The organism is Escherichia sp. E2748, assembly GCF_005781125.1.
Classification (GTDB): domain Bacteria; phylum Pseudomonadota; class Gammaproteobacteria; order Enterobacterales; family Enterobacteriaceae; genus Escherichia.
Genome location: NZ_VATP01000009.1, coordinates 1 through 57,671 on the forward strand (window position 1 = coordinate 1; position 57,671 = coordinate 57,671).

Here is a 57,671-nt window from a genome sequence, read left to right on the forward strand (position 1 = left end):
CATACCCCCCTATAGTATATAACACTGGAGAATAAAATTTATCCGGTGAATGTGGGTGGAAAACGAAAAGGAAAATGTTTGGGCGCTAATCGGCAGGGAAGGCCGCCCTGGATAGCGGGCGGCAGAAGGAATCAAAATTTCCAGGTCAGATGAGCTGCGAGTTGCAAGCCGTCATAATCATCGGTTGGGGTGTCGTACCACACTTTACCTGCCGTCAGCCCCAAATTAAGTTGCTCTGTTAAAGGCTGAATACGCTGTAAACTGACGCTCTTCATACTGCCGTGTCGTGTCTCTGGCGACCAGTCATAAGTGTAAGCTCCGGTCCCGCGAGTTAGCCAAAGCTGGGTATAACCACCGCCGCGCGTATCGTTCAGGCGCAGGGAAATCATATTGCTGTAACTGCCGCCCGCATCGCTTGAGTCATAATGGGTATAGCGATAGCTGGTGATCACCGGGCCGGTATAAAGCGAAACGCCACCTTGCCAGGCATTAACGTCAACGTCATCGTAATATTTGGTGTAGCGATAACCGGTCGTGAACACCGTTTTTGGCAGCAGGGCCAGGTTAATATCCTGACGAAAATCCTGGCGGGCAAAGACCGGCGTATTATCTGCAAATGCAATACCTGTTCGGGTCGTCAGCCAGTTATTCCATTTATACCAGACAGCACCCTGGCCGCGTGTGGCATTGAAACTTTCAGTCTCGTAATCTCGACGTCCCTGGGAAAGATTGAAAAGCAGTGTTGCGTTTTCAACCTTTGCGATCAGTTCGGCATACGCTAAATTACGGTTACCATGATCGCCAGAATAATCGGTAAAATCGTAGCCTGCGGTAATAGATGTTAACCCGGCATAAGCGGGCAATGCGCTAAAGACTGCTGCCGCTAATAACGTCCGTTTTATCATTTTAAGCTCCTGTACGGATAAGTTCTTGCCGGAGTGAGTAATTTCCGGTAGGTAAATTACGTTCTACAATAACGCGTGGACCAAGCTGTGTATTCGGAGAAATAATTCGCCCCGGTAAAATAATAACCTGCACACCAAGTCGTGAACGCCGACCAATATAACAACCTAATTTATCGCATCCGGTAGCGATAGTACCTTCCGCGGTGCGAACCGATACTGGCTGTTCATCCAGACGATGATTACTGGTACGCACCAGCGCGCCTAAATATGCTCCGCTTGCTACCACCGAGTCGGCAATAAAACATTGCGGACCAATCGTTGCTTCCGCTTCAATAACCGCATTTTTTATTTCTGTGGCAAAACCAATTTTTACACCATTGCTGATTACCGTGTTGGGGCGAATAAAAGCATAATTGCCAATCAGGCAATTTGCGCCAATCACTACCGGTCCTTGAATCACTGCACCGTGGCAAATACGGGTATTGGTGCCAATAATAACTTCACCGGCACTCTCATCAATAATTACCTGGTCTGCAATCTGAATATTTTTCTCTTTAACATTAAGCTTCAGATAGCTTTTCAGTTCCTGCGACAGAAGAGTTGGAATAAGCGGTTGGCGCTTCCACCAGTGCGGAATAACGGGTGGGTTTGTCGCGCTGAGGTTCGCGTCCAGTAAAAAAGGCAATAAGTCCATAAATAATCCAGATGGCATAAGCTAATAATACATACACAACGGAAAAAGGCGCTAAAGGCACCAATAACCAGCAACGATGAAACCAGGCGCTAAAAGCACCAATAACACAAACTACGCCGACCCAGATAAGCGGAAACATTGCCAATATTACGCCATGTGGCCCGGTGGCGATGAATTCATTAAACCAGGTAGTGAGATAAATCCCACCGCCATAAAGCACAACCAGCAGCATGGGAAAAATACTGAATATGCCAAAGCGGCTAAATAAAAGTTTTTTATGTAGGCGCATACATACCGCGTAGCCCACAATCCAGCGCCGCCAGCGTCGCCATTCATCAAGCGGACTATTGCATTCCTGCGGATAAACGATGCAGCGATTCGCTTGACGAACACGGTAGCCATTAGCCACCAACGTCCAGGTAAGGTCGAGGTCTTCGACTTTGGTACGATCAGAGAAACCTAATTTACGCAGCACATCGGTGCGAAACATCCCGCAGGCTCCGCTGACAATAAACGGCGCACCGCCCAATAGTTGTTGTAGCGTGCGCTTCATAACAATCATTGGCAACTTCACCGTCGCGCGGATGTGCGGCAACAGGCCAGCGCCTTTTAACGCGGTGGAGGGAATGCCGCCTACGGCGTCAGCGCCGCGCTCAATTTCCGCCAACATATAGCCCATGCCGTTTTTATCGGGCGGGACGTAAGTATCGGCATCGCTTAAAAAAACCATGTCGCAGGTGGCGTAGTTGAGGCCATTCATTAGCGCACCGCCTTTACCGGTATTTTTTTGCGTGACGGCAACAAAGCGGTCGCCCCATTTACGTTTTACTTCTGCCATGACTGCTTCGGTATTATCAGTGGAGCCGTCGTTAACGCAAATTACCCGACAAAAATAAGGGTTGCGTAGCAGATTTTCCAGCGACTGTGCCAGACAAGGGCCTTCGTTATAGGCAGGAATAATTGCGTCAATACAGCCTTTTTTTTGGCTGGGTTTACGCCTTAACGTACTCAGGAACCATAGTAATATTGCTACGGCCATACATATAAAGATCCAGGTTTTCATGCAATCTGCTCAAAGAATCATTTTATGAATAACAAAGCCTTCACCCAGGTCGCTATTGACCTGTTGTCCGCGAAATTGTGCGACAGCACGCAAACGTTCCGGGCGCATATAATCACGCAGACTCTGACTTTTATGTTTTTGTAACGCGTTTAGTTTTATAGAAAAATATTTCTCTTCCACGGATTCAAAAACCTGGGGCATAAATGAAAGCCAGGTACTTGGCGTTTCGTAGCCGAGAATTTGAGGAATTGCCCGACAGGCCACCATTGACGCCTGATAAACGGCCAGATGATCCTGATGGCGGTCGGCATCATGCATGGTATAGACACGAATGATTTCAACATCAGACGGAATTTGAGACTTAATGATATTTTCCAGGGCGGTAATCATATCATTGAGATGTAAATGAGCACGGGTATCAGCAAAATTAAGATGAATAGTCTGCTGGCATCCTAATATCTTTAGGGCTTCGCGTGACTCTGCGTGGCGATCGATTATTCCATCTGTGCCAGAATTGCCGGTAGTCATAACTACGGCAGCAATATAAATCCCTTTTTGCGCAAGACGAGCGAGCGATGCGCCGCAGCCTAATTCTATATCGTCAGGGTGTGCGCCAATAGCAAGAATACCTTTCTTTTTATTTTTTGAAGAAAGGAGAGCAGAATTTAAAACCTTATCCACTTAATGACACTCCATTTTTAATTATTATACTACAAGCGCAGCGATACGCGCAGAGACGTAATCTCTGGCGCAAACAGACGTTAAAATTTATACGTAGTGAAAGTTGCTAATAACTTAGTGCCAGGATGCTATGAGGGCCTGAAAATCGACAGGGCAAAGTTTTTTTTACGTAGTTCATATGTTAGTTTTTTGTGTGTTTGCTATGTATAGTTATTTTCTTTTGCGCATTGTATTTAGATGTGAATTAGTTTGTCAATTAATTGCATTTAAAAAATATGTTCAATGAACGGATATTGTTTATATACATGTTGTGAATGTAATATGCGGTGGGTGAAAAACAATACAGTAGTATATTTAATGCGAATATAATAACTTTGTCATATATTTTGGTTTTAATAAAAATCAGAAGATAGTAAATCTCGTAATCTGACTTTTTATGCATCAATAAAATGCAGTACAGCAATTTCCCCGAGTTGTGGGATGATGCTAATTGCATAATTAACCTTTCCTTTGCTGTTTTTTTGCTAAGAATAAAATCATCTGTACCATAACGACTAATTCTTTTATCAAATGTCTTTGTCCGCGAATACTGCTCCCATAACAAGACAGGGGGAGCAGACAATCATGGCAATTTCATCGCGTAACACACTTCTTGCCGCACTGGCATTCATCGCTTTTCAGGCGCAGGCGGTGAACGTCACCGTGGCCTATCAAACCTCCGCCGAACCGGCGAAAGTCGCACAGGCTGATAACACCTTTGCCAAAGAGAGCGGGGCGACGGTGGACTGGCGTAAGTTTGACAGCGGGGCCAGCATCGTGCGGGCCTTGGCCTCGGGCGATGTGCAAATCGGTAATCTTGGTTCCAGCCCATTGGCGGTAGCTGCCAGCCAACAAGTGCCGATTGAAGTCTTCTTGCTGGCGTCAAAACTGGGCAACTCCGAGGCGTTGGTGGTAAAGAAAACCATCAGCAAACCGGAAGACTTGATTGGTAAACGTATCGCCGTGCCGTTTATCTCCACTACACACTACAGCCTGCTGGCGGCGCTGAAACACTGGGGCATTAAACCTGGGCAAGTGGAGATAGTGAACCTGCAGCCGCCCGCGATTATCGCCGCCTGGCAACGGGGAGATATCGATGGCGCTTATGTCTGGGCGCCTGCGGTTAACGCCCTGGAAAAAGACGGCAAGGTGCTGACCGATTCTGAACAGGTCGGGCAGTGGGGCGCGCCGACGCTGGACGTCTGGGTAGTGCGGAAAGATTTTGCCGAGAAACATCCAGAGGTAGTGAAAGCGTTCGCCAAAAGCGCCATCAATGCTCAGCAACCGTATATTGCTAACCCTGACGCTTGGCTGAAACAGTCGGAAAACATCAGCAAACTGGCGCGTTTAAGCGGCGTGCCGGAAGGCGATGTGCCGGGGCTGGTGAAGGGAAACACCTATCTGACGCCGCAGCAGCAAACGGCAGAACTGACCGGACCGGTGAATAAAGCGATCATCGACACTGCCCAGTTTTTGAAAGATCAGGGCAAAGTCCCCGCCGTGGCGAATGATTACAGCCAGTACGTTACCTCTCGCTTCGTGCAATAAAAGGAGGCGCAGATGCTGCAAATCTCTCATCTTTACGCCGATTATGGCGGCAAACCAGCACTGGAAGATATCAACCTGATGCTGGAAAGCCGCGAGCTGCTGGTTGTGCTGGGACCGTCCGGCTGCGGCAAAACCACGTTGCTGAATTTAATTGCTGGTTTTGTGCCTTATCAGCACGGCAGCATTCAACTGGCGGGCAAACACATTCAGGGACCGGGAGCAGAACGCGGCGTGGTTTTTCAGAATGAAGGATTGCTACCGTGGCGCAATGTGCAGGATAACGTGGCGTTCGGTCTGCAACTGGCGGGGATGGAGAAAATGCAGCGTCTGGAAATTGCTCTCCAGATGCTGAAAAAAGTAGGTCTGGAAGGCGCAGAAAAACGCTTCATCTGGCAGCTTTCTGGAGGCCAGCGTCAGCGAGTGGGGATTGCCCGCGCGCTGGCGGCAAATCCCCAACTGTTATTACTCGACGAGCCGTTTGGCGCGCTGGACGCCTTTACCCGAGACCAGATGCAAACCTTGTTGCTGAAACTCTGGCAGGAGACGGGCAAGCAGGTACTGTTGATTACTCACGATATAGAGGAAGCGGTGTTTATGGCGACCGAGCTGGTTCTGCTTTCGCCAGGGCCAGGGCGTGTGCTGGAGCGTCTTCCGCTCGACTTCGCTCGCCGTTTTGTTGCGGGAGAATCGAGTCGCAGCATCAAGTCCGATCCGCAGTTTATTGCCATTCGCGAATATGTTTTAAGCCGCGTATTTGAGCAACGGGAGGCGTTCTCATGAGTGTGCTCATTAACGAAAAACTGCATTCGAGTCGGTTGAAATGGCGCTGGCCGCTCTCACGGCAAGTGACCTTAAGCATTGGTACGTTAGCGGTTTTACTCGCCGTTTGGTGGACGGTGGCGGCGCTGCAACTGATTAGCCCGCTGTTTTTGCCGCCGCCGCAACAGGTACTGGAAAAACTGCTCACCATTGCCGGACCGCAAGGTTTTATGGACGCCACGCTGTGGCAGCATCTGGTTGCCAGCCTGACGCGCATTATGCTGGCGCTATTTGCAGCGGTGTTGATCGGTATTCCGGTCGGGATCGCGATGGGACTTAGCCCTACGGTACGCGGCATTCTGGATCCGGTAATCGAGCTTTATCGTCCGGTGCCGCCGCTGGCCTATTTGCCGCTGATGGTGATCTGGTTTGGTATTGGCGAGACGTCGAAGATCTTACTGATCTATTTAGCGATTTTTGCACCGGTGGCGATGTCGGCGCTGGCGGGGGTGAAAAGCGTGCAGCAGGTTCGCATTCGTGCCGCGCAGTCGCTGGGGGCCAGCCGTATACAGGTGCTGTGGTTTGTCATTTTGCCTGGCGCGCTGCCGGAAATCCTCACCGGATTACGCATTGGTCTGGGGGTGGGCTGGTCTACGTTGGTGGCGGCGGAGTTGATTGCCGCAACGCGAGGCTTAGGTTTTATGGTCCAGTCAGCAGGTGAATTCCTCGCGACTGACGTGGTGCTGGCGGGGATCGCGGTGATTGCGATTATCGCCTTTCTTTTAGAACTGGGTCTGCGTGCGTTACAACGCCGCCTGACGCCCTGGCATGGAGAAGTACAATGAGTGAACGTCTGAGCATTACCCCGCTGGGGCCGTATATTGGCGCACAAATTTCGGGTGCCGACCTGACGCGCCCGTTAAGCGATAATCAGTTTGAACAGCTTTACCATGCGGTGCTGCGTCATCAGGTGGTTTTTCTGCGTGAACAGGCGATAACGCCACAGCAGCAACGTGCGCTGGCTCAGCGTTTTGGCGAACTGCATATTCATCCTGTTTATCCTCATGCCGAAGGGGTTAACGAGATCATCGTACTGGACACCCATAACGATAATCCGCCGGATAACGACAACTGGCACACCGATGTGACATTTATTGAGACGCCGCCCGCAGGGGCGATTCTCGCAGCGAAAGAGTTGCCATCGACCGGTGGCGATACGCTCTGGACCAGCGGTATTGCGGCCTATGAGGCGCTTTCTGTTCCTCTCCGCCAGCTTTTGAGCGGGCTGCGCGCGGAGCATGATTTCCGTAAATCGTTCCCGGAATACAAGTACCGCAAAACCGAAGAGGAACATCAACGTTGGCGCGAGGCGGCCGCGAAAAATCCGCCGTTGTTACATCCAGTGGTGCGTACGCATCCGGTGAGCGGCAAACAGGCGCTGTTTGTTAATGAAGGATTTACCACGCGAATTGTTGATGTCAGCGAGAAAGAGAGCGAAGCCTTGTTAGGCTTTTTGTTTGCCCATATCACCAAACCGGAGTTTCAGGTGCGTTGGCGCTGGCAACCGAATGATATTGCGATTTGGGATAATCGCGTGACTCAGCATTATGCGAATGCCGATTATTTGCCGCAGCGGCGTATTATGCATCGCGCGACGATTCTCGGGGATAAACCGTTTTATCGGGCGGGGTGAAGGGGAAATGCCGGGTTGGGATAACCCGGCATAATGATCATTAACGCAGAATATTCTTCTCAGCCAGATCCAGCGCAAAGTAGCTGAAAATCAGATCCGCACCCGCACGCTTAATCGAACCTAAGCTTTCGAGCACCACTTTCTCTTCATCTATAGCACCTGCCAGCGCGGCGAATTTAATCATCGCGTACTCGCCGCTCACCTGATACGCGCCAATCGGCAATTCAGTACGTTCACGCAGCTCACGCACGATGTCGAGGTACGCGCCAGCTGGTTTAACCATCAGGCAGTCTGCGCCCTGGGCTTCATCCAGCAGTGACTCACGAATCGCCTCACGACGGTTCATTGGGTTCATCTGATAGCTTTTGCGATCGCCTTTTAATGCGCTTCCGGCCGCTTCACGGAACGGACCATAAAAGGAGGAGGCGAACTTGGTCGAATACGACATGATCGCGGTGTCGGTAAAGCCCGCGGCGTCCAGCGCCTGGCGAATCGCTTGCACCTGACCGTCCATTGCAGCGGAAGGGGCGATGAAGTCAGCACCGGCAGCAGCTGCAACCACCGCTTGTTTGCCTAAATTCACCAGAGTTGCGTCGTTGTCGACACCGTGATCGCACAACACGCCGCAGTGTCCGTGAGAAGTGTATTCACAGAAACAGGTGTCTGACATGACGATCATTTCAGGCACGGTCTGCTTGCAGATGCGCGACATACGCGCCACCAGACCATCTTCCCGCCAGGCATCACTGCCGGTTTCATCAGTATGGTGAGAGATGCCGAAAGTCATCACCGAACGAATACCGGCGTTGGCGATGCGTTCGATTTCACGCGCCAGATGTTTCTCTGGAATGCGCATCACGCCGGGCATAGCTTCAACGGCTTTGTAGTCGTCAATTTCTTCTTCAACAAAGATCGGCAACACCAGGTCGTTAAGGCTAAGTGTTGTCTCTTCAAACATAGCGCGCAGCGCAGGAGATTTGCGCAGGCGACGAGGGCGTTGGATTAAATCTGTCATGGTCTGCCTGATGTTTGTGGAATTAAGGTGCACAGTATACCTGATGCTGGGCGGGAGTGTTTTACGAAAGTTGTCGCGATGTTGATAAGAAGAGAACGAAAGAGAGGTCAGGACATCTTTGTAATAGAAATAGCAATGATTTTATATTCACTGCAAATATTTTTAATTTTTATTTATAATCCTCAATTATTGTTTTTGTTGATTTGGTTGAGCTGTCAAAAATTGAATGGATTAAAGTTCATTGTTTATTGATAAATTATTTATCTGGTTTGTGGTTTTGATATTTTTAGAAACTATGCTTCAAAATTAATGTTTTCATTAACGTGTTGAAATGCTGTGTTTTTGTCAGTTTTTTCTTTGCGTGTGTAGATGTTTTTTATATATGTCCACAATCGGACTTAGGGGAAAGAATAATTGAACCATTCCTCTATAACGCCGCATAATCGTAAACGCGAAACATAAGATGTTTTCTATGCATTGATAATTGATGGATCAACTTATTACGTCCCTGAGGAGGGATGACAAATGCACTCCTGGAAAAAGAAACTTGTAGTATCACAATTAGCATTGGCTTGCACTCTGGCTATCACCTCTCAGGCTAATGCAGCGACCAACGATATTTCTGGTCAAACTTACAATACTTTTCATCACTACAACGACGCCACCTATGTTGATGGCGTTTACTATGATGGTTATGTAGGTTGGAATAACTATGCCACAGATAGCTATTACAACGGCGATATCTACCCGGTCATTAATAACGCTACCGTTAACGGCGTGATTTCTACCTACTATCTGGATGACGGTATTTCTACCAATACCAACGCCAATAGTCTGACAATCAAAAACAGCACTATTCACGGTATGATTTACTCCGAGTGCATGACCAAAGACGGTTGTGCAGATCGCGCGAATGATTACTATCATGATCGTCTGGCGCTGACTGTTGATAATTCAACAATCGACGACAACTACGAACACTACACATATAACGGCACCTACAATAATGCCGCTGATACTCATGTTGTAGACGTTTATAACATTGGTACGGCTATCACTCTGGATCAGGAAGTTGATCTGTCCATCACTAATAACTCTCACGTAGCAGGTATTACACTGGCTCAGGGTTATGAGTGGGAAGATATCGACGACAACACTGTCAGCACTGGTGTAAACAGCAGCGAAGTATTTAATAATACCATCACTGTTAAAGATTCTACCGTGACCTCTGGTTCATGGACTGATGAAGGTACTACTGGTTGGTTTGGTAATACCGGTAATGCCAGTGATTACAATGGTAATGGCTGGAATGCTGATGATATCGCATTAGCCGTTATTGCACATCCTGATGCTGATAACGCTATGCAGACCACTGCAACATTCGATAATTCCACACTGATGGGTGATGTATTCTTCTCAAGTAACTTTGATGAGAACTTCTTCCCACATGGTCGTGATAGCTATCGTGATGCTGACGGTGATGTAGATACTAACGGTTGGGATGGTACCGATCGCTTGGATCTGACCCTGAACAATGGTAGCAAGTGGGTTGGTGCGGCAATGTCTGCACATCAGGTTGGTGTTGATATTGATGGCGATGGTGTAAATGAATCTTATACCTATGATATCAATACCGAAGCCACTGCCACTCTGATCGACATCGCAGCTAACAGCCTGTGGCCTTTATCAACAGTGGGCGTGGAAAACAGCGACTCTGCATACAGCGAATTTGATCACATCATCGGTAATGAAGTTTACCAGAGCGGTCTGTTCAATGTGACCTTGAACACCGGTTCACAGTGGGATACCACCAAAACTTCTCTGATCGACACTCTGAGCATCAACAGTGGTTCAACTGTTAATGTTGCTGATTCAATGCTGATTTCTGACTCTATCTCTCTGACAGGTCTTTCTGCGCTGAACATCAACGAAGATGGTCACGTTGCAACTGATTCACTGACTATCGACAACAGTACCGTAACCATCTCTGATGAAGTTTCTGCTGGTTGGGCTGTAGGTGATGCAGCTCTGTATGCGAACAACATCAAAGTGACTAACGACGGTATTCTGGATGTAGGTAACACCGCGGCGAATGCTCTTCAGGTTGATACTCTGAACCTGACCAGCACCACTGATACCAGTGGTAACATTCACGCTGGTGTATTCAACATCGAAAGCAACCGCTTCGTACTTGATGCAGACCTGACCAACGACCGTACCAACGACACTACCAAGTCAAACTACGGTTATGGCTTAATCGCAATGAACTCTGATGGTCACCTGACTATTAACGGTAACGGCGATAACGATAACACTGCTTCTATCGAAGCTGGTCAGAACGAAGTTGATAACAATGGTGACCATGTTGCAGCTGCAACCGGTAACTACAAAGTTCGTATCGACAACGCTACTGGTGCTGGTTCTATCGCTGACTACAACGGCAACGAGCTGATCTACGTTAACGATAAAAACAGCAATGCTACCTTCTCTGCTGCTAACAAAGCTGACCTGGGTGCATACACCTACGAAGCTCGTCAGGAAGGTAACACCGTTGTTCTGCATCAGACCGAACTGACTGACTACGCTAACATGGCGCTGAGCATCCCGTCTGCAAACACCAATATCTGGAACCTGGAACAAGACACCGTTGGTACTCGTTTGACCAACTCTCGTCATGGTCTGGCTGATAACGGCGGCGCATGGGTAAGCTACTTCGGTGGTAACTTCAACGGCAACAACGGTACCATTGACTACGATCAGGATGTTAACGGCATCATGGTCGGTGTTGATACCAAAATTGATGGTAACAACGCTAAGTGGATCGTCGGTGCGGCTGCAGGCTTCGGTAAAGGCGACATGAATGACCGTTCTGGTCAGGTGGATCAAGACAGCCAGTCTGCCTACATCTACTCTTCTGCTCGCTTCGCGAACAACATCTTTGTTGATGGTAGCTTGAGCTACTCTCACTTCAACAACGATCTGTCTGCAACCATGAGCAACGGTACTTACGTTGACGGTAGCACCAACTCTGACGCATGGGGCTTCGGTTTGAAAGCCGGTTACGACTTCAAACTGGGTGATGCTGGTTACGTAACTCCTTACGGCAGCATTTCTGGTCTGTTCCAGTCTGGTGATGACTACCAGCTGAGCAACGACATGAAAGTTGACGGTCAGTCTTACGACAGCATGCGTTATGAACTGGGTGTAGATGCAGGTTATACCTTCACTTACAGCGAAGACCAGGCTCTGACTCCGTACTTCAAACTGGCTTACGTCTACGACGACTCTAACAACGATAACGATGTGAACGGCGATTCCATCGATAACGGTACTGAAGGGTCTGCGGTACGTGTTGGTCTGGGGGCTCAGTTCAGCTTCACCAAGAACTTCAGCGCCTATACCGATGCTAACTACCTCGGTGGTGGTGACGTAGATCAAGATTGGTCCGCGAACGTGGGTGTTAAATATACCTGGTAATATTCTTCACTCTGAAGAAATACTGGTAATTTAATCTAAATAATGCCCGTCAAGGATTTGACGGGCATTACTGCAAAGGACGCGCAAATGTTATCTGTAGTTAAACCTCTTCAGGAATTTGGTAAGCTCGATAAATGTTTGTCCAGATACGGCACGCGCTTCGAGTTTAATAATGAAAAACAAGTCATATTCTCCAGTGATGTAAACAGCGAAGACACATTCGTTATTTTAGAAGGTGTTATCTCTCTCCGTAGAGAAGAAAACGTACTTATCGGTATTACGCAAGCCCCTTATATTATGGGACTGACTGATGGTTTAATGAAAAACGATATACCATACAAATTAATATCAGAAGGAAACTGTACGGGATATCATCTACCAGCCAAACAAACCATTACTCTTATTGAACAAAATCAACTCTGGCGTGACGCTTTTTACTGGTTAGCCTGGCAAAATAAAATCCTGGAATTACGCGACGTTCAACTCATTGGGCATAATTCCTACGAGCAAATCCGTGCGACATTATTATCAATGATTGATTGGAATGATGAATTACGATCACGCATTGGCGTAATGAATTATATCCATCAACGTACACGCATATCACGTTCCGTCGTGGCAGAAGTTCTTGCGGCTTTACGCAAGGGCGGCTATATCGAAATGAATAAAGGCAAACTGGTCGCTATCAACCGTTTGCCTTCAGAGTATTAATCAGGAAGCGGGAATGACCATCGGTTTATTCCCGCTAAGTTCGGTCACCAAATCATTGATGCCATCGCTCATATTTTTAAACCGTGTTAATGGTGAGCGGGTCACGACCACAAACGCACCGATATTTTTTTGCGGGATCATCGCCATATAGGTAATGAAACCACCGCCACCACCGGTCTTCTGAATAATACCCGGACGTCCATCCTTCGGTGCCATATACACCCAGCCTAAACCGAGAGCATCCGCTCTGCCTGGCACATCCATGCCAATCACTTTCGTAAACTGTGCACGCTGATAAATCAGCGTCTGCATGCGATCCGCCTGGTGACTGCGCTGATAAAAATCAGAAGACAAATATTGCTGCATCCAGCGCATCATATCGCCAGGTGTGGAATAAACGCCGCCGCTGCCAATGGCCGCCAGCGTATTGTTACACGGACTGGCACCGCGCTCGGCAACCATCAAACGGCGGCACTGGTCCGGCGATGGTGTGTAGGTGGTGTCTTTCATCCCCAGCGGACGGGTAATTTGCTCTTCAAACAACTGGGTATAAGGCTTGCCGGAAGCATTCGCCAGCGCATCCGCCAGCAGGTCGAACGCAAGGTTGGAGTACGCGGCCTGGCTGCCTGGCGCGGCTTTTAGCTTCGCCGTAGAAAGATATTTCCAGCGTTGCTCTCGCGTCGGCCAGACAAACACCGGACGATTTGCCGCGCCACCGGGCTGTTCACGGGGCAGGGCGCTGGTGTGGGTTGCCAGATTCACCAATGTGATGGGGGCTCCGTTATAAGTTGGCACGCGTGCGCCTGGCGGGGCATATTTACTCAGTGGATCGTTTAACTTCACTGTCCCCTGGTCCAGCAATTTCACCAGCATCTCACTGGTCATCAACTTGGTGAGCGAAGCAATACGTACTACTGAATCCAACTGCGGGCGAACGTTATTACCAGGGCGAGTTTCGCCATAACTGCGAAAGACACGCTGATTACCGTCGATAACGACCAGCGCCATCCCGGTGGCACCGCTGCCGTAAAAAATATGATCGGCATAGCGATCAACAATATCAGAGGCGAATTCAGGTTCGGCGATAGGTTGCGCCGCGTGGACAGAGGTCAATGACGCCGCACACAGCACGGCAGAAAAAAGCAGACTACGTTTCAACGGTGGTGTCCATAAATTAAATGAAGGTAACTGAGCGTATTTATACTACTCGTTGATGGATTGCAAAGCGCAAATTAGTGCAATAATAGTGTTAAAAACGTAACGGCGCGTAAACACGATCTTTTTCCTGCTCACCAATGTCTGCATTTGTGATCCTGTTCGTGTTAATGCGCTTATGTAAACAATCCTTTGTTTGTGAAATCCGTCGAAACAATTCTTCCCGTCAGGAGGACGAACTAAGCGCCCCGCGGCTGGTCACAATGGGCGGTTTCATTTGGCTGATTCTTTGAAGCGGCCATGCGGTTAATACACAGCAGTTGCTAAAACGATAAGAAGCTAGCAGGAGAGCATATGTTTAAGTCTTTTTTCCCAAAACCGGGAGCCTTTTTTCTCTCGGCCTTTGTTTGGGCATTGATTGCCGTCATCTTCTGGCAAGCCGGAGGCGGTGACTGGGTTGCCCACATCACCGGGGCTTCTGGGCAGATACCGATTAGCGCTGCCCGTTTCTGGTCGTTAGACTTCTTGGTTTTTTACGCTTATTACATTGTTTGCGTAGGACTTTTCGCGCTGTTCTGGTTTATCTACAGCCCACATCGTTGGCAATACTGGTCAATACTCGGCACTGCGCTAATTATCTTCGTGACCTGGTTTCTGGTGGAAGTTGGGGTTGCAGTTAACGCCTGGTATGCACCGTTTTATGACCTGATTCAAACCGCGCTCAGTTCGCCGCATAAAGTGACCATCGAACAGTTTTATCGCGAAGTGGGCGTCTTTCTGGGGATAGCACTGATCGCGGTGGTTATCAGTGTGTTGAACAATTTCTTTGTCAGCCACTATGTGTTTCGCTGGCGTACGGCGATGAACGAATACTACATGGCGAACTGGCAGCAACTGCGCCATATCGAAGGGGCCGCGCAGCGTGTGCAGGAAGACACCATGCGTTTTGCTTCAACGCTTGAGAATATGGGCGTCAGCTTTATTAATGCCATCATGACGCTGATCGCCTTCTTGCCGGTGTTGGTGACGCTCTCCGCGCACGTGCCAGAGTTGCCGATTGTGGGGCACATTCCGTATGGTTTGGTGATTGCCGCGATTATCTGGTCGCTGATGGGGACCGGATTACTGGCGGTTGTGGGGATCAAACTGCCGGGACTTGAGTTTAAAAACCAGCGAGTAGAAGCAGCTTACCGTAAAGAGCTGGTCTATGGTGAAGACGACGCCACGCGTGCGACACCGCCAACGGTGCGCGAGTTGTTCAGCGCGGTACGGAAGAACTATTTCCGCCTCTATTTTCACTATATGTATTTCAACATCGCCCGCATTCTCTACCTGCAGGTCGATAACGTTTTCGGTTTGTTCTTGCTGTTTCCGTCGATTGTTGCCGGTACGATTACGCTCGGCCTGATGACCCAAATCACCAACGTTTTTGGTCAGGTTCGCGGCGCTTTCCAGTATCTGATTAACTCATGGACCACGCTGGTCGAGTTGATGTCGATCTACAAACGTCTGCGCAGCTTTGAACATGAACTGGATAATGACAAAATTCAGGAAGTAACCCATACATTGAGTTAAAAAGGAGAGGTAATGTCGCGAGTCAACCATCTGTCTTCGCTTTCGTTGTTGGCGGTTCTGGTTTTAGCGGGGTGTAGCAGTCAGGCGCCACAGCCGTTGAAAAAGGGCGAAAAAGCGATAGATGTGGCGAGCGTGGTGCGGCAGAAGTTACCCGCCAGCGTAAAAGACCGCGATGCCTGGGCGAAAGATCTTGCCACCACTTTTGAAAGCCAGGGGCTGGCACCGACACTGGAAAATGTCTGCTCGGTGCTGGCGGTGGCGCAACAGGAGTCAAATTATCAGGCGGATCCGGTCGTTCCTGGATTAAGTAAAATCGCCTGGCAAGAGATTGACCGCCGCGCCGAACGAATGCACATTCCTGCTTTTCTGGTTCATACCGCGCTAAAAATCAAATCGCCGAACGGCAAAAGCTACAGCGAACGGTTAGATTCCGTGCGCACGGAAAAGCAGTTGAGTGCAATTTTTGACGATCTGATCAGCATGGTGCCGATGGGGCAGACGCTGTTTGGTTCGCTTAACCCGGTGCGCACCGGTGGGCCGATGCAGGTCAGCATTGCTTTTGCCGAACAGCATACCAGGGGGTATCCGTGGAAAATGGACGGTACGGTACGTCAGGAGGTCTTCAGTCGTCGCGGCGGATTATGGTTCGGGACTTACCATTTACTCAATTATCCTGCCAGCTATAGCGCGCCGATTTTCCGTTTCGCCGATTTTAATGCCGGTTGGTACGCCAGTCGTAATGCCGCGTTTCAGAATGCGGTCAGCAAAGCCAGCGGCGTGAAGCTGGCGCTGGATGGTGATTTGATTCGTTATGACAGTAAAGAGCCGGGTAAAACAGAACTGGCGACGCGTAAGCTGGCGGGCAAACTGGGAATGAGCGACAGCGAAATTCGTCGTCAGCTCGAGAAAGGGGATAGTTTCTCTTTTGAAGAGACGGCGTTGTATAAGAAGGTTTATCAACTCGCCGAAGCGAAAACGGGTAAATCGCTACCGCGAGAAATGTTGCCCGGTATTCAACTGGAAAGCCCGAAAATCACCCGTAACCTTACCACCGCATGGTTTGCGAAGCGCGTCGATGAAAGACGAGCGCGCTGTATGAGGCCGTGACCAATAGGTAATCGTAGGCCAGATGTTTACGTCGCATCTGGCAAAATAAATCTTACTGGCGGCGATGTCGCCAGTGCAGCCACACCGCAACCACCGCAAAGATGAAGCAGCCAACCAAAAACGGGATCAGCCCGAAAATGGTGCCGACTCCCAGACCAATTTCCACTCGTGGGCGGCCTGTCTCCTGGACCTGCATTAAACGCTCATAGACACCTGGCGCATGCACCAACAAATTCAGCAATTGCGCCCCAGCCCAAAAGCAAAACAGCACAAACAATGCATAGGCAATGTTGCCAGGCGTTGAAGAGGCATCGCGATATTTTCCGCTAAACAGCGATTTTGACAGGGTGAAATCAGCCATAAAAACCTCCGGAAGTCATCTGCTTCTCTTCTGGTGTGATACCAGCGGCTTATGGCAAGTCTGACAGGTCATTGGGATTGTCAATATCAGAATCATGGTAAATTGATGTTGGGAATATTCCCGAAGCGAGAATCTTCGTCATGACTCACAAAATTGCAACCTTAAGTTAAATTTCTTAACGGTTCTGGAAATGCTGTCTACACCACAGACGGATGTTGCAGAATATGCAAGGATGTTGTTTTTCGTTAACGGAGCTGCCATGAATCTGCCTGTAAAAATCCGCCGCGACTGGCATTACTATGCGTTCGCCATTGGCCTTATATTCATTCTTAATGGCGTGGTGGGGTTGCTGGGGTTTGAAGCAAAAGGCTGGCAGACCTACGCGGTGGGGCTGGTGACGTGGGTGATTAGCTTCTGGCTGGCGGGACTGATTATTCGCCGTCGCGATGACGATACTGAAAACGCCCAATAACAGTGGATTGGGCGGTCGGGAATGCTGACAAATTGCGCCGGATGCGGCGTGAACGCCTTATCCGCTTACGAAAATCTGGTTGGCCTGTCAGGCAATCTTACGTTTGCCATTAGTATTAAACGCCCAATAAAAATATTACCGGGCGTTTGAATATTACATGGTGGTTTTCAATGCGTTATCCGCTGCGTGACGCTCCAACGCCAGCTCAATCAAACGTGTGATCAGGTCGGTGTAGCCCAGACCACTGGCTTGCCACAGCTTCGGATACATACTGATGTTAGTGAACCCTGGCAGCGTGTTGATCTCGTTGATCACCACCTCGTTTTTCGGCGTTAAAAAGACGTCTACACGCGCCATGCCAGCACATCCCAACGCCTGGTAAGCCTGAACGGCAATCGCCCGAATCTTATCGTTGATTTCCAGCGCAATGTCCGCAGGAACCACCACTTTCGCGCCATCTTCGTCAATGTACTTGGTGTCGTAGGCGTAGAAATCGCTGGTCAGTACGATCTCGCCACAGGTACTGGCTTGCGGATTGTCATTACCCAGAACCGCACATTCGATCTCACGACCTTTGATCCCTTGCTCAACGATCACTTTGTGATCGAATTCGAACGCCAGATCGACAGCAAGGGCATACTGCTCTTCGCTGGTCACTTTGCTGACGCCAACAGAGGAACCCTGATTAGCTGGTTTTACAAACAGCGGCAACCCAAGTTTAGACTTCACTTCGGCGAAGCTGATTTTGTGGCGATTGGCGCGCGTCAGGGTAATAAATGGCGCGATGTTCAATCCAGCGTCACGCAGCAGACGTTTGGTGACGTCTTTATCCATGCATGCAGCAGAAGCCAGAACATCGGAACCGACAAACGGTAGATTGGCGACCCGCAGCATTCCCTGTAAGGAACCATCTTCACCCAACGTACCGTGGACAATTGGGAAAATGACATCCACCGTCGGCAACGGCTGGCCGTTCTGCGCATCAATAAGTTGCTGTTCATGTTTACCCGGCACCTGCGCGAGACTGGTGGCCGAAGGGCGCAGCGCAATATGGGCAGGATCGTCTGCGTTCAGCAAATAATTGCTGGCATCGCTGACGTGCCATTGCCCTTGTTTATCAATGCCCAGCAGCACAACGTCAAAGCGACTTTTATCAATGGCATCGACAATGTTTTTTGCCGATTGCAGAGACACTTCATGTTCTGCTGACTTTCCACCAAAAACGATTCCTACCCGCAGTTTTTCCATCTTAAAAACCTATCCCGTAGAACACAAAGAGCATACATTACCACGACAAAACGGGGGATTCGCGGCCTTCTGACAGTTTGTTGCAATCTTCTGCTGATAAACCGTGCAGCTTGCGGGGTAAGATTCATCGCTGACTAAATTATGTGCGTAAGATCACAAAAATGATGAACGGGAAACTAATTTATTCCTGGTGTGAATTGCAGCCTGGATGGTTATTATACGTAATAATAAGTTAACCAAGAGTATATATTCCATAACTTTTTATTATAAAAAACATTAATAATTGTATACCTATATTTTATGTGTGGAATTATTTAAAAATAGAGAAACGTTTCGCTGATAAATGTGAAAAAAATATTTGCTAAAATTATTTCCTCTGTCATAAAAATACTACATCAAGACTCTATGCAGTTGTGAAACATAATGTTAACTTCTCCATACTTTGGATAAGGAAATACAGATATGAAAAATCTCATTGCTGAGTTGTTATTTAAGCTTGCCCAAAAGGAAGAGGAGTCGAAAGAATTGTGCGCGCAGGTCGAAGCACTAGAGATTATCGTTACTGCGATGCTTCGCAATATGGCGCAAAATGACCAACAGCGGTTGATTGATCAGGTTGAAGGGGCGCTATACTCGGTAAAGCCCGATGCCAGCATTCCTGATGACGATACGGAGCTGCTGCGCGATTACGTAAAGAAGTTATTGAGGCATCCTCGTCAGTAAAAAGTTAAGCCCTCCAACAGTTGTCATAATGCTGTCATGCCAGAGACTTATAGTCGCTTTGTTTTTATTTTTTAATGTATTTGTACATGGAGAAAATAAAGTGAAACAAAGCACTATTGCACTGGCTCTCTTGCCGTTACTGTTTACCCCTGTTACTAAAGCCCGGACCCCAGAGATGCCAATTCTGGAAAACCGGGCGGCACAGGGGGATATTACCGCGCCTGGCGGCGCTCGCCGATTAACGAGCGATCAGACCGCTGCCTTACGCGATTCTCTTAGCGATAAACCCGCGAAAAATATTATTTTATTGATTGGTGATGGGATGGGGGATTCGGAAATCACTGCCGCACGCAATTATGCTGAAGGCGCGGGCGGTTTTTTTAAAGGGATCGATGCCTTGCCGCTTACCGGACAATACACCCATTATGCGCTGGATAAAAAAACCGGAAAACCAGACTACGTGACCGACTCCGCAGCGTCTGCAACGGCCTGGTCAACTGGCGTCAAAACGTATAACGGCGCGCTGGGTGTCGATATTCATGAAAAAGATCATCCAACGATTCTGGAATTGGCAAAAGCCGCAGGGCTGGCGACCGGCAACGTTTCAACGGCTGAAATACAGGATGCCACTCCCGCCGCGCTAGTGGCACATGTGACCTCGCGCAAATGCTATGGTCCGAGCGTTACCAGCGAAAAATGCCCGAGCAACGCGCTGGAAAAAGGTGGAAAAGGATCGATTACTGAACAACTGCTTAACGCCCGTGCAGATGTTACGCTAGGCGGCGGCGCAAAAACCTTTGCTGAAACGGCTACCGCCGGTGAATGGCAGGGAAAAACGCTGCGTGAACAGGCGCAGGCGCGTGGTTATCAGTTAGTCAGCGATACCGCATCGCTGAATGCGGTGACGGAAGCGAACCAGCAAAAACCCCTGCTTGGGCTGTTTGCTGACGGCAATATGCCAGTGCGCTGGCAAGGACCGAAAGCAACGTACCACGGTAATATCGATAAGCCCGCAGTCACCTGCACCCCGAATCCGCAACGCAATGACAGTGTGCCTACGCTGGCGCAGATGACCGATAAAGCCATTGAACTACTGAGCAAAAATGAGAAAGGATTCTTCCTGCAAGTTGAAGGTGCGTCGATCGATAAACAGGATCACGCCGCGAATCCTTGTGGCCAAATTGGCGAAACGGTAGATCTCGATGAAGCCGTACAGCGGGCGCTGGAATTTGCCAAAAAGGATGGCAACACACTGGTGGTGGTCACCGCTGACCACGCCCACGCCAGCCAGATTGTCGCGCCAGATACCAAAGCGCCGGGTCTGACTCAGGCGTTAAACACCAAAGATGGCGCAGTGATGGTGATGAGTTACGGGAACTCCGAAGAGGATTCACAAGAGCATACCGGTAGCCAGTTGCGTATTGCTGCATATGGTCCGCACGCTGCGAATGTGGTTGGTTTGACCGATCAGACCGATCTCTTCTACACCATGAAAGCTGCACTGGGGCTGAAATAACACCGAACCCGGCGGCTAATTTTGGCTGTCGGGTGGTTTTTTTGCTGTTAGCAACCAGACTTAAAAGCAGATCAAGGGCGCAAACGCTCCTGGTTAAAATGTGAAGAGGGATGGTGCTATGAAAATAACATTACTGGTTACCCTGCTATTCGGCCTGGTTTTTTTAACCACTGTCGGCGCTGCCGAGAGAACGTTAACCCCACAACAACAGCGTATGACCTCCTGTAATCAACAGGCGACAGCGCAGGCGTTGAAAGGAGATGCCCGTAAGACATACATGAGTGATTGCCTGAAGAACAGCAAATCTGCGCCCGGTGAAAAGAGTTTGACGCCGCAGCAGCAGAAGATGCGCGAATGTAATAGTCAGGCGACGCAGCAATCTCTGAAAGGTGATGATCGTAATAAGTTTATGAGTACTTGCCTCAAGAAAGCCGCGTAAAACCTATAGTGCTAACGGGTGAGTTAAGAAAATGGCTCACCCGAAATATCATACTCCCGCCTTTCGCCCCATCTCTATAATTTGGGAAAATTGTTTCTGAATGTTCCCAAAAATAATGAATGATGAAAATTTTTTCAAAAAAGCGGCGGCACACGGGGAGATACCACCATTAGCTCCTCAAAACGAACATCAGCGATCCGGGCTGCGCTTCGCCCGTCGCGTCAGACTACCGCGAGCGGTAGGACTGGCTGGGATGTTCTTACCAATCGCCTCGACGTTGGTTTCGCACCCGCTGTCAGGCTGGTGGTGGCTGGTGTTGGTTGGCTGGGCATTTGTCTGGCCGCATTTAGCCTGGCAGTTGGCGAGCAGGGCCGTTGATCCGCTTGGCCGGGAAATATACAACTTAAAAACTGATGCAGTGTTAGCCGGTATGTGGGTAGGCGTGATGGGCGTAAACGTGCTGCCTTCGATCGCAATGCTGATGATTATGTGCCTGAATTTGATGGGGGCAGGGGGCCCCCGTCTGTTTGTCGCCGGTTTGGTGTTGATGGTCGTTTCCTGCCTTGTCACACTCGAACTCACGGGGATCACGGTGTCGCTCAAGAGTGCGCCGCTGGAATGGTGGCTCTCCCTTCCCATTATCGTCATTTATCCTCTGCTGTTTGGCTGGGTCAGCTACCAGACAGCGACCAAACTGGCTGAACATAAACGACGATTGCAGGTCATGAGTACCCGCGACGGCATGACGGGCGTTTACAACCGGCGTCACTGGGAAATCATGCTACGTAATGAGTTTGATAACTGTCGCCGACACAATCGCGATGCGACGCTATTGATTATTGATATCGACCATTTTAAGAGTATCAACGATACATGGGGTCACGATGTCGGTGATGAAGCAATCGTTGCCCTTACCCGACAGTTACAAATTACCCTGCGTGGCAGCGATGTGATTGGTCGTTTTGGTGGTGATGAATTTGCGGTGATTATGTCAGGTACGCCAGCCGAAAACGCCATTACTGCCATGTTACGTGTACATGAAGGATTAAATGCATTACGCCTGCCAAATACGCCGCAGGTGATATTACGGATAAGCGTCGGTATCGCGCCGCTGAATCCGCAAATGAGTCACTACCGTGAGTGGCTGAAATCGGCTGATATGGCGCTCTACAAAGCAAAGAGAGCCGGACGTAACCGTACTGAAGTGGCGGCCTGACGTCCGGCGAGAGTCATCAGGACTTGCTGAGTTTTTCTGATTTTTCCATACACTTCGTCATCGCTTCGATCACCGCGGAACGGAATCCTTTCTCTTCCAGAACGCGTACCGCTTCAATGGTTGTGCCTCCTGGTGAGCAGACCATATCTTTCAAGGCGCCCGGATGTTCGCCGGTTTCCAGCACCATTTTCGCGGAACCCATTACCGCCTGGGCGGCAAACTTGTATGCTTGCGCGCGTGGCATCCCGCCCAGCACGGCGGCGTCGGCCATCGCTTCGATAAACATAAAGACATAGGCTGGCGAAGAACCGCTCACGCCAACCACTGGGTGGATCATCGGCTCAGCAATGACTTCCGCCTCGCCAAAGCAGCGGAAAATATTCAGCACATCGGCAGTATCTTCGGGAGTGACCAACGCGTTTGGCGTTACGGATGTCATCCCGGCGTTGACCAACGCGGGGGTGTTCGGCATGGCGCGAATAATTTTCCGGTCGTGACCCAGCGCCCGGGCAAGTTGGTCGAGCGTAACGCCTGCGGCGATAGAAACCACCAGAGAGTCTTTATTCAGGCTGGAAGTGATTTCGCTAAGGACTTTAATCATGATGCCCGGTTTGACGGCAGCAAAGACGATATCGGTGATTTGCGCCACTTCCTGTGCCGATTCTGCGGCGTTGATACCAAACTGTTCATGTAAGGCGGCAACTTTATCCGGGGAGGGGGTATACACCCAGATTTGCCCTGGAAGGACCTGACCGCTGGCAATCAGACCGCCGAGAATGGCTTTTCCCATATTGCCGCAGCCAATAAAACCGATTTTCTTTTCCATTGCACACTCCTGCCGTGAATTCATTATTTTGAAAAGCGCCTGGTCAGAAGCATAAACAGAACTATGCCGGAAGGCAAAAGCGCGACACAATAGAAGATTACCCAACAGAGGATAGCCTTATGACAATATGGGTGGATGCCGATGCGTGTCCCAATGTAATTAAAGAGATTCTGTATCGCGCGGCAGAACGTATGCAGATGCCGCTGGTGTTGGTGGCAAATCAGAGTTTACGCGTGCCGCCATCGCGGTTTATTCGCACGCTGCGCGTCGCGGCAGGTTTTGACGTGGCTGATAATGAAATTGTACGTCAGTGTGAGGCGGGCGATTTGGTAATAACCGCAGATATTCCTTTGGCTGCTGAAGCCATCGAGAAAGGCGCGGCAGCACTTAATCCGCGTGGCGAACGGTACACACCTGCGACTATTCGTGAACGTCTGACGATGCGCGATTTTATGGATACCCTACGAGCCAGCGGCATCCAGACCGGAGGACCAGATAGCCTTTCGCAACGTGACCGCCAGGCATTTGCGGCTGAACTTGAAAAATGGTGGCTGGAAGTTCAACGTAACCGTTCGTAAATGTAATATATTATTTACACTTCTTTCTCGCTCATTTCTTGATATAGTAAGGAATGTATTGAAGTTCGCTCCTTAAGTGGAATTATTTCTTTACAATCGAAATTGTACTAGTTTGATGGTATGATCGTTATTCTTACGAAACCGGCTTTCGCCGCATTGCGACCTTTTGGGGAAAACCCACGATGACACAACCTCTTTTTCTGATCGGGCCTCGGGGCTGTGGTAAAACAACGGTCGGAATGGCCCTTGCCGATTCGCTCAACTGTCGGTTTGTTGATACCGACCAATGGTTGCAATCACAACTCAATATGACGGTAGCAGAGATCGTCGAAAGGGAAGAGTGGGCAGGATTTCGCGCCAGGGAGAGCGCCGCTCTGGAAGCAGTAACTGCACCATCCACCGTTATCGCGACGGGCGGCGGTATTATTCTGACGGAATTTAATCGCCACTACATGCGTAATAACGGGATTGTGGTTTACTTGTGCGCGCCGGTGTCAGTGCTGGTAAATCGTCTGCAAGCAGCGCCAGAAGAGGATTTACGGCCAACACTCACAGGAAAACCGTTAAGTGAAGAAGTTCAGGAAGTGCTGGAAGAACGCGATGCATTATATCGTGAAGTTGCGCATATTATCGTCGATGCTAACAACGAACCCAGTCAGGTGATCTCTGAAATTCGAACCGCTTTGGCACAAACGGCAAACTGTCATTGTCCTGGCACCTATACTTAATGTTCATCCCGTGAAATAAGGAAGAACAATGCCAACGAAACCGCCTTATCCCCGAGAAGCCAGAATTGTTACGGTAGAAAAAGGCCAGCAAGGACAGACTGTGACCTGGTATCAGCTGCGAGCCGATCATCCCAAACCAGACTCTTTGATCAGCGAACATCCTACGGCCCAGGAGGCGATGGATGCTAAAAAACGCTATGAGGATCCTGATAAAGAGTGACCGCATCAGACTGCTCGGAAGGGACTCTGAGTGCTATTACAACGGACCTGCATCACACTTTTCACAATTCATGTTTTTCAAATAATTAGAATATTAAACAATAACAATCCATTACTGGAACTATTGGGAATCTTTACATTATGCCGTGCGCGTCTGCTGCTACGCTTTTTTGCATTTGTAGCATCGGCAAGCGCCCGCTGTGGTGCTTAGTATTTGCCCGGTAATTAACGACGAAAAAGAAAGGTGGAAGACAATGAGCGCGTCGTTGGCGATTCTGACCATCGGCATTGTACCAATGCATGAAGTTTTGCCGCTTCTGACGGAGTACATTGACGAAAATAATATTTCCCATCATAGCCTGCTGGGGAAATTAAGCCGCGAAGAGGTGATGGCGGAGTATGCGCCAGAAGCAGGCGAAGAAACTATTCTTACATTATTAAATGACAACCAGCTGGCCCACGTTTCACGCCGTAAAGTGGAGCGTGATCTACAAAGCGTGATTGAGGTACTCGATAATCAGGATTATGACGTTATTTTGCTAATGAGTACGGCCAACATTAGCAATATGACAGCGCGAAATACGATCTTCCTCGAACCTTTGCGCATTCTCCCACCCTTGGTTTCCTCCATTGTTGAAGGTCACCAGGTCGGTGTTATTGTTCCAGTAGAAGAGCTTTTGGCCGTTCAGGCGCAAAAATGGCAAATTTTGCAGAGAACACCACTATTCTCGCTGGGAAATCCCATTCATGATTCTGAACAGAAAATCGTTGATGCCGGGAAAGAATTGCTGGCGAATGGCGCGGATGTCATCATGCTGGATTGTTTAGGATTTAATCAGCGTCATCGCGATTTACTGCAAAAAAAGCTCGATGTACCTGTTTTGCTCTCTAACGTATTGATTGCCAGGCTGGCGGCGGAATTGCTGGTGTAATTTTACGTGACAGTTAGCACCTTTGGCCCCTATAGTGAAGAAGATGTTAAACCACCTGACAGGGCCAGTTTATGCTTCAAAGTAACGAATACTTTTCCGGAAAAGTGAAATCGATCGGCTTTACCAGCAGCGATACTGGCCGCGCCAGCGTCGGTGTGATGGTTGAAGGTGAATACACGTTCAGTACTGCGGAACCCGAAGAGATGACGGTGGTCAGCGGGGCGCTGAATGTTTTGCTGCCTGGCGCTACCGACTGGCGCGTGTATGAAGCTGGTGAAGTATTTAATGTTCCCGGCCACAGCGAGTTCCATCTGCAAGTTGCCGAACCGACCTCCTATTTGTGCCGCTATCTGTAATATCGCGCCTTCCCGTCTGAATGGGAGGGCATTTTTCTGAAATATTCCTTATTTCACGAATAATAAAATCTCCATTGCTGCTAATTTTTCTATTTTCGATATATTCATAATCTATCAAGGTTGATATTAATATCAGTGAAGATTATGAATAAAATAAAAATATTGATCATCTGTATGGTTGTATTTATTGCCACCGAAAATGTTTACGCTGCAGAGTGGATCACTAGCGATGATCTTATTAAGTCAGATTTCCATATCATGACCGCAGAAGAACGTAATGGAGTTAAAGAGGAAACCGATGATAGTATGGAAGCCTCTTATATGCTTAAAAATAACATTCGTTGGTATTATCATAATGGAGATTTATCAATACCCAGCAATTTTAGTAATAAGCATACCCTGGTGGTCAAGGGAGATTTAACCATTAATGGTGATTATGATGATTATTCGGCAGGTGATGGTCAACTCATTGTGTTGGGCAATGTGATTGTCGATAACTTTATTAATCATGATTTCGCATACGTCAAAGGTGAGATGCAAGCGAAAGGTTTAGTCTATGCTGATTATAATGATCATAACTTTGAAGTAATGAAAGGTATTACGGCTCGCGGAATTATTGTTTCAGATAAGGCGACGCAATTTGAGGTTAATAACGCTGAGTTTTATATCAACGAAGATACCAGCAATGAAAATTATGACTGGGATGCTAATATTCGAAAAGCGTATTCGCTGTTTGAGCCCGATCTCTATGGGATTACTGAAATTGAAACCGACAATGTTTTAAATGCCTATCCTGATTATGACAGCGTAGCGGCCAGTATTGTCCAGGGATTGCCGTTGTTTCGCGATAAACCTGTATCGGGGTTAAGTGAAAAATTGCAGTGGATTGAACAGGGCAAGGTCGAAAAATTTGCGGCTGGCAACGTTAAGCATGAAGATCCGCTGGTGGCGCGTTTTCTGACTCGCATGGAGAGTCTACCAACTGATGTTATGCTGCAATTGCTACAGCATCCTGATGACCAGACACGAGAATATATGGCGCAGCGTTGGCCCGCCAGGCAAATGCATTTACTCACCGCGCCTTTTATTAAAGACCAGGCAGTGGCGAAAGGACTGATTAAAAACAGCGATATTTCACCAGAAGTGAATGAAAAATTAATGTCGACGCCTGTCGAGAGCGTCCAACTTGAGCAGGCCAGACAGGATAATCTTTCTCCGGAAATCATTGCCCTATTAAGTCAGAGTCCGTTTCCGATTGTGCGTAAGACGTTAGTCAGCCAGTACGATTACGCATGGCTGGCGCCTGCATCCGTGGTGGATGAACTGATAAATAGCGATGATGATGAACTACGCGAACGAATTGCTGGTGCCGATTTGACTACACGACAAGCCGTGGCGCTGAGTAACGATCAATCACTTAAGGTCCGTGAAGCCGTAGCTCATGCCCTTGTGGAACTCAAAGTTACGCGGCTTTCTGCAAACATGAGTATTCCCGATATTGAACGTATTGCAGAACAAATGTATCTCGATAATAAAGACCATAAAAATATCGTTATGGCATTATTTATTGCTTTACCTGAAGCGCGCCAACTGTCGCTGGCAAAAGAAGATATACAATATTTACGTGAAGGTGTGCGTTATCTGACGTCAACTGAAGTGATTAACTATCTCCTGACACATCATGATAACCCCGCTGTCTGGAATAAATTAGCACACGATAAACTGCTGCCGTTGGAATATAAGAAAAAATTGTGGCAGCGCACATTGCAATTAATGATGAGCAAACGGCAAGAAGATCAGGAGCAGGCGTATGATATACAACTGGAACTGATTGATAATGGCATGGTAGATGAAGCAATGCTCAATGACGCCATCGATTTGCTGCCTGATTTACCGGCTGAATATCGTTACCGGATGCGCAATCAGTTATTTGATAAAAATGATTTACCCTCAGAGATTATTGCCCGTCTTGATAAGCAATATCGCTTTAATGCTGACTGGGCGCTGTCTGTTACAGACATGACAAATAGTAATCGTAGGCAGTGTGATAGAGGATTACGTCGCTGGAATGATGATGATAGCGTTATTTTAATCGAGCTGGATAAGCTGACAGATAAGCCTGATGATGAGTTTTGGCTGGCATTACTGCAAAGTCGGCATGAACAATTACGTAAAACGGCGTTGATTAATGCGCATACGCCGACTTCCGCATTTACAACATTGGTTACACCGCAGGATCGTCAGGGAGCGATTGCCAACCCGCAACTGCCTGCTGAGGTGAGAACGGCGTGGTTAAAAGAGGAGCCGTCTTTACTGTTATTTGCCGATCATCCGGATCCACAACAATTACGTGAATTAGTTAAAACCGGATCGACACGGCAAATTCGTAGTGAAGCGCGCAATAAGCTTGAGGAATTAAAATGAGGTCACGGCCCTGGAGTAAATTACAGCGGGAAATCTATGATTTACTGACGCCGACCATCAATCTGCGAATTCACTGTACCCGTTATCCAATGCGCAGCCAAAATGGTGGAAGCACCGATTTGCCGCGTTACTGGATCACTCTGGATCAAGATGTTATCTGGGATTACCCAAAAGATTTTGTCGTGGGTAATCATGGGGTGCGAAATTTTCACGGCGAAACTTGCTGGTATCCTTACCTGACGGATATTTGTTCAATTTCTGATTTATTGCGTGAATATATTGATACACCGAAAGCGGAGCTGTTAACGAAACAGTTTGCCAGCGATAAGTGGGGGTTAGTGAATATTCTGCGTGCTGCCGACAGGCGAATCGGGACGAGGCGGTTAGATCAGCTACGGCGTAAAACACACAATATTGCAGCGTTAAAAATCATTATCCGACGTAGCGAATGATTAGATTAATGCCTGGCATGGCTTCGTACGCCGGATAAGACGCACCGAGGCGTCGCATCCGGCATTGAAGGCAAACCAGCTATTAACGTTGCGCTTCGCCGCCCAATCCTTCGATCAGGTTTTGAATTAACGCTGCCAGTTCGCCGGTCATCAGGATGAAATCGGCGTCAAAACGCTGGGCAAAATCTTCGCGGTCGATATCTTCGTTTTGATCGCGCAGCTCGTCGCAGAACTTCAGGCGCTTGAGCGAACCATCGTCGCACATCACAAACTGAACGCGTTGCTGCCAGTCGAGCGCCAGTTTAGTCACCACTTTTCCGGCTTCAATGTGATTGGTGATCTCTTCGCTGGTCAGATCTTGTTTCTTCGCGCGGATCACGCCGCCATCTTCCAGCAGCGATTTCAGCTCGGCTTCATCAAGCAGCTGGAAGCCCTGTGCCGCGCTGCCGGAGCGTACCCATTCGGTCAGCGTCAGTTCAATCGGGTTTTCCATGCTCAATGGCACAACCGGTAACGACCCCAGGCTTTTACGCAGCAGTGCCAGCGTATCTTCCGCTTTTTTGGCGCTGGCGCAGTCCACCATGATCAAACCGTTCACCGTGTCGATCCACATCATGGTTTGGCTGAAACGGCTGAAGGCGCGAGGCAGCAGAGAGTGCAACACTTCATCTTTCAGCGAATCTTTTTCGGTTTTCTTCAGCTTACGCGCCTGTTCCGCTTCCAGTTTGGCGATTTTCGCTTCCAGCGCCTGTTTAATCACCGGAGACGGGAGGATTTTTTCTTCTTTGCGCGCGCAGATAACAATTTGACCATTGGCAACGTGCGTTAACGCATCGCTGTGTGATCCCATCGGAGGAACCCAGCCCATCTTCGCCATATCCTGGCTGCCGCATGGGGTAAATGCCATCGAGGCTAGCTGTTTTTCCATCTCTTCTGCACGCAGCGAAATCTCGCGGCTAAGACGGTAAACCATTAAATTTTTGAACCACAGCATGATAATTTCCACGGCCTTGTCGTTAAATTTAGCGGGCATGATAACGAATTGTCGGCAGCCTTGCATTGCCAATCCGGTTGTCCGTCTCTACGCTATTGATATTGAAAAAAATAAGGAGAGTACCGTGCGTATAGGTATCGATTTAGGCGGCACCAAAACTGAAGTGATTGCACTGGGCGATGCAGGGGAGCAGTTGTACCGTCATCGTCTGCCCACGCCGCGTGATGATTACCGCCAGACCATAGAAACGATCGCCACGCTGGTAGAGATGGCGGAGCAGGCGACGGGGCAGCGTGGAACAGTGGGGATGGGGATCCCCGGCTCGATTTCACCCTATACCGGCGTGGTGAAAAATGCCAATTCAACCTGGCTTAATGGTCAACCATTCGATAAAGACTTAAGCGCGCGGTTGCAGCGGGAAGTGCGGCTGGCAAATGACGCCAACTGTCTGGCGGTTTCGGAAGCGGTAGATGGCGCGGCAGCGGGAGCGCAGACGGTATTTGCTGTGATTATCGGCACGGGATGCGGCGCGGGCGTGGCATTCAATGGGCGGGCGCATATCGGCGGCAATGGCACGGCAGGCGAGTGGGGACACAATCCGCTACCGTGGATGGACGAAGACGAACTGCGTTATCGCGAGGAAGTCCCTTGTTATTGCGGTAAACAAGGCTGTATTGAAACCTTTATTTCGGGTACCGGATTTGCCACAGATTATCGTCGTTTAAGCGGACATGCACTGAAAGGCAGTGAAATTATTCGTCTCGTTGAAGAAAGCGATCCGGTTGCCGAGTTGGCATTGTGTCGCTATGAGCTACGACTGGCGAAGTCGCTGGCGCATGTGGTGAATATTCTCGACCCGGATGTGATTGTCCTGGGCGGAGGGATGAGCAATGTTGACCGTTTATATCAAACAGTTCCACCGTTGATTAAACAATTTGTCTTCGGTGGCGAATGTGAAACGCCCGTGCGTAAGGCGAAGCATGGTGATTCCAGCGGCGTACGCGGCGCCGCATGGTTATGGCCACAAGAGTAAAAAACCCAGGCAATTGGTGCATCATGCCTGATGCGACGCTTGTCGCGTCTTATCAGGCCTACAAAATAAGCAGCCGTAGGCCGGATAAGGCGCTCGCGCCGCATCCGGCACTGTGCTCAGATGCCTGATGCGACACTGGTGTGTCTTATCAGGCCTACAAAATGAGCATCCCGTAGGCCGGATAAGGCGCTCGCGCCGCATCCGGCACCGTGCTCAGATGCCTGATGCGACACAGGCGTGTCTTATCAGGCCTACAAAATGAGCATCCCGTAGGCCGGATAAGGCGTTCACGTCGCATCCGGCAACAAGTAACGTGCATTGTGACTGCAACCTATCTCAGTGGTTTCGCCAGCACCGGACTCTCCGCTACTTGCTGGCGCTTATAGCGACCATACAGCAGCAATGAGGACATCGCAGCAAACGAGAGCAGGGCGGCAGGCAACGCCACGTAATTATACGCCAGCCCCAGCGTCAGCATCATTCCGCCGCAATAAGCACCCACGGCGCTACCGAGGTTAAACGCTATTTGCCCACCCGCGGCACCTAATAACTCCCCACCTTTGGCATTTTGCAGTAACAATATTTGCAGCGGTGCTGAAAGGGCAAATAATCCCGCGCAACAAATAAAAGCAAAAATAAGCGATGTTGTTTTCATGCCGCCGAAGAAAAAGAGCATCAACAGTGCCAGCACAATAATAAAGTCAGTCACTGCCGCAATGCGTAGCGGCGAGTAACGTCCGGAAATCCGGCCACTTAGCATATTCCCCAGCACCATCCCCAGTCCGACCAGCATCATAATGAAGGTCATCGCCGTTTCCGAAAAACCGGAAATAAACATCATGTAAGGTTTAACGTAACTAAACCAGGCAAACACACCTGCGTTGCCAAACATCGTGGCGGCGAAAATTAACCACGGGGCCGGGCTGCGCAAAAAGTGAAATTGTTCGCGCAGCTTTCCTTTCGCCTCGTCGCGAATATCCGGTACCCAAAAATAGACCGATGCCATCACCGCAATATTAAAAACAGCGATCAATAAAAAGGTGTAGCGCCAGCTAAATTCCTGACTTAAATACGTCCCCAGCGGAATGCCCAGCAGATTGGCGACCGTCATCCCGGAAACCATACCCGCCACGGCGGCGGTGACTTTGCCGGGTTGGATAATTTTCGATAACACGATCGCCCCGACGCCAAAAAATGCGCCATGCGGAAAACCGGAAACCAGGCGGCCAATGGCGAGCATCAGGTAAGACGAAGAGAGAGTAAACATGGCGTTGCCAATGACGCACAACGCCACCAGAAACAACAAGATATGTTTGAGTGAGTAGCGACTGGAAAAAAGCGCGATTATCGGCGCACCGACCACCACCCCCAGCGCATAATACGAAATCATATGCCCGGCGGCTGGAATCGAAATTCCCACATTATGCGCCAGCTCCGTGAGCACCCCCATAATGCCAAATTCAGCCATCCCCAGGCCAAATGTGCCGAGTGCCAAAGATAAAATAACTTTTTTCATACCACCATCACAACCAACAGAGCAGCTACGAATCACCGTAGCCAATAAAGTGATAGCTTGCAGGATAACGACCAGCCGGGCCAAGAGATAATTCGCCCCTCTGTATTCATTATCCTGCTGAATAGTTATTTCACCGCAAACGCGCTTTCCAGTTTACTGTAGCCCAGTCCGTTGATCTTCTTCACTTTAATCTGCACCGGAATACGCTCTTTCATCGCTTCAACGTGGCTAATCACCCCGATGGTTTTACCACTGGCGTTCAGGGCATCCAGTGCGTCAAGGGCGGTATCCAGCGTTTCGCTATCCAGCGTGCCGAAACCTTCATCGAGGAACAGCGAGTCAATACGCGTTTTATGGCTGACCAGATCCGAAAGCGCCAGCGCCAGAGCCAGGCTCACGAGGAAACTTTCGCCGCCGGAAAGCGTACGGGTATCGCGTACCGCATCTGCCTGCCAGGTATCGACAACTTCGACCTCCAGCGCCTCGCTGGCTTTACGCTGTAACAGGTAGCGACCGTGCAGCCGGGTAAGTTGCTGGTTAGCCAGATGGACCAGATTGTCCAGCGTCAGGCCCTGAGCGAATTTACGGAATTTATCGCCCTCTTTGGAGCCAATCAGCGAATTAAGATATCCCCAGTCCTCAACCTGCTGCGTCGTCTGTGCAATTTGCTGCATTAAGGTTTGTTGTTGCTGACGGTTGTCTGCATCCTGCTTCAGCTGCTGGCGAATTTCCCCCTGGCGAGTGGTGTTTTCACGCAACTTTTGGTGAGTTTGCGCTAACTCTTGCTGAATCTGTTCCACCGTCACCGTGAGATCCAGTCCGCCAGGTCGGTGTTGCTGATGCTGTGCCAGTGTTTCAGCTGTCTGAGTGGCCAGCGCTTGTGCCTGACGACGCTGGTTTTCCAGATTCTGTTTCAGCTGTTCCAGCTGAGTTAGCGTCTGCTCATCCATTAACGCCGCAAGAAATGCCTGCTGATCGTCAAAAATGCTGTCCTGTAGCGCGGTGTCAAACTGCGCCTGAACTTTTTGCAGACTTTGCGCTGCCAGAACTTCCTGTTGCTGCAACGTTTGCTGCTGGCTTTGCAACGCGAGGCATTGTTCGTGAACTTGCCGCCAGTTTTCCAGCGCCACAGTTTCTTCGCTGTGCGGGAGTTCATCATTTTGCGGCAACGTTTCCAGAATCGGCGTCAGCTGCTGAATACGGTTTTGCAGCGCGGTTAATTCGTTCTGGCGTTGCTGCCAGCTCTGCGCTTCTTGCTGACGTGTCGCCAACCAGCTCTCTTCTTCCTCTTCCTGTGGCAATGTCAGTGCATAACCCGCCAATGCCGTTAAGAGTTGCTGCTGGCGTTGTTCAATTTGCTGTTGATACTGGATAATTTGCTGATTATGCGCGGCAATCTGCCCTTGTAATTCATGCCGTTGGCTGAGTAATCGCAGCTGGCGTTCGTGCTCATCTTGTGCATCTAGCCACGGTTGAATATCGTCCTGTGGCTGCAAGGTGATATTGAGGCTGGCCGTGACGGCTTGCCATTGTTGAGTAAGTGCTTGCTCATCTTGTCGGAGGCTTTGCGCTTCGTTTTCATCACGCTGAAGCTGCTTCGTTAAGGCGTCCAGTTGCCCACGTAGCGCCGCGCCTTCTTCGCCGAGCTTTTTCACTTCGTTTTCCAGCGTTAATAGCCGAGCCTGATTAACGCCCGGTTCCAGCGCCTGATACGCCTCGACCGCCGGGTGGCTGGTGGAACCACAAAGTGGACAAGGCTGACCTGCCTGCAACTGCGCGCGCTGGGCTTCCAGCGTTTTAATGCGAGCTTCCTGCTCGCAAATGGTTTTGACATCGGCAAGTTGCTGCGTCTTTTCTTTATAACGCTGGCGCATTTCGTTAAGTGCGGCATTACGTTGCGTCTGTTCCAGAGTGACATTCTGGATAGCGACCTGTAACTGCACCAGACGTTTTTGTTGGGGAACAATCTGCCCATGCAGCGCGACCAGGCGCTGACGCAGTGGGCGTTGCTCAGCATGTTGCGCCTGGGCGCTAGCAACTTCATCGGCGGTTAACGTCAACGTGATCGCCGCAAGCGCATTAAGTTTTTGCTCAGAATGGGTTAACTGTTGCTGCCATTGCCGCAGATGCTCGCGATCGCTGGTTTGTTGGGAGAACTGCGCACGCCAACCTGCCAGTTCGTTGTTCCACTGGCGGAAGCGATCGTGTTCCTGTAACCAGGCATTCAGGCTTTGTTGCTGCTGCTGTAATTCTGCTGACTGCTTCGCCGCGTGGTGGCGAATGCTCGCGCGAAGCGCCATTGTGCTCTGTAAGCGAGTATTTACTTCTTCAATCTGCTGGCGAGTATGCGCCAGCGCCGCGCTGTGTTCTGCGATGCGTTCCCAGTGCGGACGAAGATTTCGTGCCGGTTGCGCCAGACTGAGGGCCGCCAGTTGCGGTTGTGCTTTTTCTTCCTCGGCTAACGCCTGTTGCAGTGCCTGCTGACGGCGACTGGCTTCCTGCTGCAACTCGTCCTTACGCGTTAACCAGTTAAGTGATTGTTGTTCTTGCTGCTGCGCAGTGAGTAACCGTTTCTCTTCGTCAGTGAGTACCTGCAAACTATCTGTAAGCGATTGCAGCTGTTCTGGCGCTAATAATGCAACGCCGCTGGCCTGCGCTTGCAGTTTCTCCAGCTCAGTACGGGCCGATTTATGCTGTTCAAAAACCATTGCGGAGATTTGCCCGTAGATTTCGGTGCCGGTTAACTCCTCGAGCAATTCCGCGCGTTCTTTTGGTTTGGCATTCAGGAAGGCAGCAAATTGCCCTTGTGAAAGCAGCATCGAACGGGTGAAGCGCCCGTAATCAAGCCCGGTTAACGTCGCCGTCAGTTCCAGCTTATCTTTCACTTTGTCGGCGAGAATTTTGCCGTCTGCGCAGCGCGCCAGCTCTACGCGTGGCACCTGCAAATTACCGTCCGGCTGGTTACGCGCCCGATTCTGGCTCCAGAACGCGCGATACGCTTCACCTTTCACTTCAAATTCCACTTCCGCCAGACATTCGGCGGTATCGCGGGTCATGAGATCATTTTGTGATTGCGAAACGTTAGAGAGGCGCGGGGTTTCGTGATACAGCGCCAGACAAATGGCATCGAGTAGGGTCGTTTTTCCCGCACCTGTTGGGCCGGTAATGGCAAACAGCCCGTTGCTGGCGAACGGCTCGCGGGTGAAATCAATCTTCCATTCGCCTTTTAATGAGTTCAGGTTTTTCAGGCGCAGGCTGAGAATTTTCATGCTTCGTGTTCTCCGGCGAGGGTCTGCAACGTCGTGGCGAAAAGATTCTGTAGACGTTGCTGCTGCGATTCATCCAGTTCTTCCAGTGCCAGACGGCGATTGAACACCTCTTCGACGCTGAGTTCGCTGAGGGTTTCACGCTGTTGGCTGGCTAACACACGCTCGCGCTGTTCACGACTCCGGCGTACCAGCAATACTTCGACAGGTAATGATTCGGTTAATGCCTGGATTTTGCGCTGAATATCATGCAGATACTCATCGGTAGTGATTTCGATATCCAGCCAGACAGGTGGCTCTTGTGATACATCGCGCCACTGTTCCAGCTGTTCGGTAATCGACGCCAGATCACCTTTCAGCACCGCCATGGGTTGCGTTACCGGTACGTTCAGATTTTCCACGCTCTCTAATTTGCCGTTTGAAAATGTCACCAGATGGACATATTTACTCTTACCGCATTCATCAAAACTCAGTGGAATGGGGGAGCCGCAATAGCGAACATGTTCCATGCCGCCAATAATCTGCGCGCGGTGAATATGCCCGAGCGCGATGTAGTCGGCTGGCGGAAAGTTTTGTGCCGGAAACGCGTCCAGCGTGCCAATATAGATGTCACGCACGGCGTCACTTTTACTGGCACCCACAGTCGTTAAATGTCCCGTGGCGATGATGGGCAGAGGCTGATCGCCGCGCAACTTGCAGGCATCGGCATAGTGTTGTTGATAATAATCAGTAATAGCTGCCAGCAAATGCTGCTGTTTTTCAATACCGTTAAGTCCCGCCTGGCTGGTAATAATGTCACGCGGGCGTAAAAAAGGAATGGGGCACAGCACTGCGCCTGGCGTCCCGTCGCGACGAGGCAAGATTTGCGGCGCATGTCCGGCGCTGGCGACCACGGTAGTATTGAGGAACGCCATGATATCGCGCGATTCATTCAGCGTGGCGACCGAATCATGGTTTCCCGCCAGTACCACCAGATGACAGCCAGTTTGCTGTAAATTGACAACAAAACGGTTGTATAACGTGCGGGCGTAACTGGGCGGCGAGCCGGTATCGAAAACATCACCGGCAACAATAATCGCATCCACCTGATGGGTTTGTGCTGTCTCCAGCAGCCAGTCAAGAAAAGCCTGATGCTCAGCTTCGCGGCTTTTACTGTAGAAGTTCTGGCCGAGATGCCAGTCTGAAGTGTGAAGGATGCGCATAACGATTCTCTGGCGAAAAAGCATGGGCGCGATTATACCCAAACAGGTGCGCTATTTGCTTTTTTCTGCACCACAGAAATCAATAACCTGAAAGGATGTGCGGCGTGCTTTTCATAAATCTGTCATAAATCTGACGCATAATGACGTCGCATTAATGATCGCAATCTATTTATTACAACAGGGCAAATCATGGCGAGACGTATTCTGGTCGTAGAAGATGAAGCTCCAATTCGCGAAATGGTCTGCTTCGTGCTCGAGCAAAATGGCTTCCAGCCGGTCGAAGCGGAAGATTATGACAGTGCTGTGAACCAACTGAATGAACCCTGGCCGGATTTAATTCTCCTCGACTGGATGTTACCCGGCGGCTCCGGTATCCAGTTCATCAAACATCTCAAGCGTGAGTCGATGACCCGTGATATTCCGGTTGTGATGTTGACCGCCAGAGGGGAAGAAGAAGATCGCGTGCGCGGCCTTGAAACCGGTGCGGACGACTATATCACCAAGCCGTTTTCGCCGAAGGAGCTGGTGGCGCGAATCAAAGCGGTAATGCGCCGTATATCGCCGATGGCGGTGGAAGAGGTGATTGAGATGCAGGGGCTAAGTCTCGACCCGACATCTCACCGGGTGATGGCGGGCGAAGAACCGCTGGAGATGGGGCCGACTGAATTTAAACTGCTGCACTTTTTTATGACGCATCCCGAGCGCGTGTACAGTCGCGAGCAACTGTTAAACCACGTCTGGGGAACCAACGTGTATGTGGAAGACCGCACGGTCGATGTCCACATTCGCCGCCTGCGTAAAGCACTGGAGCCCGGCGGGCATGACCGTATGGTGCAGACCGTGCGCGGTACAGGATATCGTTTTTCAACCCGCTTTTAACGCCTTGCTCATCGGACGCAGAGCAGGGCTTATGATTTCTTAACTGGAGTATCTTACGTGCTGGAACGGCTGTCGTGGAAAAGGCTGGTGCTGGAGCTGCTACTTTGCTGCCTCCCGGCTTTCATCCTGGGTGCATTTTTTGGTTACCTGCCCTGGTTTTTGCTGGCATCGGTAACAGGACTGCTTATCTGGCATTTCTGGAATTTATTGCGCCTTTCATGGTGGCTGTGGGTGGATCGCAGTATGACCCCGCCACCGGGGCGTGGTAGCTGGGAACCGCTGCTGTACGGTTTACACCAGATGCAACTGCGTAATAAAAAACGCCGCCGCGAGCTGGGTAATCTTATCAAACGCTTTCGTAGCGGCGCGGAGTCGCTACCCGATGCGGTGGTGCTGACCACGGAAGAGGGCGGTATTTTCTGGTGTAATGGTCTGGCGCAACAAATTCTTGGTCTGCGCTGGCCGGAAGATAACGGGCAGAACATCCTTAACCTGCTGCGTTATCCGGAGTTTACGCAATATCTGAAAACGCGTGATTTTTCTCGCCCGCTCAATCTGGTGCTCAACACCGGGCGGCATCTGGAAATTCGTGTCATGCCTTATACCCATAAACAGTTGCTGATGGTGGCGCGAGATGTCACGCAAATGCATCAACTGGAAGGGGCGCGACGCAACTTTTTTGCCAACGTAAGCCATGAGTTACGCACGCCATTGACCGTGTTACAGGGTTACCTGGAGATGATGGATGAGCAGCCGCTGGAAGGCGCGGTACGCGAAAAAGCGTTGCACACCATGCGTGAGCAGACTCAGCGGATGGAAGGGCTGGTGAAGCAGTTACTGACCTTGTCGAAAATTGAAGCCGCGCCGACGCAGTTGCTGAATGAGAAGGTTGATGTGCCGATGATGCTGCGCGTCGTTGAGCGTGAAGCTCAGACGCTGAGCCAGCAAAAACAGACATTTACCTTTGAGATTGATAACGGCCTCAAAGTGTCTGGCAGCGAAGACCAGTTACGCAGTGCGATTTCGAATCTGGTCTATAACGCCGTGAATCATACGCCGGAAGGTACGCATATCACCGTACGCTGGCAGCGAGTGCCGCACGGTGCCGAATTTAGTGTTGAAGATAATGGACCGGGCATCGCACCGGAGCATATTCCGCGCCTGACCGAGCGTTTTTATCGCGTTGATAAAGCGCGTTCCCGACAAACTGGCGGTAGCGGGTTGGGGTTAGCGATCGTGAAGCATGCGGTAAATCATCATGAAAGCCGGCTCAATATTGAAAGTACGGTGGGCAAAGGTACGCGTTTCAGTTTTGTTCTGCCGGAACGTTTAATTGCCAAAAATAGCGATTAATCCGCCTTTGTCATTTTTTGTTGCCATAAGCCAGCCGATGCTGGCTTTTTTTCTTTGCAGTCAAAAAACGGGCGCTGAATTTTACCATGTCTGGTGATTTTTTGTTCGCATGATAAGCCATATCTTTTTCACGGAAATAGTGTTTTATACTGGTTTGTGATTTCTTATCGTTATATCCCTCTGGTTTTTAGATCCCTCCTTGCTTTAAAACGTTATAAGCGTTTAAATTGCGCTTCAGGTGCTGTCATACTGACTGCATTCACGCGGTAAATCGAAAAACTATTCTTCGCCGCGCCTGGTTGGGAGTATTTCCCGCTAAAATTGTTTAAATATACCGCTGTATCATCCCCAGGGATTGGCACAAAATTTAACGTTACAACACCACATCCACAGGCAGTATGATTTATGACCCATCAGTTAAGATCGCGCGATATCATCGCTCTGGGCTTTATGACATTTGCGTTGTTCGTTGGCGCAGGTAACATTATTTTCCCTCCTATGGTCGGCTTGCAGGCAGGCGAACACGTCTGGACTGCGGCATTCGGCTTCCTTATTACTGCCGTTGGTCTGCCGGTATTAACGGTAGTGGCGCTGGCGAAAGTTGGCGGCGGCGTTGACAGTCTGAGCACACCAATCGGTAAAGTCGCAGGCGTGCTGTTGGCAACAGTCTGCTACCTGGCGGTAGGGCCGCTGTTTGCAACACCGCGTACGGCAACAGTCTCCTTTGAAGTGGGCATTGCGCCGCTGACGGGTGACTCCGCACTGCCGCTGTTTATCTACAGCCTGGTCTATTTCGCTATCGTTATTCTGGTTTCGCTCTATCCGGGCAAGCTGCTGGATACCGTGGGCAACTTCCTTGCGCCGCTGAAAATTATCGCGCTGGTCATCCTGTCTGTTGCCGCGATTGTCTGGCCTGCGGGTTCTATCAGCACGGCAACTGAGGCTTATCAAAACGCTGCGTTTTCTAACGGCTTCGTTAACGGCTATCTGACCATGGATACGCTGGGCGCGATGGTGTTTGGTATCGTTATTGTTAACGCGGCGCGTTCTCGCGGCGTTACCGAAGCGCGTCTGTTGACCCGTTATACTGTCTGGGCTGGCCTGATGGCGGGCGTTGGTTTGACTCTGCTGTACCTGGCGCTGTTCCGTCTGGGTTCAGACAGCGCGTCGCTGGTTGATCAATCCGCGAACGGTGCCGCTATTCTGCATGCTTACGTTCAGCACACCTTTGGCGGCGGCGGTAGCTTCCTGCTGGCGGCGTTAATCTTCATCGCTTGTCTGGTAACGGCGGTTGGCCTGACCTGCGCTTGTGCGGAATTCTTCGCTCAATACATCCCGCTCTCATACCGTACGCTGGTGTTTATCCTCGGCGGCTTCTCGATGGTGGTGTCTAATCTGGGCTTAAGCCAGCTGATTCAGATCTCTGTACCGGTGCTGACTGCCATTTATCCGCCGTGTATCGCACTGGTTGTATTAAGTTTTACACGCTCATGGTGGCATAATTCGTCCCGCGTCATTGCTCCGCCGATGTTTATCAGCCTGCTTTTTGGTATTCTCGACGGGATCAAAGCATCTGCATTCAGCGATATTTTACCGTCCTGGGCGCAGCGTTTACCGCTGGCCGAACAAGGTCTGGCGTGGTTAATGCCAACGGTGGTGATGGTGGTTCTGGCCATTATCTGGGATCGCGCAGCAGGTCGTCAGGTGACCTCCAGCGCCCACTAAATCACTGTAAATTTGTTTTAACCACGGGGCTGCGATGCCCCGTGGTTTTTTATTGTGTTGATGGGTTAGGAATTGATGGAAAGTAAGAACAAGCTAAAGCGTGGGCTAAGTACCCGACACATACGCTTTATGGCACTGGGTTCAGCAATTGGCACCGGGTTGTTTTACGGTTCGGCGGACGCCATCAAAATGGCCGGACCGAGCGTGTTGTTGGCCTATATTATCGGTGGTGTCGCGGCATATATCATTATGCGTGCGCTGGGAGAAATGTCGGTACATAACCCGGCCGCCAGCTCTTTCTCGCGTTATGCGCAGGAAAACCTTGGCCCGCTGGCAGGTTATATCACCGGCTGGACCTACTGCTTTGAAATCCTTATTGTCGCCATCGCCGATGTGACCGCTTTCGGTATCTATATGGGCGTCTGGTTCCCGACGGTGCCGCACTGGATATGGGTGTTGAGCGTGGTGCTGATTATCTGCGCCATTAACCTGATGAGCGTGAAAGTCTTTGGTGAGCTGGAATTCTGGTTCTCGTTCTTTAAAGTCGCCACCATTATCATCATGATCGTTGCTGGTTTCGGTATCATCATTTGGGGGATTGGCAACGGCGGGCAACCGACCGGTATCCATAACCTGTGGAGCAACGGCGGCTTCTTCAGTAACGGCTGGCTTGGCATGGTGATGTCGTTGCAAATGGTGATGTTTGCCTACGGTGGTATTGAAATTATTGGTATTACCGCCGGTGAAGCGAAAGAGCCGGAGAAGTCTATTCCGCGCGCGATTAACTCAGTGCCGATGCGTATTCTGGTTTTCTATGTTGGTACGCTGTTCGTCATTATGTCTATCTATCCGTGGAATCAGGTAGGTACTGCAGGTAGCCCGTTCGTGCTGACGTTCCAGCATTTGGGGATTACCTTTGCCGCCAGCATTCTTAACTTCGTTGTGCTGACAGCCTCTTTGTCGGCAATTAACAGCGACGTGTTTGGCGTAGGCCGTATGTTGCACGGCATGGCAGAGCAGGGCAGTGCGCCGAAAATTTTCAGCAAAACGTCGCGTCGCGGTATTCCGTGGGTCACGGTGCTGGTCATGACTACCGCGCTGCTGTTTGCGGTGTATCTGAACTACATCATGCCGGAAAACGTCTTCCTGGTGATTGCCTCGCTGGCGACCTTCGCTACCGTGTGGGTGTGGATTATGATCCTGCTGTCTCAGATTGCCTTCCGTCGCCGCCTGCCGCCAGAAGAAGTTAAAGCGCTGAAATTTAAAGTTCCTGGCGGGGTGGCAACGACCATCACGGGGCTGGTTTTCCTGCTCTTTATCATCGGACTGATTGGTTATCACCCTGAAACGCGTATCTCTCTGTACGTTGGTTTTGCGTGGATTGTGGTGCTGTTGATTGGCTGGATGTTTAAACGCCGCCACGATCGCCAGTTGGCAGAAAACCACTAATTCCTGCCTTTTGTCGCCGGATCAGGAGCAAAACCTGATCCGGCTATTCCGAAAATTATCCGCCCCCGTTCTCCTCCCCCAAATATCCTTCAGATGATGAGTGATCCTGCATTAGGCTATGGCAAGGTGAACACATTTTCATCACAGGGGAATTATGATGTTAAATGCATGGCACCTGCCGGTGCCCCCATTTGTTAAACAAAGCAAAGATCAACTGCTCATTACACTGTGGCTGACGGGCGAAGAGCCGCCACAGCGCATTATGTTGCGCATGGAAAACGATAACGAAGAAACATCAATACCGATGCATAAACAGCGCAGCCAGCCGCAGCCAGGCGTGACGGCGTGGCGGGGAGCGCTCTCTCTCGCCACCGGGCAACCACGGCGGCGCTACAGTTTCAAATTGCTGTGGCACGATCGCCAGCGTTGGTTTACGCCGCAAGGTTTCAGCCCAATACCACCTTCGCGGCTGGAACAGTTTGCCGTCGATGTGCCGGATATCGGACCACAATGGGCGGCGGATCAGATTTTTTATCAGATCTTCCCGGATCGTTTTGCCCGGAGTCTGCCTCGTAATGCCGATCAGGATCATGTCTATTATCATCACGCCGCCGGGCGGGAAATAATATTGTGTGACTGGGATGAACCGGTCACGGCACAGGCGGGCGGATCAACGTTCTATGGCGGCGATCTGGACGGGATAAGCGAAAAACTGCCGTACCTGAAAAAACTCGGCGTGACGGCGCTGTATCTTAATCCGGTGTTTAAAGCACCCAGCGTGCACAAATACGATACCGAAGATTATCGCCACGTCGATCCGCAGTTTGGCGGCGACGGGGCGTTGCTGCGTTTGAGACACAACACGCAGCAGCAAGGAATGCGCCTGATGCTGGACGGCGTGTTTAACCACAGTGGCGATTCTCATGCCTGGTTTGACAGGCACAATCGCGGGACGGGCGGCGCTTGCCATAACCCCGAATCGCCCTGGCGCGACTGGTACTCGTTTCGCGATGACGGCACGGCGCTCGATTGGCTGGGCTATGCCAGCCTGCCAAAACTGGATTATCAGTCGGAAAGTCTGGTGAATGAAATTTATCGCGGTGAAGACAGCATTGTCCGTCACTGGCTGAAAGCGCCGTGGAATATGGACGGCTGGCGGCTGGATGTGGTGCATATGCTGGGGGAAGCAGGCGGGGCGCGCAATAATTTGCAGCATGTCGCTGGCATCACTGAGGCGGCGAAAGAAACCCAGCCAGAAGCGTACATTGTCGGTGAATATTTTGGCGATGCGCGGCAATGGTTACAGGCCGATGTGGAAGATGCATCGATGAACTATCGGGGCTTTACTTTTCCGCTGTGGGGCTTTCTCGCTAATACCGATGTCTCTTACGATCCGCAGCAGATTGACGCTCAAATCTGTATAACCTGGATGGACAATTACCGTGCCGGGCTTTCTCATCAACAGCAACTGCGTATGTTTAACCAGCTCGATAGTCACGATACCGCGCGATTTAAAACGTTACTCGGACGGGATGTTGCGCGTCTGCCACTGGCGGTCGTCTGGCTGTTCACTTGGCCTGGCGTGCCGTGTATTTATTATGGCGATGAAGTGGGGCTGGACGGCAATAACGATCCATTTTGTCGTAAACCGTTTCCCTGGGACCTGGAAAAACAAGATACGGAACTATTCGCGCTGTACCAGCGAATGATTGCGCTGCGTAAGAAGAGCCTGGCATTGCGTCGTGGCGGCTGTCAGGTGTTGTATGCGGAAGATAACGTGGTGGTGTTTGTGCGTGTGCTCAATCAGCAGCGTGTGCTAGTGGCAATCAACCGTGGTGAAGCGTGTGAAGTGGTGCTACCCGCATCGCCGTTGCTTAATGTCGCGCAATGGCAATGCAAAGAAGGGAACGGACAACGGGTCGATGAGATCCTGACGTTGCCCGCGATATCAGCCACGGTGTGGATGAATTAATACCCTACAACGCTTTGCGTGACGCCTGTTCCATCATCCGCGGATAAAATTGCCAGAAGCGGGTTTCAAGGGCGTCGTAATGGGTGTCTAAATCGTACCAGGAGTCACGCAGAGCATCCAGACGTGGGCGACGGCTTGCCATGCCGTTTAACACGCTCTGGATGAAATCCATATCGCGATAGCGCACCAGCCATTGCTCTGACCACAAGTAGTTATTCAGATTGATAAAGCGCGGCGGTGAGTCCGGCAGAATGGTGATCACTTGCTCGCGGGCATAACAGACAAATTCCTGTAGCGGAAAGTCGGGCGACAACTGCGACCAGTGGCGGGAAAGAAAGTGATCCCACATGACATCCAGCGTAATAGGCGCAACGCGGCGGGTTTCACTACGAAACCACTCCCGTGCTTCGCGGACCTCCGGCAGATTGTCGGTTAATACGTCGATTCGCCGATGCATATGAATGCCAGCCACGACGTCGGGCGGAAAACTTTCTTCAGGATTTCCGCGTACGAAATCAGCCAGTAAATTGCCGGAAAGCGAGCTTTCCGCCAGGTGAGCTAGATGCAGGTGAGCTAAAAAATTCATCGATTATATTCTATCCAAAGGGGGGTAAAGGTTGCAGGGAGAGCGCCCCGGCACTAGACTACCCGCCTCTTATTTTAGTCTGAGTCAGTGTCATGCGCGTTACCGATTTCTCCTTTGAATTGCCCGAATCCCTGATTGCCCACTATCCCATGCCTGAACGCAGTAGCTGTCGTTTACTGTCGCTGGACGGGCCGACGGGCGCGCTGACGCACGGTACTTTCACCGATTTACTCGACAAGCTCAACCCCGGCGATCTTCTGGTTTTTAACAATACCCGCGTGATCCCGGCGCGTCTGTTTGGGCGAAAATCCAGCGGCGGCAAGATTGAAGTGCTGGTTGAGCGGATGCTCGACGACAAACGCATTCTCGCGCATATTCGCGCCTCGAAAGCGCCAAAACCGGGCGCTGAACTGCTTCTGGGCGATGACGAAAGCATCAAAGCAACAATGACCGCTCGTCATGGCGCGCTGTTTGAAGTCGAATTTAACGATGAGCGCTCGGTGCTGGATATTCTCAACAGCATCGGCCATATGCCACTGCCGCCGTACATCGACCGTCCGGACGAAGATGCAGACCGCGAACTTTATCAAACGGTTTATAGCGAAAAACCAGGCGCGGTAGCAGCACCGACCGCCGGACTGCACTTTGACGAACCGCTGCTGGAAAAATTGCGCGCCAAGGGCGTGGAGATGGCATTCGTGACTCTGCATGTGGGGGCGGGTACCTTCCAGCCGGTACGCGTCGACACCATTGAAGACCACATCATGCACTCGGAATATGCAGAAGTGCCGCAGGATGTGGTTGACGCAGTGCTGGCTGCGAAAGCGCGTGGAAATCGGGTGATTGCGGTTGGCACCACCTCTGTTCGCTCGCTTGAGAGCGCGGCCCAGGCAGCGAAAAATGATCTGATTGAACCGTTTTTCGATGATACACAAATCTTTATCTATCCCGGCTTCCAGTACAAAGTAGTCGATGCGCTGGTGACTAACTTCCATCTGCCGGAGTCAACGCTGATTATGCTGGTTTCCGCATTTGCCGGTTATCAACACACCATGAACGCCTATAAAGCGGCAGTAGAAGAGAAATATCGCTTTTTTAGTTACGGTGATGCGATGTTTATCACGTACAATCCGCAGGCAATTAATGAGCGCGTCGGGGAGTAATTCCGCGGCGCTGGTTTAAACGTTGGACTGTTTTTCTGACGTAGTGGAGAAAAAATGAAATTTGAACTGGACACCACCGACGGTCGCGCACGCCGTGGCCGCCTGGTCTTCGATCGTGGCGTAGTGGAAACGCCTTGTTTTATGCCTGTTGGCACCTACGGCACCGTAAAAGGGATGACGCCGGAAGAAGTTGAAGCCACTGGCGCGCAAATTATTCTGGGTAACACTTTCCACCTGTGGCTGCGCCCGGGCCAGGAAATTATGAAACTGCATGGCGATCTGCACGATTTTATGCAGTGGAAAGGCCCGATTCTTACCGACTCCGGCGGCTTCCAGGTCTTCAGTCTTGGCGATATCCGTAAAATCACCGAACAGGGCGTGCACTTCCGTAACCCCATCAACGGCGATCCGATTTTCCTCGATCCCGAAAAATCGATGGAGATTCAATACGATCTTGGCTCAGACATCGTCATGATTTTTGACGAGTGTACGCCGTATCCTGCTGACTGGGATTACGCGAAGCGCTCTATGGAGATGTCGCTGCGTTGGGCGAAGCGTAGCCGCGAGCGTTTTGACAGCCTCGGCAACAAAAATGCGCTCTTTGGTATCATTCAGGGCAGCGTTTACGAAGATTTACGTGATATCTCTGTTAAAGGTCTGGTAGATATCGGTTTTGATGGCTACGCTGTCGGCGGTCTGGCAGTGGGTGAGCCGAAAGCAGATATGCACCGTATCCTGGAGCATGTGTGTCCGCAAATTCCGGCAGACAAACCACGTTACCTGATGGGCGTTGGTAAACCGGAAGACCTGGTTGAAGGCGTGCGCCGCGGTATCGATATGTTTGACTGCGTAATGCCAACACGTAATGCGCGTAACGGTCATCTGTTCGTGACCGATGGCGTGGTGAAAATCCGCAATGCGAAGTATAAGAGCGACACTGGCCCGCTCGATCCTGAGTGTGATTGCTACACCTGTCGCAATTATTCACGTGCCTACTTGCATCATCTCGACCGTTGCAACGAAATATTAGGCGCGCGACTCAACACCATTCATAACCTTCGTTACTACCAGCGTTTGATGGCGGGTTTACGCAAGGCTATTGAAGAGGGTAAATTAGAGAGCTTCGTAGCTGATTTTTACCAGCGTCAGGGGCGAGAAGTACCACCTTTGAACGTTGATTAATATTAATAATGAGGGAAATTTAATGAGCTTTTTTATTTCTGATGCGGTAGCGGCAACGGGTGCTCCGGCACAAGGTAGCCCGATGTCTTTGATTTTGATGCTGGTGGTATTCGGTCTGATTTTCTATTTCATGATCCTGCGCCCACAGCAGAAGCGCACCAAAGAACACAAAAAGCTGATGGACTCCATCGCGAAAGGTGATGAAGTGCTGACGAACGGTGGCCTGGTCGGTCGCGTAACCAAAGTAGCAGAAAACGGCTACATTGCTATCGCGCTGAATGACACCACTGAAGTAGTTATTAAACGTGACTTCGTAGCCGCCGTTCTGCCGAAAGGCACCATGAAGGCGCTGTAATTAAAATTTTTCCCTAAGGGAATTGCCGTGTTAAACCGTTATCCTTTGTGGAAGTACGTCATGCTGATCGTGGTGATTGTCATCGGTCTGCTGTATGCGCTTCCCAACCTGTTTGGTGAGGATCCGGCTGTTCAGATCACTGGCGCGCGCGGAGTCGCCGCCAGTGAGCAAACGCTGATCCAGGTCCAGAAAACGTTACAAGAAGAAAAAATAACTGCTAAGTCTGTGGCACTGGAAGAGGGCGCTATTCTTGCGCGCTTCGACTCCACTGACACCCAGCTACGCGCTCGTGAAGCATTAATGGGCATTCTGGGTGACAAATATGTCGTGGCGCTTAACCTTGCCCCGGCCACGCCGCGCTGGCTGGCAGCTATTCACGCTGAGCCGATGAAGCTCGGTCTTGACTTGCGTGGCGGCGTTCACTTCCTGATGGAAGTGGATATGGACACTGCGCTTGGCAAACTCCAGGAACAAAATATCGATAGCCTGCGCAGCGATCTGCGTGAAAAAGGCATCCCGTATACCACTGTTCGTAAAGAAAATAATTACGGTCTGAGCATCACTTTCCGCGATGGCAACGCCCGTGATGAAGCCATTGCATATCTGAGCAAGCGTCATCCCGATCTCGTCATTAGCAGCCAGGGTAGCAACCAGCTGCGTGCGGTCATGAGCGATGCGCGTCTCAGTGAAGCGCGTGAATATGCGGTGCAGCAGAACATTAACATCCTGCGTAACCGTGTAAACCAGCTTGGTGTGGCGGAGCCTGTAGTACAACGTCAGGGCGCAGACCGCATTGTCGTTGAGCTGCCTGGTATTCAGGATACCGCTCGCGCGAAAGAGATTCTTGGCGCTACCGCGACGCTGGAATTCCGTCTGGTGAATACCAACGTTGACCAGGCTGCTGCTGCATCTGGACGCGTATCGGGCGACTCTGAAGTGAAACAGACCCGCGAAGGTCAGCCGGTTGTGCTGTACAAACGCGTAATTCTGACCGGTGACCATATCACCGATTCCACTTCCAGCCAGGACGAATACAACCAGCCGCAGGTTAACATCTCGCTCGACAGCGCAGGTGGTAACATCATGTCTAACTTCACTAAGGACAACATCGGCAAACCGATGGCGACCCTGTTTGTGGAGTATAAAGACAGCGGTAAGAAAGATGCTAATGGTCGTGCGGTTCTGGTGAAACAGGAAGAGGTGATTAACATCGCGAATATCCAGTCTCGTCTGGGTAACAGCTTCCGTATCACTGGTATCAACAACCCGAACGAAGCGCGTCAGCTGTCGCTGCTGCTGCGTGCCGGTGCGTTGATTGCACCGATTCAGATTGTTGAAGAACGTACCATTGGTCCGACCCTGGGTATGCAGAACATTGAACAGGGGCTGGAGGCATGTCTCGCCGGTCTGCTGGTTTCTATTCTGTTCATGATCATCTTCTATAAGAAGTTTGGTCTGATTGCGACCAGTGCTCTGATTGCGAACTTGATCTTGATTGTCGGCATTATGTCGCTGCTGCCTGGCGCGACGCTGAGTATGCCGGGGATCGCGGGTATCGTCTTAACCCTTGCGGTAGCGGTCGATGCGAACGTACTGATCAACGAACGTATTAAAGAAGAGTTAAGCAACGGGCGTACTGTTCAGCAGGCAATTGATGAAGGTTATCGTGGCGCGTTCAGTTCCATCTTCGATGCGAACATCACCACGCTGATTAAAGTCATCATCCTGTACGCAGTGGGTACCGGGGCAATTAAAGGGTTCGCGATTACTACCGGTATCGGTGTGGCGACGTCGATGTTTACCGCGATTGTCGGTACGCGTGCCATCGTAAACCTGCTATATGGCGGCAAGCGCGTCAAGAAGCTGTCAATCTGAGGAGTGCGATGTGGCACAGGAATATACTGTTGAACAACTAAACCACGGCCGTAAAGTCTATGACTTTATGCGCTGGGACTACTGGGCTTTCGGCATCTCTGGTCTGCTGTTAATCGCCGCGATCGTCATTATGGGCGTGCGCGGTTTTAACTGGGGGCTGGATTTCACCGGTGGTACGGTTATTGAAATTACGCTTGAAAAACCGGCTGAAATCGATGTAATGCGTGATGCATTGCAGAAAGCGGGCTTTGAAGAGCCGATGCTGCAAAACTTCGGTAGCAGCCACGACATCATGGTCCGCATGCCGCCAGCTGAAGGCGAAACCGGTGGTCAGGTGCTGGGCAGCAAAGTTCTGAAGGTGATTAACGAAGCTACCAATCAGAACGCGGCGGTGAAGCGTATTGAGTTCGTCGGCCCGAGCGTGGGGGCAGACCTTGCGCAAACCGGTGCGATGGCGCTGATGGCGGCACTGCTGTCTATCCTTGTATATGTCGGTTTCCGCTTTGAGTGGCGACTGGCGGCAGGGGTAGTAATCGCGCTGGCGCACGACGTTATCATTACACTGGGTATTTTGTCGTTATTCCATATCGAGATTGACCTGACCATTGTGGCATCGTTGATGTCGGTTATCGGTTACTCGCTTAACGACAGTATCGTGGTATCGGACCGTATTCGTGAAAACTTCCGCAAAATCCGTCGCGGTACGCCTTACGAAATCTTTAACGTGTCCTTGACCCAGACGCTGCACCGTACCTTGATCACATCCGGTACCACCTTGATGGTGATCCTGATGCTGTATCTCTTCGGTGGCCCGGTGCTGGAAGGCTTCTCGCTGACCATGCTGATTGGTGTAACCATCGGTACCGCATCTTCCATCTATGTTGCATCTGCGCTGGCCCTGAAACTGGGTATGAAGCGTGAGCATATGCTGCAACAGAAAGTGGAAAAAGAAGGGGCGGACCAGCCGTCAATTCTGCCGTAAGGGTGTTTTTAAATCCGTTCAGTTAAAAAACCGTGGCGTATTTACGCTGCGGTTTTTTTTCGATTGTTGCTTATTGTACTGAATACAGCTTTGGTTGTAGAAAGAGTTCTGACATATACTTTGTATTAATAGTTAATACGTGGAGATCGCTTATGCGCAAAATTACCTCAGTAAGCGTTGGCGAACAATTAGATAGTTTTATTACCCGGATGGTTCAGTCTGGTCGTTATGGCTCGGCCAGTGAAGTGATGCGTTCGGCGCTTCGTCTATTGGAACAACAAGAATCCAGGGATGAAGCTGTCAGAAATGCTGTTATTGAAGGTCTTGAGAGCGGTGAAAGTTCGATGACGCTTCGTGATATCGCAGCAGAAAGGAAGCAAAAACATCGTGTATAAGCTTAGCGGAAAAGCTGTTGAAGATTTCAGAGGGATCTATGACTACACGCTGGGAAAGTTTGGTGAGGAGCAGGCGGATCGCTATACCGACTCTCTCGGCATTTTTCTGGATACACTCTCTCAAATGCCCGAGATAGGGCAAGACTATGATGCGATTCCAGAGGTAAAGAAGATCGCATTCAGGTTTCACACTGTTTATTACATTATAAGAGTAGATGACATTCTCATTGCGCGTATTCTTCATCAGCAGATGGAACCTCGCCGTCACTGGTAATGTGAGAATTTCTTTACTCAGGATTGCGAAAATCCCCGCATCTTGGGAAACTGCGCGTAACCCTACATTTCATCCAGGTAACTTTTCATGGCTATCATCCCAAAAAACTATGCGCGGTTAGAAAGCGGCTATCGCGAAAAAGCGCTGAAACTCTATCCGTGGGTCTGCGGTCGCTGTTCCCGCGAGTTTGTCTATTCCAACCTGCGTGAACTTACCGTTCACCATATTGATCACGACCATACCAATAATCCGGAAGATGGTAGTAACTGGGAATTGCTTTGTCTCTATTGCCATGATCATGAGCATTCGAAATATACCGAAGCGGATCAGTATGGTACGACGGTTATCGCAGGGGAAGATGCGCAGAAAGATGTCGGTGAAGCGAAATACAACCCGTTTGCTGATTTAAAAGCGATGATGAATAAGAAGAAGTAATAAAAAATGCCGGATATAAAATCCGCTATTTGAGCTTTGTGACAAACGAAAAATTGCCTGATACGCTACGCTTGTCAGGCCTACGTAATCTCAGCAATGTATTGAATTTTCGTGCTTTTGTAGACCAGATAAGGCGTTTACTCCGCATCCGGCATGAACAAAGCACACGTTGTCGACAATCTGAAATGCCGGGAATAAATCCCGGCATTTTCACAATCAGAAGTTGTAACCTACCACCAGGTAACCACCCCAGCCGGTAGAGCGAACGTTGAAGTTGCCGTTACCGAAGTTCAGCTCTGCATCATCGTTCCACTGACCACCGTCATGCCAGTAACGTGCAACGACAGAGTAGTGCCAGTGATCGTAGTTCAGCGCCAGAATATGGCTGGAAGCGATGGAGTTATTGCTGCGCGTCTTAATACCGTTGATTGCGTTACCGCTGTCATCACCCAGATCGGAACCCCAGTCGAAGTTGGTGAAGCCGATGTAGCTCAGCTGACCGCCCCACAGATCGGTAATCGGCACAAAGTATTTAATTTTGAAACGGTAACCGTCCCACTCGTTTTCGTTCGCTGCGCCGTAGTTCTGCCACTGGTATTTCGCATACACGTTCATGGACAGGCTCATCGGCAGGCCAGTGTCGATGTCAGTACCCAGACCCATATACCAGGTGCTCTGGCGACCATCTTTGTTACGGCCCATGTCGTAAATGTAGTTGTTCGCGAAGTACCACTCTTTGAACGGACCGAAGCTAAGGTCAGTATTGGTCAGCTTATCGATGGAGAAACGCGGTTCGATTTCCATAAACAGCGGAGAACCGTGGTTCCAGATACCTTTGGCATCGGAGTTACCGCCGAAGAATACCGGCGCATCCGCGTAACCATAGAAATCGAACCAGTCTTTTTTAGCGAATGCTTCATACTCCAGGTAAGTATCGTTACGGATCTGCGGTCCGAAACGAGTGTGATAGCTACCAACTACGTTAACGCTCTGGTGCCACCAGTCGGAAAGGTACTGCGGTTTATCGTTTTCAGCTGCGTTGACAGTAAAAGACGAAGAGAGCGCCAGTACCGCACCGGCTGCCAGTAATGTTTTTTTCATATGTATGCCACTGTTTGAAAATCCCTTACGGGAGTGAAAAAGGCGCAAATTGCGTTTCTAAATATTTCCTATACAGAGGAGCCTATTATAAAAATCATTGCTCACAAAAATATGTTGTATTTCACAGTTCTATCATTTACGTAATCGATTGCGTTCACGAATACACATATTCGGGCGGGAATTGTACTGACTTTCACCCTTGTTGCAAACTTTTACTATCAATCTGGGTGATGTAAGCAGAGTAACAAAATGAAGGGGGAGGATGTTGCGGGACGCACAAAACGCCCCGAAAAACGTTTACTGCATAACAGGTTGAATGTCGTGGATGCGTACAAAGCCTAACTGATCCACAGAAATGCCCTTTAACTGTAACGGAATGTCAACATCACTGGGCGCGAGGAGGCTGGCCGGCGCGTTAATCAATTGATTCTGCACATTGATTTCCTGAAAGCTGTCGATTGTTCCCTGAATTTGCCCATATTCAACGGTTCCGCTGAAAGCGGGTAAGGGATCATTGGACTCACCCTGAATACGCAGCGTCAGAGTGGTACCATCTGCAATTGGCGTAATATTCACCAGCGACATACGTAAAGTGCCAATTTGGCTTTCCAGCCGTGCCGGTGTGTTTGCACCAGGCAACAGGTAAACCCCACTGCTGGATTTTGCGTTCAGCGTATTTTGCTGGGTGATTTTGATAGTTTCTTTGTTGAGCTGAGTCATCTCTTTATTCAACGTGTTGACGCTGTGTTTCATCTGGCGTACTTCGCTTTGCTGTACGCAGGCGCTCAGGCTGAACAGGCTTCCCAGCAGGAGTAGTCGAAAACATACTTTAATGTTCATAGGTAGTCCCTTTCTCGTCACAATTATCCTAATGGTAGAGGCTTAAAGCCGTGAAAGCATCGATCCTTTATCTCAAAAGCGTTGCGCCTTTGTTGTATCGCCAGTTCAGGGTAAAATAGATTTCTATTAACCACCTGGTCAGGACGCCGTATGCATTGCCCATTCTGTTTCGCCGTGGACACTAAGGTAATTGACTCTCGTCTCGTGAGCGAGGGCTCTTCCGTACGCCGCCGTCGGCAGTGTCTGGTGTGTAATGAACGTTTCACTACTTTTGAAGTTGCGGAACTGGTTATGCCGCGTGTCGTGAAAAGCAACGACGTGCGCGAACCGTTTAATGAAGAAAAATTGCGTAGCGGAATGCTGCGGGCGCTGGAAAAACGTCCGGTGAGTTCCGATGACGTCGAAATGGCGATCAACCATATTAAATCGCAACTCCGCGCCACCGGTGAGCGCGAAGTGCCGAGCAAAATGATTGGCAATCTGGTGATGGATCAATTGAAAAAGCTCGATAAAGTCGCCTATATCCGTTTTGCCTCTGTCTATCGCAGTTTCGAAGATATCAAAGAATTTGGCGAAGAGATTGCGCGCCTGGAGGATTAAACCGTGCAGGACGAGTTATACATGGCGCGGGCGCTAAAGCTGGCGCAACGAGGGCGCTTCACCACTCACCCTAACCCGAATGTCGGTTGCGTCATTGTGAAAGATGGCGAAATTGTCGGTGAAGGTTACCATCACCGCGCGGGCGAACCGCATGCAGAGGTACACGCGTTGCGCATGGCAGGTGAAAAAGCCAAAGGCGCAACGGCGTATGTGACACTCGAACCTTGTAGTCATCATGGTCGTACGCCACCGTGTTGTGACGCATTAATTGCTGCTGGCGTGGTGCGCGTTGTGGCTGCGATGCAGGACCCTAATCCGCAGGTCGCTGGGCGTGGACTTTACCGTTTGCAACAAGCTGGCATTGACGTCAGCCACGGCCTGATGATGAGCGAAGCCGAGCAATTGAATAAAGGCTTCCTCAAGCGCATGCGCACCGGCTTTCCTTATATACAGTTGAAACTCGGCGCGTCGCTAGATGGCCGCACTGCGATGGCCAGCGGTGAAAGCCAGTGGATCACTTCACCTCAGGCTCGACGCGATGTACAACGACTGCGCGCGCAAAGTCATGCCATTTTAACCAGCAGCGCCACGGTGCTGGCGGACGATCCAGCCTTAACGGTGCGTTGGTCTGAACTGGATGAACAAACTCAGGCGCTCTATCCGCAACAAAATCTCCGTCAGCCGGTACGTATTGTGATTGATAGCCAAAATCGCGTGACGCCGGAACACCGCATCGTGCAACAGCCGGGCGAAACCTGGTTCGCGCGTACGCAGGAAGATTCTCGTGAATGGCCGGAAACGGTGCGTACTTTGCTGATTCCAGAGCATAAAGGTCATCTGGATCTGGTTGTGCTGATGATGCAACTCGGCAAGCAACAGATTAACAGTATCTGGGTGGAAGCGGGGCCAACGCTCGCTGGCGCATTGCTACAGGCGGGTTTAGTCGATGAGCTGATTGTCTATATCGCACCTAAACTATTAGGCAGCGACGCCCGCGGATTATGTACGCTGCCGGGGCTTGAGAAATTAGCCGACGCGCCCCAATTTAAATTCAAAGAGATACGTCATGTAGGCCCGGATGTTTGCCTGCATTTAGTGGGTGCATGATCTCCCGGCTCGAAAGGGAAGCAGCGCACGAAATATTATGCTAAAATCCGCCCCCCTGCGGGGCCATACTCGAACCCGAAGGAAGAAAATGAACATTATTGAAGCTAACGTTGCTACCCCGGACGCTCGCGTCGCCATCACCATTGCGCGTTTCAACAACTTTATCAATGACAGCCTGCTGGAAGGTGCAATTGACGCACTGAAACGTATCGGTCAGGTAAAAGATGAAAACATTACCGTTGTTTGGGTGCCAGGTGCCTATGAGCTGCCGCTGGCGGCGGGTGCACTGGCTAAAACCGGTAAATACGACGCGGTGATTGCGCTGGGGACGGTTATTCGTGGTGGCACTGCCCACTTTGAATATGTCGCTGGTGGTGCAAGCAACGGCCTGGCGCATGTTGCCCAGGACAGCGAAATTCCGGTTGCTTTTGGGGTTTTGACCACTGAAAGCATTGAACAAGCGATCGAACGTGCTGGCACCAAAGCTGGTAACAAAGGTGCAGAAGCTGCACTGACCGCGCTTGAAATGATTAATGTATTGAAAGCCATCAAGGCCTGAAATTAGTAAGGGGAAATCCGTGAAACCTGCTGCTCGTCGCCGCGCTCGTGAGTGTGCCGTCCAGGCGCTCTACTCCTGGCAGTTGTCCCAGAACGACATCGCTGATGTTGAATACCAGTTCCTGGCTGAACAGGATGTAAAAGACGTTGACATCCTGTACTTCCGTGAGCTGCTGGCCGGGGTGGCGACTAACACCGCATACCTCGACGGACTGATGAAGCCATATCTGTCTCGCCTGCTGGAAGAGCTGGGCCAGGTAGAAAAAGCGGTACTGCGCATTGCGCTGTACGAGTTGTCTAAACGTAGCGATGTGCCGTACAAAGTGGCCATTAACGAAGCGATCGAACTGGCGAAATCGTTCGGCGCAGAAGACAGCCATAAGTTCGTCAATGGCGTACTGGATAAAGCAGCACCTGTGATTCGCCCTAACAAAAAGTGATATCCAGGCCGGCAGAGTAACGGAAAACAGTTCCGCACTCGCCGGCCTTTTCTTTTTTACCTGCTGAGGCATAACGTATGGCATGTGGCGAGTTCTCCCTGATTGCCCGTTATTTTGACCGTGTAAGAAGCTCTCGTCTTGATGTCGAACTTGGCATTGGCGACGATTGCGCACTTCTCAATATCCCCGAGAAACAGACCCTGGCGATCAGCACCGATACGCTGGTGGCGGGCAACCATTTCCTCCCTGATATCGATCCTGCGGATCTGGCATATAAAGCACTGGCGGTAAACCTAAGCGATCTGGCAGCGATGGGCGCCGATCCGGCCTGGCTGACGCTGGCATTAACCTTACCGGACGTAGACGAAGCGTGGCTTGAGTCCTTCAGCGACAGTTTGTTTGAGCTCCTCAATTATTACGATATGCAACTCATTGGCGGCGACACCACGCGTGGGCCATTATCAATGACGTTGGGTATCCACGGCTTTGTTCCGATGGGACGAGCCTTAACGCGCTCTGGGGCGAAACCGGGTGACTGGATTTATGTGACCGGTACACCGGGCGATAGCGCCGCCGGGCTGGCGATTTTGCAAAATCGTCTCCACGTGGCGGATGGAAAAGATGCTGACTACTTGGTCAAACGTCACCTCCGTCCGTCGCCGCGTATTTTACAGGGACAGGCATTGCGCGATCTGGCAAATTCAGCCATCGATCTCTCTGACGGTCTGATTTCCGATCTCGGGCATATCGTGAAAGCCAGCGACTGCGGCGCACGTATTGATCTGGCGTTGTTACCATTCTCTGACGCACTTTCACGTCATGTTGAACCGGAACAGGCGCTGCGCTGGGCGCTCTCTGGTGGCGAAGATTACGAGTTGTGTTTCACTGTGCCGGAACTGAACCGTGGCGCGTTGGATGTCGCTTTGGGACATCTGGGCGTACCATTTACCTGTATCGGGCAAATGACCGCCGATATAGAAGGACTCTGTTTTGTTCGTGACGGCGAACCTGTCACGTTAGACTGGAAAGGATATGACCATTTTGCCACGCCATAAAGATGTCGCGAAAAGTCGCCTGAAGATGAGTAATCCGTGGCATTTGCTTGCTGTCGGATTCGGAAGTGGATTAAGCCCGATTGTTCCTGGCACGATGGGATCGCTGGCGGCGATTCCGTTCTGGTATCTGATGACCTTTTTACCCTGGCAGCTTTATTCGCTGGTAGTCATGCTGGGGATCTGTATTGGCGTTTATCTTTGTCATCAGACCGCGAAAGATATGGGCGTGCACGATCATGGCAGCATTGTCTGGGATGAATTTATCGGCATGTGGATCACTCTGATGGCGCTGCCGACCAATGACTGGCAGTGGGTCGCCGCCGGGTTTGTGATTTTCCGTATTCTGGATATGTGGAAACCGTGGCCGATCCGCTGGTTTGATCGCAATGTACATGGCGGCATGGGGATCATGATCGACGATA

At 50.4% G+C, this 57,671-nt stretch carries 56 protein-coding genes (1 of these 56 running past the window's edge); 40 read left to right on the plus strand and 16 right to left on the minus strand.

The features are described from left to right. Positions 1–131: 131 nt before the first annotated feature. The 4 genes from FEK42_RS10170 to FEK42_RS10185 are packed head-to-tail and all read right to left on the minus strand — an operon-like array spanning position 132 to position 3,343. Complete coding sequence (locus FEK42_RS10170; protein WP_130206153.1) at positions 132–905, minus strand: YaiO family outer membrane beta-barrel protein; 774 nt, start codon at positions 903–905, stop codon at positions 132–134. A gap of 1 nt (position 906) precedes the next feature. Then, positions 907–1,500, minus strand: coding sequence for an acetyltransferase (locus tag FEK42_RS10175; protein ID WP_240783125.1), 594 nt, complete (start codon positions 1,498–1,500; stop codon positions 907–909). Continuing rightward, on the minus strand, positions 1,466–2,662 hold the full coding sequence (locus FEK42_RS10180; RefSeq protein ID WP_135492489.1) for a glycosyltransferase family 2 protein: 1,197 nt from the start codon (positions 2,660–2,662) through the stop codon (positions 1,466–1,468). The genes FEK42_RS10175 and FEK42_RS10180 overlap by 35 nt, the downstream gene beginning before the upstream one ends. Before the next feature lie 9 nt (positions 2,663–2,671). Continuing rightward, on the minus strand, positions 2,672–3,343 hold the full coding sequence (locus FEK42_RS10185) for a PIG-L deacetylase family protein (RefSeq protein ID WP_130258522.1): 672 nt from the start codon (positions 3,341–3,343) through the stop codon (positions 2,672–2,674). Positions 3,344–3,967: 624 nt separating this feature from the next. On the opposite strand from FEK42_RS10185, the gene tauA reads away from it, so the two are divergent. The 4 genes from tauA to tauD are packed head-to-tail and all read left to right on the plus strand — an operon-like array spanning position 3,968 to position 7,382. After that, positions 3,968–4,930, plus strand: a complete 963-nt coding sequence (gene tauA, locus FEK42_RS10190; protein WP_130206159.1) for a taurine ABC transporter substrate-binding protein — start codon at positions 3,968–3,970, stop codon at positions 4,928–4,930. Positions 4,931–4,942: 12 nt separating this feature from the next. Continuing rightward, a complete protein-coding gene (gene tauB, locus FEK42_RS10195; RefSeq protein WP_130206161.1) occupies positions 4,943–5,710 on the plus strand; it encodes a taurine ABC transporter ATP-binding subunit in 768 nt (255 codons plus the stop codon). Then, entirely contained in the window at positions 5,707–6,534 is an 828-nt protein-coding gene (gene tauC, locus FEK42_RS10200; protein ID WP_135492491.1) for a taurine ABC transporter permease TauC, read from the plus strand. The genes tauB and tauC overlap by 4 nt, the downstream gene beginning before the upstream one ends. Continuing rightward, positions 6,531–7,382, plus strand: coding sequence for a taurine dioxygenase (gene tauD / locus FEK42_RS10205; protein ID WP_135492493.1), 852 nt, complete (start codon positions 6,531–6,533; stop codon positions 7,380–7,382). Before tauC ends, tauD begins: the two co-directional genes overlap by 4 nt. A 40-nt stretch (positions 7,383–7,422) precedes the next feature. Here tauD and hemB read toward each other — a convergent pair whose 3' ends face one another. Beyond that, the gene (gene hemB, locus FEK42_RS10210; RefSeq protein ID WP_135492495.1) at positions 7,423–8,397 is read right to left on the minus strand and encodes a porphobilinogen synthase; all 975 of its coding nucleotides are present in this window, start codon (positions 8,395–8,397) and stop codon (positions 7,423–7,425) included. Between the two features lie 525 nt (positions 8,398–8,922). Between hemB and ehaB the strand changes: the two genes are divergently transcribed. Both ehaB and iprA read left to right on the plus strand, forming a co-directional pair. After that, positions 8,923–11,874 carry an autotransporter adhesin EhaB gene (ehaB, locus tag FEK42_RS10215; RefSeq protein ID WP_135492497.1) on the plus strand — a complete coding sequence of 984 codons (2,952 nt, stop codon included), beginning with the start codon at positions 8,923–8,925 and terminating at the stop codon, positions 11,872–11,874. Positions 11,875–11,961: 87 nt separating this feature from the next. Next, positions 11,962–12,585, plus strand: coding sequence for a hydrogen peroxide resistance inhibitor IprA (iprA, locus tag FEK42_RS10220; RefSeq protein ID WP_130206171.1), 624 nt, complete (start codon positions 11,962–11,964; stop codon positions 12,583–12,585). Here the strand turns inward: iprA and ampH are convergent, their stop codons facing one another. After that, positions 12,586–13,743: a D-alanyl-D-alanine-carboxypeptidase/endopeptidase AmpH gene (gene ampH / locus FEK42_RS10225; RefSeq protein WP_130258527.1), complete on the minus strand. Its 1,158-nt coding sequence runs from the start codon at positions 13,741–13,743 to the stop codon at positions 12,586–12,588. Between the two features lie 351 nt (positions 13,744–14,094). On the opposite strand from ampH, the gene sbmA reads away from it, so the two are divergent. Both sbmA and yaiW read left to right on the plus strand, forming a co-directional pair. Then, positions 14,095–15,315: a peptide antibiotic transporter SbmA gene (sbmA, locus tag FEK42_RS10230; protein ID WP_130215390.1), complete on the plus strand. Its 1,221-nt coding sequence runs from the start codon at positions 14,095–14,097 to the stop codon at positions 15,313–15,315. A gap of 12 nt (positions 15,316–15,327) precedes the next feature. Next, complete coding sequence (gene yaiW, locus FEK42_RS10235; protein WP_135490874.1) at positions 15,328–16,422, plus strand: surface-exposed outer membrane lipoprotein YaiW; 1,095 nt, start codon at positions 15,328–15,330, stop codon at positions 16,420–16,422. Between the two features lie 52 nt (positions 16,423–16,474). Here yaiW and FEK42_RS10240 read toward each other — a convergent pair whose 3' ends face one another. Further along, on the minus strand, positions 16,475–16,783 hold the full coding sequence (locus FEK42_RS10240; RefSeq protein WP_064527077.1) for a YaiY family protein: 309 nt from the start codon (positions 16,781–16,783) through the stop codon (positions 16,475–16,477). A 259-nt stretch (positions 16,784–17,042) separates the two neighbouring features. On the opposite strand from FEK42_RS10240, the gene FEK42_RS10245 reads away from it, so the two are divergent. Then, positions 17,043–17,255, plus strand: a complete 213-nt coding sequence (locus FEK42_RS10245; RefSeq protein ID WP_130237775.1) for a DUF2754 domain-containing protein — start codon at positions 17,043–17,045, stop codon at positions 17,253–17,255. 153 nt (positions 17,256–17,408) lie between these two features. Here FEK42_RS10245 and ddlA read toward each other — a convergent pair whose 3' ends face one another. Further along, positions 17,409–18,503: a D-alanine--D-alanine ligase gene (ddlA, locus tag FEK42_RS10250; RefSeq protein ID WP_135492499.1), complete on the minus strand. Its 1,095-nt coding sequence runs from the start codon at positions 18,501–18,503 to the stop codon at positions 17,409–17,411. A 462-nt stretch (positions 18,504–18,965) separates the two neighbouring features. Between ddlA and iraP the strand changes: the two genes are divergently transcribed. From iraP to adrA, 4 genes are all read left to right on the plus strand, one after another. Beyond that, positions 18,966–19,226 (plus strand): anti-adapter protein IraP, encoded by a 261-nt coding sequence (gene iraP / locus FEK42_RS10255; protein ID WP_064527081.1) that lies wholly within the window; start codon positions 18,966–18,968, stop codon positions 19,224–19,226. A gap of 100 nt (positions 19,227–19,326) precedes the next feature. After that, positions 19,327–20,742 (plus strand): alkaline phosphatase, encoded by a 1,416-nt coding sequence (gene phoA / locus FEK42_RS10260; RefSeq protein ID WP_130260321.1) that lies wholly within the window; start codon positions 19,327–19,329, stop codon positions 20,740–20,742. A gap of 118 nt (positions 20,743–20,860) precedes the next feature. Then, the gene (psiF, locus tag FEK42_RS10265; RefSeq protein ID WP_130206185.1) at positions 20,861–21,181 is read left to right on the plus strand and encodes a phosphate starvation-inducible protein PsiF; all 321 of its coding nucleotides are present in this window, start codon (positions 20,861–20,863) and stop codon (positions 21,179–21,181) included. A 100-nt stretch (positions 21,182–21,281) separates the two neighbouring features. Then, on the plus strand, positions 21,282–22,397 hold the full coding sequence (adrA, locus tag FEK42_RS10270) for a diguanylate cyclase AdrA (RefSeq protein ID WP_130260319.1): 1,116 nt from the start codon (positions 21,282–21,284) through the stop codon (positions 22,395–22,397). Between the two features lie 16 nt (positions 22,398–22,413). Here adrA and proC read toward each other — a convergent pair whose 3' ends face one another. Further along, positions 22,414–23,223, minus strand: a complete 810-nt coding sequence (proC, locus tag FEK42_RS10275) for a pyrroline-5-carboxylate reductase (protein WP_130206189.1) — start codon at positions 23,221–23,223, stop codon at positions 22,414–22,416. Positions 23,224–23,342: 119 nt separating this feature from the next. Here proC and FEK42_RS10280 point away from each other — a divergent pair, with 119 nt between their 5' ends. The 7 genes from FEK42_RS10280 (at position 23,343) to FEK42_RS10310 (ending at position 28,912) form a co-directional block, all read left to right on the plus strand. Beyond that, positions 23,343–23,801, plus strand: a complete 459-nt coding sequence (locus FEK42_RS10280; protein WP_130223265.1) for a YaiI/YqxD family protein — start codon at positions 23,343–23,345, stop codon at positions 23,799–23,801. Between the two features lie 182 nt (positions 23,802–23,983). Then, a complete protein-coding gene (gene aroL, locus FEK42_RS10285) occupies positions 23,984–24,529 on the plus strand; it encodes a shikimate kinase AroL (RefSeq protein WP_130223263.1) in 546 nt (181 codons plus the stop codon). A 28-nt stretch (positions 24,530–24,557) separates the two neighbouring features. Then, positions 24,558–24,749, plus strand: a complete 192-nt coding sequence (gene yaiA / locus FEK42_RS10290; protein ID WP_130206195.1) for a protein YaiA — start codon at positions 24,558–24,560, stop codon at positions 24,747–24,749. Between the two features lie 253 nt (positions 24,750–25,002). Next, the gene (locus FEK42_RS10295) at positions 25,003–25,680 is read left to right on the plus strand and encodes an AroM family protein (protein ID WP_130206197.1); all 678 of its coding nucleotides are present in this window, start codon (positions 25,003–25,005) and stop codon (positions 25,678–25,680) included. A 71-nt stretch (positions 25,681–25,751) separates the two neighbouring features. After that, positions 25,752–26,036, plus strand: coding sequence for a pyrimidine/purine nucleoside phosphorylase (gene ppnP / locus FEK42_RS10300; RefSeq protein ID WP_064527100.1), 285 nt, complete (start codon positions 25,752–25,754; stop codon positions 26,034–26,036). Between the two features lie 144 nt (positions 26,037–26,180). Next, complete coding sequence (locus tag FEK42_RS10305) at positions 26,181–28,460, plus strand: DUF2773 domain-containing protein (protein ID WP_135492501.1); 2,280 nt, start codon at positions 26,181–26,183, stop codon at positions 28,458–28,460. Then, positions 28,457–28,912 (plus strand): hypothetical protein, encoded by a 456-nt coding sequence (locus tag FEK42_RS10310; protein ID WP_135490877.1) that lies wholly within the window; start codon positions 28,457–28,459, stop codon positions 28,910–28,912. Before FEK42_RS10305 ends, FEK42_RS10310 begins: the two co-directional genes overlap by 4 nt. 82 nt (positions 28,913–28,994) lie before the next feature. On the opposite strand, the gene rdgC is transcribed toward FEK42_RS10310, so the two are convergent. Continuing rightward, the gene (rdgC, locus tag FEK42_RS10315) at positions 28,995–29,906 is read right to left on the minus strand and encodes a recombination-associated protein RdgC (RefSeq protein WP_130206205.1); all 912 of its coding nucleotides are present in this window, start codon (positions 29,904–29,906) and stop codon (positions 28,995–28,997) included. Between the two features lie 124 nt (positions 29,907–30,030). On the opposite strand from rdgC, the gene mak reads away from it, so the two are divergent. Continuing rightward, positions 30,031–30,939 (plus strand): fructokinase, encoded by a 909-nt coding sequence (mak, locus tag FEK42_RS10320; protein WP_135490878.1) that lies wholly within the window; start codon positions 30,031–30,033, stop codon positions 30,937–30,939. A 331-nt stretch (positions 30,940–31,270) separates the two neighbouring features. On the opposite strand, the gene araJ is transcribed toward mak, so the two are convergent. The 3 genes from araJ to sbcD all read right to left on the minus strand — a co-directional run bounded on the left by araJ (position 31,271) and on the right by sbcD (position 36,923). Further along, positions 31,271–32,455: an MFS transporter AraJ gene (gene araJ, locus FEK42_RS10325; RefSeq protein ID WP_130260315.1), complete on the minus strand. Its 1,185-nt coding sequence runs from the start codon at positions 32,453–32,455 to the stop codon at positions 31,271–31,273. A gap of 125 nt (positions 32,456–32,580) precedes the next feature. After that, positions 32,581–35,724: an exonuclease subunit SbcC gene (gene sbcC / locus FEK42_RS10330; protein ID WP_138211823.1), complete on the minus strand. Its 3,144-nt coding sequence runs from the start codon at positions 35,722–35,724 to the stop codon at positions 32,581–32,583. Continuing rightward, positions 35,721–36,923 (minus strand): exonuclease subunit SbcD, encoded by a 1,203-nt coding sequence (gene sbcD, locus FEK42_RS10335; protein ID WP_130206213.1) that lies wholly within the window; start codon positions 36,921–36,923, stop codon positions 35,721–35,723. The genes sbcC and sbcD overlap by 4 nt, the downstream gene beginning before the upstream one ends. A 189-nt stretch (positions 36,924–37,112) precedes the next feature. Here sbcD and phoB point away from each other — a divergent pair, with 189 nt between their 5' ends. The 5 genes from phoB to malZ all read left to right on the plus strand — a co-directional run bounded on the left by phoB (position 37,113) and on the right by malZ (position 44,301). Continuing rightward, positions 37,113–37,802 carry a phosphate response regulator transcription factor PhoB gene (gene phoB / locus FEK42_RS10340; protein WP_000113933.1) on the plus strand — a complete coding sequence of 230 codons (690 nt, stop codon included), beginning with the start codon at positions 37,113–37,115 and terminating at the stop codon, positions 37,800–37,802. A 57-nt stretch (positions 37,803–37,859) separates the two neighbouring features. Further along, positions 37,860–39,155: a phosphate regulon sensor histidine kinase PhoR gene (gene phoR, locus FEK42_RS10345; RefSeq protein ID WP_130206215.1), complete on the plus strand. Its 1,296-nt coding sequence runs from the start codon at positions 37,860–37,862 to the stop codon at positions 39,153–39,155. A gap of 405 nt (positions 39,156–39,560) precedes the next feature. Continuing rightward, positions 39,561–40,880: a branched-chain amino acid transporter carrier protein BrnQ gene (gene brnQ / locus FEK42_RS10350; RefSeq protein WP_130206217.1), complete on the plus strand. Its 1,320-nt coding sequence runs from the start codon at positions 39,561–39,563 to the stop codon at positions 40,878–40,880. Positions 40,881–40,955: 75 nt separating this feature from the next. Then, positions 40,956–42,329 (plus strand): proline-specific permease ProY, encoded by a 1,374-nt coding sequence (gene proY / locus FEK42_RS10355; protein WP_130206219.1) that lies wholly within the window; start codon positions 40,956–40,958, stop codon positions 42,327–42,329. Between the two features lie 154 nt (positions 42,330–42,483). Then, the gene (gene malZ / locus FEK42_RS10360; protein ID WP_135492507.1) at positions 42,484–44,301 is read left to right on the plus strand and encodes a maltodextrin glucosidase; all 1,818 of its coding nucleotides are present in this window, start codon (positions 42,484–42,486) and stop codon (positions 44,299–44,301) included. Between the two features lie 4 nt (positions 44,302–44,305). Here the strand turns inward: malZ and acpH are convergent, their stop codons facing one another. Continuing rightward, positions 44,306–44,887 (minus strand): ACP phosphodiesterase, encoded by a 582-nt coding sequence (gene acpH, locus FEK42_RS10365; RefSeq protein WP_135490883.1) that lies wholly within the window; start codon positions 44,885–44,887, stop codon positions 44,306–44,308. 92 nt (positions 44,888–44,979) lie between these two features. Between acpH and queA the strand changes: the two genes are divergently transcribed. From queA to yajD, 8 genes are all read left to right on the plus strand, one after another. After that, on the plus strand, positions 44,980–46,050 hold the full coding sequence (gene queA / locus FEK42_RS10370; protein WP_135403895.1) for a tRNA preQ1(34) S-adenosylmethionine ribosyltransferase-isomerase QueA: 1,071 nt from the start codon (positions 44,980–44,982) through the stop codon (positions 46,048–46,050). 54 nt (positions 46,051–46,104) lie between these two features. Then, the gene (gene tgt / locus FEK42_RS10375; protein WP_000667317.1) at positions 46,105–47,232 is read left to right on the plus strand and encodes a tRNA guanosine(34) transglycosylase Tgt; all 1,128 of its coding nucleotides are present in this window, start codon (positions 46,105–46,107) and stop codon (positions 47,230–47,232) included. A gap of 22 nt (positions 47,233–47,254) precedes the next feature. Next, a complete protein-coding gene (gene yajC, locus FEK42_RS10380; RefSeq protein WP_000007629.1) occupies positions 47,255–47,587 on the plus strand; it encodes a preprotein translocase subunit YajC in 333 nt (110 codons plus the stop codon). A gap of 27 nt (positions 47,588–47,614) precedes the next feature. Next, positions 47,615–49,462, plus strand: a complete 1,848-nt coding sequence (secD, locus tag FEK42_RS10385) for a protein translocase subunit SecD (protein WP_135492509.1) — start codon at positions 47,615–47,617, stop codon at positions 49,460–49,462. 10 nt (positions 49,463–49,472) lie between these two features. After that, complete coding sequence (secF, locus tag FEK42_RS10390) at positions 49,473–50,444, plus strand: protein translocase subunit SecF (protein ID WP_130206230.1); 972 nt, start codon at positions 49,473–49,475, stop codon at positions 50,442–50,444. 152 nt (positions 50,445–50,596) lie between these two features. Beyond that, on the plus strand, positions 50,597–50,839 hold the full coding sequence (locus FEK42_RS10395; protein ID WP_001226938.1) for a type II toxin-antitoxin system ParD family antitoxin: 243 nt from the start codon (positions 50,597–50,599) through the stop codon (positions 50,837–50,839). Further along, positions 50,832–51,113 carry a type II toxin-antitoxin system RelE/ParE family toxin gene (locus FEK42_RS10400; protein ID WP_135409602.1) on the plus strand — a complete coding sequence of 94 codons (282 nt, stop codon included), beginning with the start codon at positions 50,832–50,834 and terminating at the stop codon, positions 51,111–51,113. The genes FEK42_RS10395 and FEK42_RS10400 overlap by 8 nt, the downstream gene beginning before the upstream one ends. Positions 51,114–51,200: 87 nt before the next feature. Continuing rightward, the gene (yajD, locus tag FEK42_RS10405) at positions 51,201–51,548 is read left to right on the plus strand and encodes an HNH nuclease YajD (RefSeq protein WP_000974823.1); all 348 of its coding nucleotides are present in this window, start codon (positions 51,201–51,203) and stop codon (positions 51,546–51,548) included. A 216-nt stretch (positions 51,549–51,764) separates the two neighbouring features. Here yajD and tsx read toward each other — a convergent pair whose 3' ends face one another. Continuing rightward, a complete protein-coding gene (gene tsx / locus FEK42_RS10410) occupies positions 51,765–52,649 on the minus strand; it encodes a nucleoside-specific channel-forming protein Tsx (RefSeq protein ID WP_116836751.1) in 885 nt (294 codons plus the stop codon). A 297-nt stretch (positions 52,650–52,946) separates the two neighbouring features. Continuing rightward, a complete protein-coding gene (locus FEK42_RS10415; protein ID WP_135492511.1) occupies positions 52,947–53,489 on the minus strand; it encodes a DUF3251 domain-containing protein in 543 nt (180 codons plus the stop codon). 150 nt (positions 53,490–53,639) lie between these two features. Between FEK42_RS10415 and nrdR the strand changes: the two genes are divergently transcribed. The 6 genes from nrdR to pgpA form a co-directional block, all read left to right on the plus strand. Beyond that, positions 53,640–54,089, plus strand: coding sequence for a transcriptional regulator NrdR (nrdR, locus tag FEK42_RS10420; RefSeq protein ID WP_135492513.1), 450 nt, complete (start codon positions 53,640–53,642; stop codon positions 54,087–54,089). A 3-nt stretch (positions 54,090–54,092) separates the two neighbouring features. Then, entirely contained in the window at positions 54,093–55,196 is a 1,104-nt protein-coding gene (gene ribD / locus FEK42_RS10425) for a bifunctional diaminohydroxyphosphoribosylaminopyrimidine deaminase/5-amino-6-(5-phosphoribosylamino)uracil reductase RibD (RefSeq protein ID WP_135409603.1), read from the plus strand. Between the two features lie 88 nt (positions 55,197–55,284). After that, positions 55,285–55,755, plus strand: coding sequence for a 6,7-dimethyl-8-ribityllumazine synthase (ribE, locus tag FEK42_RS10430; RefSeq protein WP_001021161.1), 471 nt, complete (start codon positions 55,285–55,287; stop codon positions 55,753–55,755). A 19-nt stretch (positions 55,756–55,774) separates the two neighbouring features. Further along, on the plus strand, positions 55,775–56,194 hold the full coding sequence (gene nusB / locus FEK42_RS10435) for a transcription antitermination factor NusB (RefSeq protein WP_000801121.1): 420 nt from the start codon (positions 55,775–55,777) through the stop codon (positions 56,192–56,194). A 77-nt stretch (positions 56,195–56,271) separates the two neighbouring features. Next, positions 56,272–57,249: a thiamine-phosphate kinase gene (gene thiL / locus FEK42_RS10440; protein ID WP_135492515.1), complete on the plus strand. Its 978-nt coding sequence runs from the start codon at positions 56,272–56,274 to the stop codon at positions 57,247–57,249. Next, positions 57,227–57,671, plus strand: partial view of a phosphatidylglycerophosphatase A gene (gene pgpA / locus FEK42_RS10445; protein WP_130223239.1) — the 5' portion only. It continues 74 nt past the right edge of the window; only the first 445 of its 519 coding nucleotides appear in the window; its start codon is at positions 57,227–57,229; its stop codon lies off the right edge, out of view. The genes thiL and pgpA overlap by 23 nt, the downstream gene beginning before the upstream one ends.

Coding starts and splice junctions, on each gene's coding strand:
- tauB (WP_130206161.1), top strand. CDS start 4,943: ATGCTGCAAATCTCTCATCTTTACGCCGATTATGGCGGCAAACCAGCA.
- FEK42_RS10295 (WP_130206197.1), top strand. CDS start 25,003: ATGAGCGCGTCGTTGGCGATTCTGACCATCGGCATTGTACCAATGCAT.
- aroL (WP_130223263.1), top strand. CDS start 23,984: ATGACACAACCTCTTTTTCTGATCGGGCCTCGGGGCTGTGGTAAAACA.
- araJ (WP_130260315.1), bottom strand. CDS start 32,455: ATGAAAAAAGTTATTTTATCTTTGGCACTCGGCACATTTGGCCTGGGG.
- FEK42_RS10180 (WP_135492489.1), bottom strand. CDS start 2,662: ATGAAAACCTGGATCTTTATATGTATGGCCGTAGCAATATTACTATGG.
- brnQ (WP_130206217.1), top strand. CDS start 39,561: ATGACCCATCAGTTAAGATCGCGCGATATCATCGCTCTGGGCTTTATG.
- malZ (WP_135492507.1), top strand. CDS start 42,484: ATGATGTTAAATGCATGGCACCTGCCGGTGCCCCCATTTGTTAAACAA.
- sbmA (WP_130215390.1), top strand. CDS start 14,095: ATGTTTAAGTCTTTTTTCCCAAAACCGGGAGCCTTTTTTCTCTCGGCC.
- FEK42_RS10395 (WP_001226938.1), top strand. CDS start 50,597: ATGCGCAAAATTACCTCAGTAAGCGTTGGCGAACAATTAGATAGTTTT.
- FEK42_RS10240 (WP_064527077.1), bottom strand. CDS start 16,783: ATGGCTGATTTCACCCTGTCAAAATCGCTGTTTAGCGGAAAATATCGC.
- sbcC (WP_138211823.1), bottom strand. CDS start 35,724: ATGAAAATTCTCAGCCTGCGCCTGAAAAACCTGAACTCATTAAAAGGC.
- yaiA (WP_130206195.1), top strand. CDS start 24,558: ATGCCAACGAAACCGCCTTATCCCCGAGAAGCCAGAATTGTTACGGTA.
- FEK42_RS10245 (WP_130237775.1), top strand. CDS start 17,043: ATGAATCTGCCTGTAAAAATCCGCCGCGACTGGCATTACTATGCGTTC.
- iraP (WP_064527081.1), top strand. CDS start 18,966: ATGAAAAATCTCATTGCTGAGTTGTTATTTAAGCTTGCCCAAAAGGAA.
- yajD (WP_000974823.1), top strand. CDS start 51,201: ATGGCTATCATCCCAAAAAACTATGCGCGGTTAGAAAGCGGCTATCGC.
- ribE (WP_001021161.1), top strand. CDS start 55,285: ATGAACATTATTGAAGCTAACGTTGCTACCCCGGACGCTCGCGTCGCC.
- psiF (WP_130206185.1), top strand. CDS start 20,861: ATGAAAATAACATTACTGGTTACCCTGCTATTCGGCCTGGTTTTTTTA.
- acpH (WP_135490883.1), bottom strand. CDS start 44,887: ATGAATTTTTTAGCTCACCTGCATCTAGCTCACCTGGCGGAAAGCTCG.
- FEK42_RS10310 (WP_135490877.1), top strand. CDS start 28,457: ATGAGGTCACGGCCCTGGAGTAAATTACAGCGGGAAATCTATGATTTA.
- FEK42_RS10280 (WP_130223265.1), top strand. CDS start 23,343: ATGACAATATGGGTGGATGCCGATGCGTGTCCCAATGTAATTAAAGAG.
- iprA (WP_130206171.1), top strand. CDS start 11,962: ATGTTATCTGTAGTTAAACCTCTTCAGGAATTTGGTAAGCTCGATAAA.
- rdgC (WP_130206205.1), bottom strand. CDS start 29,906: ATGCTGTGGTTCAAAAATTTAATGGTTTACCGTCTTAGCCGCGAGATT.
- tsx (WP_116836751.1), bottom strand. CDS start 52,649: ATGAAAAAAACATTACTGGCAGCCGGTGCGGTACTGGCGCTCTCTTCG.
- hemB (WP_135492495.1), bottom strand. CDS start 8,397: ATGACAGATTTAATCCAACGCCCTCGTCGCCTGCGCAAATCTCCTGCG.
- tgt (WP_000667317.1), top strand. CDS start 46,105: ATGAAATTTGAACTGGACACCACCGACGGTCGCGCACGCCGTGGCCGC.
- queA (WP_135403895.1), top strand. CDS start 44,980: ATGCGCGTTACCGATTTCTCCTTTGAATTGCCCGAATCCCTGATTGCC.
- phoB (WP_000113933.1), top strand. CDS start 37,113: ATGGCGAGACGTATTCTGGTCGTAGAAGATGAAGCTCCAATTCGCGAA.
- thiL (WP_135492515.1), top strand. CDS start 56,272: ATGGCATGTGGCGAGTTCTCCCTGATTGCCCGTTATTTTGACCGTGTA.
- nrdR (WP_135492513.1), top strand. CDS start 53,640: ATGCATTGCCCATTCTGTTTCGCCGTGGACACTAAGGTAATTGACTCT.
- proY (WP_130206219.1), top strand. CDS start 40,956: ATGGAAAGTAAGAACAAGCTAAAGCGTGGGCTAAGTACCCGACACATA.
- FEK42_RS10305 (WP_135492501.1), top strand. CDS start 26,181: ATGAATAAAATAAAAATATTGATCATCTGTATGGTTGTATTTATTGCC.
- adrA (WP_130260319.1), top strand. CDS start 21,282: ATGTTCCCAAAAATAATGAATGATGAAAATTTTTTCAAAAAAGCGGCG.
- yajC (WP_000007629.1), top strand. CDS start 47,255: ATGAGCTTTTTTATTTCTGATGCGGTAGCGGCAACGGGTGCTCCGGCA.
- yaiW (WP_135490874.1), top strand. CDS start 15,328: ATGTCGCGAGTCAACCATCTGTCTTCGCTTTCGTTGTTGGCGGTTCTG.
- FEK42_RS10170 (WP_130206153.1), bottom strand. CDS start 905: ATGATAAAACGGACGTTATTAGCGGCAGCAGTCTTTAGCGCATTGCCC.
- ddlA (WP_135492499.1), bottom strand. CDS start 18,503: ATGGAAAAACTGCGGGTAGGAATCGTTTTTGGTGGAAAGTCAGCAGAA.
- tauA (WP_130206159.1), top strand. CDS start 3,968: ATGGCAATTTCATCGCGTAACACACTTCTTGCCGCACTGGCATTCATC.
- ehaB (WP_135492497.1), top strand. CDS start 8,923: ATGCACTCCTGGAAAAAGAAACTTGTAGTATCACAATTAGCATTGGCT.
- proC (WP_130206189.1), bottom strand. CDS start 23,223: ATGGAAAAGAAAATCGGTTTTATTGGCTGCGGCAATATGGGAAAAGCC.
- FEK42_RS10415 (WP_135492511.1), bottom strand. CDS start 53,489: ATGAACATTAAAGTATGTTTTCGACTACTCCTGCTGGGAAGCCTGTTC.
- tauC (WP_135492491.1), top strand. CDS start 5,707: ATGAGTGTGCTCATTAACGAAAAACTGCATTCGAGTCGGTTGAAATGG.
- tauD (WP_135492493.1), top strand. CDS start 6,531: ATGAGTGAACGTCTGAGCATTACCCCGCTGGGGCCGTATATTGGCGCA.
- sbcD (WP_130206213.1), bottom strand. CDS start 36,923: ATGCGCATCCTTCACACTTCAGACTGGCATCTCGGCCAGAACTTCTAC.
- ppnP (WP_064527100.1), top strand. CDS start 25,752: ATGCTTCAAAGTAACGAATACTTTTCCGGAAAAGTGAAATCGATCGGC.